This window comes from Hungatella effluvii, assembly GCF_003201875.1.
In the GTDB taxonomy this organism is placed as follows: Bacteria; Bacillota; Clostridia; order Lachnospirales; family Lachnospiraceae; genus Hungatella; species Hungatella effluvii.
Window position 1 is genome coordinate 115,343 of record NZ_QJKD01000005.1, and the last position, 57,671, is coordinate 173,013.

At 51.1% G+C, this 57,671-nt stretch carries 49 protein-coding genes (2 of these 49 running past the window's edge); 9 read left to right on the top strand and 40 right to left on the bottom strand.

Annotated elements, in window-relative coordinates:
• From DFR60_RS11015 to DFR60_RS11110, 20 genes are all read right to left on the bottom strand, one after another.
• Nucleotides 1-633: the 5' end (the start) of an ABC transporter substrate-binding protein gene (locus DFR60_RS11015; protein WP_110322951.1), read on the bottom strand. 756 nt of this gene lie to the left of the window's left edge; 633 of the gene's 1,389 nt are visible here — the first part of the coding sequence; it begins with the start codon at nucleotides 631-633; the stop codon falls past the left edge of the window.
• A gap of 55 nt (nucleotides 634-688) precedes the next feature.
• Nucleotides 689-2,617 carry a glycoside hydrolase family 127 protein gene (locus DFR60_RS11020; protein ID WP_110322952.1) on the bottom strand — a complete coding sequence of 643 codons (1,929 nt, stop codon included), beginning with the start codon at nucleotides 2,615-2,617 and terminating at the stop codon, nucleotides 689-691.
• Nucleotides 2,618-3,031: 414 nt separating this feature from the next.
• Nucleotides 3,032-4,102: a LacI family DNA-binding transcriptional regulator gene (locus tag DFR60_RS11025; protein WP_110322953.1), complete on the bottom strand. Its 1,071-nt coding sequence runs from the start codon at nucleotides 4,100-4,102 to the stop codon at nucleotides 3,032-3,034.
• A 66-nt stretch (nucleotides 4,103-4,168) separates the two neighbouring features.
• Nucleotides 4,169-4,777: an SGNH/GDSL hydrolase family protein gene (locus DFR60_RS11030; RefSeq protein ID WP_110322954.1), complete on the bottom strand. Its 609-nt coding sequence runs from the start codon at nucleotides 4,775-4,777 to the stop codon at nucleotides 4,169-4,171.
• 36 nt (nucleotides 4,778-4,813) lie between these two features.
• Nucleotides 4,814-6,463, bottom strand: a complete 1,650-nt coding sequence (locus tag DFR60_RS11035; RefSeq protein ID WP_110322955.1) for an MGH1-like glycoside hydrolase domain-containing protein — start codon at nucleotides 6,461-6,463, stop codon at nucleotides 4,814-4,816.
• A gap of 26 nt (nucleotides 6,464-6,489) precedes the next feature.
• Nucleotides 6,490-8,172 carry an alpha-amylase family glycosyl hydrolase gene (locus DFR60_RS11040; RefSeq protein WP_110322956.1) on the bottom strand — a complete coding sequence of 561 codons (1,683 nt, stop codon included), beginning with the start codon at nucleotides 8,170-8,172 and terminating at the stop codon, nucleotides 6,490-6,492.
• A 3-nt stretch (nucleotides 8,173-8,175) separates the two neighbouring features.
• Complete coding sequence (locus DFR60_RS11045) at nucleotides 8,176-10,845, bottom strand: glycoside hydrolase family 38 N-terminal domain-containing protein (RefSeq protein WP_110322957.1); 2,670 nt, start codon at nucleotides 10,843-10,845, stop codon at nucleotides 8,176-8,178.
• A gap of 64 nt (nucleotides 10,846-10,909) precedes the next feature.
• A complete protein-coding gene (locus tag DFR60_RS11050; RefSeq protein ID WP_110322958.1) occupies nucleotides 10,910-12,013 on the bottom strand; it encodes an ABC transporter ATP-binding protein in 1,104 nt (367 codons plus the stop codon).
• Nucleotides 12,014-12,023: 10 nt separating this feature from the next.
• On the bottom strand, nucleotides 12,024-13,067 hold the full coding sequence (locus DFR60_RS11055; protein WP_110322959.1) for a carbohydrate ABC transporter permease: 1,044 nt from the start codon (nucleotides 13,065-13,067) through the stop codon (nucleotides 12,024-12,026).
• A complete protein-coding gene (locus DFR60_RS11060) occupies nucleotides 13,064-14,014 on the bottom strand; it encodes a carbohydrate ABC transporter permease (protein ID WP_110322960.1) in 951 nt (316 codons plus the stop codon). The genes DFR60_RS11055 and DFR60_RS11060 overlap by 4 nt, the downstream gene beginning before the upstream one ends.
• Nucleotides 14,015-14,130: 116 nt before the next feature.
• Nucleotides 14,131-15,480, bottom strand: a complete 1,350-nt coding sequence (locus DFR60_RS11065; RefSeq protein WP_243005043.1) for an ABC transporter substrate-binding protein — start codon at nucleotides 15,478-15,480, stop codon at nucleotides 14,131-14,133.
• A gap of 118 nt (nucleotides 15,481-15,598) precedes the next feature.
• Entirely contained in the window at nucleotides 15,599-16,672 is a 1,074-nt protein-coding gene (locus tag DFR60_RS11070) for a CdaR family transcriptional regulator (protein WP_110322962.1), read from the bottom strand.
• Nucleotides 16,654-18,876, bottom strand: a complete 2,223-nt coding sequence (locus DFR60_RS11075) for a glycosyl hydrolase family 65 domain-containing protein (protein WP_110322963.1) — start codon at nucleotides 18,874-18,876, stop codon at nucleotides 16,654-16,656. The genes DFR60_RS11070 and DFR60_RS11075 overlap by 19 nt, the downstream gene beginning before the upstream one ends.
• Entirely contained in the window at nucleotides 18,873-19,925 is a 1,053-nt protein-coding gene (locus DFR60_RS11080) for a Gfo/Idh/MocA family protein (RefSeq protein ID WP_110322964.1), read from the bottom strand. Before DFR60_RS11080 ends, DFR60_RS11075 begins: the two co-directional genes overlap by 4 nt.
• A 16-nt stretch (nucleotides 19,926-19,941) precedes the next feature.
• Nucleotides 19,942-20,736 carry a sugar phosphate isomerase/epimerase family protein gene (locus DFR60_RS11085; protein ID WP_110322965.1) on the bottom strand — a complete coding sequence of 265 codons (795 nt, stop codon included), beginning with the start codon at nucleotides 20,734-20,736 and terminating at the stop codon, nucleotides 19,942-19,944.
• Entirely contained in the window at nucleotides 20,733-21,797 is a 1,065-nt protein-coding gene (locus DFR60_RS11090; RefSeq protein ID WP_110322966.1) for a zinc-dependent alcohol dehydrogenase, read from the bottom strand. Before DFR60_RS11090 ends, DFR60_RS11085 begins: the two co-directional genes overlap by 4 nt.
• 113 nt (nucleotides 21,798-21,910) lie before the next feature.
• On the bottom strand, nucleotides 21,911-22,945 hold the full coding sequence (locus tag DFR60_RS11095; protein ID WP_110322967.1) for a LacI family DNA-binding transcriptional regulator: 1,035 nt from the start codon (nucleotides 22,943-22,945) through the stop codon (nucleotides 21,911-21,913).
• Nucleotides 22,946-23,173: 228 nt separating this feature from the next.
• Nucleotides 23,174-24,799 (bottom strand): AbgT family transporter, encoded by a 1,626-nt coding sequence (locus DFR60_RS11100; protein ID WP_110322968.1) that lies wholly within the window; start codon nucleotides 24,797-24,799, stop codon nucleotides 23,174-23,176.
• Nucleotides 24,800-24,914: 115 nt separating this feature from the next.
• A complete protein-coding gene (locus DFR60_RS11105) occupies nucleotides 24,915-25,622 on the bottom strand; it encodes an RluA family pseudouridine synthase (RefSeq protein ID WP_110322969.1) in 708 nt (235 codons plus the stop codon).
• Between the two features lie 11 nt (nucleotides 25,623-25,633).
• The gene (locus tag DFR60_RS11110; RefSeq protein ID WP_110322970.1) at nucleotides 25,634-26,368 is read right to left on the bottom strand and encodes a nitroreductase family protein; all 735 of its coding nucleotides are present in this window, start codon (nucleotides 26,366-26,368) and stop codon (nucleotides 25,634-25,636) included.
• Between the two features lie 218 nt (nucleotides 26,369-26,586).
• Here DFR60_RS11110 and trhA point away from each other — a divergent pair, with 218 nt between their 5' ends.
• Nucleotides 26,587-27,234 carry a PAQR family membrane homeostasis protein TrhA gene (gene trhA, locus DFR60_RS11115; RefSeq protein WP_110322971.1) on the top strand — a complete coding sequence of 216 codons (648 nt, stop codon included), beginning with the start codon at nucleotides 26,587-26,589 and terminating at the stop codon, nucleotides 27,232-27,234.
• A gap of 386 nt (nucleotides 27,235-27,620) precedes the next feature.
• Here trhA and DFR60_RS11120 read toward each other — a convergent pair whose 3' ends face one another.
• Complete coding sequence (locus DFR60_RS11120; protein WP_110322972.1) at nucleotides 27,621-27,878, bottom strand: GIY-YIG nuclease family protein; 258 nt, start codon at nucleotides 27,876-27,878, stop codon at nucleotides 27,621-27,623.
• 688 nt (nucleotides 27,879-28,566) lie between these two features.
• On the opposite strand from DFR60_RS11120, the gene DFR60_RS11125 reads away from it, so the two are divergent.
• Nucleotides 28,567-28,746, top strand: a complete 180-nt coding sequence (locus DFR60_RS11125; protein ID WP_025529148.1) for a hypothetical protein — start codon at nucleotides 28,567-28,569, stop codon at nucleotides 28,744-28,746.
• 189 nt (nucleotides 28,747-28,935) lie between these two features.
• Here DFR60_RS11125 and DFR60_RS11130 read toward each other — a convergent pair whose 3' ends face one another.
• The 4 genes from DFR60_RS11130 to DFR60_RS11145 all read right to left on the bottom strand — a co-directional run bounded on the left by DFR60_RS11130 (nucleotide 28,936) and on the right by DFR60_RS11145 (nucleotide 33,010).
• Nucleotides 28,936-30,546 (bottom strand): DUF3794 and LysM peptidoglycan-binding domain-containing protein, encoded by a 1,611-nt coding sequence (locus DFR60_RS11130; protein WP_110322973.1) that lies wholly within the window; start codon nucleotides 30,544-30,546, stop codon nucleotides 28,936-28,938.
• A 70-nt stretch (nucleotides 30,547-30,616) separates the two neighbouring features.
• A complete protein-coding gene (locus DFR60_RS11135) occupies nucleotides 30,617-31,498 on the bottom strand; it encodes a tRNA 2-thiocytidine biosynthesis TtcA family protein (RefSeq protein WP_110322974.1) in 882 nt (293 codons plus the stop codon).
• Nucleotides 31,499-31,574: 76 nt separating this feature from the next.
• A complete protein-coding gene (gene cysE, locus DFR60_RS11140; RefSeq protein WP_029467499.1) occupies nucleotides 31,575-32,237 on the bottom strand; it encodes a serine O-acetyltransferase in 663 nt (220 codons plus the stop codon).
• Between the two features lie 368 nt (nucleotides 32,238-32,605).
• On the bottom strand, nucleotides 32,606-33,010 hold the full coding sequence (locus DFR60_RS11145) for a protease complex subunit PrcB family protein (RefSeq protein ID WP_086022245.1): 405 nt from the start codon (nucleotides 33,008-33,010) through the stop codon (nucleotides 32,606-32,608).
• Between the two features lie 274 nt (nucleotides 33,011-33,284).
• Here DFR60_RS11145 and DFR60_RS11150 point away from each other — a divergent pair, with 274 nt between their 5' ends.
• A complete protein-coding gene (locus DFR60_RS11150) occupies nucleotides 33,285-33,743 on the top strand; it encodes a type II toxin-antitoxin system PemK/MazF family toxin (protein ID WP_110322975.1) in 459 nt (152 codons plus the stop codon).
• Between the two features lies 1 nt (nucleotide 33,744).
• Here the strand turns inward: DFR60_RS11150 and spoIIID are convergent, their stop codons facing one another.
• Nucleotides 33,745-34,023, bottom strand: a complete 279-nt coding sequence (gene spoIIID, locus DFR60_RS11155; RefSeq protein ID WP_002601848.1) for a sporulation transcriptional regulator SpoIIID — start codon at nucleotides 34,021-34,023, stop codon at nucleotides 33,745-33,747.
• A 204-nt stretch (nucleotides 34,024-34,227) separates the two neighbouring features.
• Here spoIIID and DFR60_RS11160 point away from each other — a divergent pair, with 204 nt between their 5' ends.
• Nucleotides 34,228-35,070 (top strand): P-loop NTPase family protein, encoded by an 843-nt coding sequence (locus DFR60_RS11160; RefSeq protein WP_110322976.1) that lies wholly within the window; start codon nucleotides 34,228-34,230, stop codon nucleotides 35,068-35,070.
• Nucleotides 35,067-35,516, top strand: a complete 450-nt coding sequence (locus DFR60_RS11165; protein ID WP_110322977.1) for a cysteine hydrolase family protein — start codon at nucleotides 35,067-35,069, stop codon at nucleotides 35,514-35,516. The genes DFR60_RS11160 and DFR60_RS11165 overlap by 4 nt, the downstream gene beginning before the upstream one ends.
• Before the next feature lie 74 nt (nucleotides 35,517-35,590).
• Here the strand turns inward: DFR60_RS11165 and DFR60_RS11170 are convergent, their stop codons facing one another.
• The 9 genes from DFR60_RS11170 to DFR60_RS11215 form a co-directional block, all read right to left on the bottom strand.
• Nucleotides 35,591-36,625 carry a MupG family TIM beta-alpha barrel fold protein gene (locus tag DFR60_RS11170; RefSeq protein WP_110322978.1) on the bottom strand — a complete coding sequence of 345 codons (1,035 nt, stop codon included), beginning with the start codon at nucleotides 36,623-36,625 and terminating at the stop codon, nucleotides 35,591-35,593.
• Between the two features lie 25 nt (nucleotides 36,626-36,650).
• Complete coding sequence (locus DFR60_RS11175; RefSeq protein WP_110322979.1) at nucleotides 36,651-38,081, bottom strand: PTS transporter subunit EIIC; 1,431 nt, start codon at nucleotides 38,079-38,081, stop codon at nucleotides 36,651-36,653.
• Between the two features lie 27 nt (nucleotides 38,082-38,108).
• Nucleotides 38,109-39,023, bottom strand: coding sequence for an N-acetylmuramic acid 6-phosphate etherase (gene murQ / locus DFR60_RS11180; protein WP_110322980.1), 915 nt, complete (start codon nucleotides 39,021-39,023; stop codon nucleotides 38,109-38,111).
• A gap of 35 nt (nucleotides 39,024-39,058) precedes the next feature.
• Entirely contained in the window at nucleotides 39,059-39,904 is an 846-nt protein-coding gene (locus tag DFR60_RS11185) for a MurR/RpiR family transcriptional regulator (protein WP_110322981.1), read from the bottom strand.
• A gap of 545 nt (nucleotides 39,905-40,449) precedes the next feature.
• The gene (locus DFR60_RS11195; protein WP_110322983.1) at nucleotides 40,450-41,097 is read right to left on the bottom strand and encodes a metallophosphoesterase family protein; all 648 of its coding nucleotides are present in this window, start codon (nucleotides 41,095-41,097) and stop codon (nucleotides 40,450-40,452) included.
• 136 nt (nucleotides 41,098-41,233) lie between these two features.
• Nucleotides 41,234-41,905, bottom strand: coding sequence for a hypothetical protein (locus tag DFR60_RS11200; RefSeq protein WP_110322984.1), 672 nt, complete (start codon nucleotides 41,903-41,905; stop codon nucleotides 41,234-41,236).
• A gap of 36 nt (nucleotides 41,906-41,941) precedes the next feature.
• Nucleotides 41,942-44,077, bottom strand: coding sequence for a hydantoinase/oxoprolinase family protein (locus DFR60_RS11205; protein WP_207659523.1), 2,136 nt, complete (start codon nucleotides 44,075-44,077; stop codon nucleotides 41,942-41,944).
• Nucleotides 44,078-44,127: 50 nt separating this feature from the next.
• A complete protein-coding gene (locus DFR60_RS11210; protein ID WP_002601857.1) occupies nucleotides 44,128-45,399 on the bottom strand; it encodes a hypothetical protein in 1,272 nt (423 codons plus the stop codon).
• Between the two features lie 61 nt (nucleotides 45,400-45,460).
• Nucleotides 45,461-46,831, bottom strand: coding sequence for an FAD-dependent oxidoreductase (locus DFR60_RS11215; protein WP_110322985.1), 1,371 nt, complete (start codon nucleotides 46,829-46,831; stop codon nucleotides 45,461-45,463).
• Between the two features lie 509 nt (nucleotides 46,832-47,340).
• Between DFR60_RS11215 and DFR60_RS11225 the strand changes: the two genes are divergently transcribed.
• Complete coding sequence (locus tag DFR60_RS11225; RefSeq protein ID WP_002601860.1) at nucleotides 47,341-48,195, top strand: MurR/RpiR family transcriptional regulator; 855 nt, start codon at nucleotides 47,341-47,343, stop codon at nucleotides 48,193-48,195.
• Between the two features lie 122 nt (nucleotides 48,196-48,317).
• Here the strand turns inward: DFR60_RS11225 and DFR60_RS11230 are convergent, their stop codons facing one another.
• Genes DFR60_RS11230 through DFR60_RS11240 form a run of 3 tightly spaced genes read right to left on the bottom strand, consistent with a single transcriptional unit; the run spans nucleotide 48,318 to nucleotide 50,963 of the window.
• Nucleotides 48,318-48,728: a C-GCAxxG-C-C family protein gene (locus DFR60_RS11230; protein ID WP_110322986.1), complete on the bottom strand. Its 411-nt coding sequence runs from the start codon at nucleotides 48,726-48,728 to the stop codon at nucleotides 48,318-48,320.
• Nucleotides 48,729-48,774: 46 nt separating this feature from the next.
• Entirely contained in the window at nucleotides 48,775-50,124 is a 1,350-nt protein-coding gene (locus DFR60_RS11235) for an MATE family efflux transporter (RefSeq protein ID WP_110322987.1), read from the bottom strand.
• Nucleotides 50,125-50,177: 53 nt separating this feature from the next.
• Nucleotides 50,178-50,963 carry a class I SAM-dependent methyltransferase gene (locus DFR60_RS11240; RefSeq protein WP_110322988.1) on the bottom strand — a complete coding sequence of 262 codons (786 nt, stop codon included), beginning with the start codon at nucleotides 50,961-50,963 and terminating at the stop codon, nucleotides 50,178-50,180.
• Between the two features lie 343 nt (nucleotides 50,964-51,306).
• Between DFR60_RS11240 and DFR60_RS11245 the strand changes: the two genes are divergently transcribed.
• Nucleotides 51,307-52,617: an MFS transporter gene (locus tag DFR60_RS11245; RefSeq protein WP_110322989.1), complete on the top strand. Its 1,311-nt coding sequence runs from the start codon at nucleotides 51,307-51,309 to the stop codon at nucleotides 52,615-52,617.
• Between the two features lie 25 nt (nucleotides 52,618-52,642).
• Here DFR60_RS11245 and DFR60_RS31145 read toward each other — a convergent pair whose 3' ends face one another.
• Nucleotides 52,643-53,350, bottom strand: a complete 708-nt coding sequence (locus DFR60_RS31145) for a response regulator transcription factor (RefSeq protein ID WP_146218594.1) — start codon at nucleotides 53,348-53,350, stop codon at nucleotides 52,643-52,645.
• A 59-nt stretch (nucleotides 53,351-53,409) separates the two neighbouring features.
• Entirely contained in the window at nucleotides 53,410-55,248 is a 1,839-nt protein-coding gene (locus DFR60_RS11255; protein WP_110322991.1) for a sensor histidine kinase, read from the bottom strand.
• Between the two features lie 433 nt (nucleotides 55,249-55,681).
• Here DFR60_RS11255 and DFR60_RS11260 point away from each other — a divergent pair, with 433 nt between their 5' ends.
• On the top strand, nucleotides 55,682-57,022 hold the full coding sequence (locus DFR60_RS11260; protein ID WP_110322992.1) for an ABC transporter substrate-binding protein: 1,341 nt from the start codon (nucleotides 55,682-55,684) through the stop codon (nucleotides 57,020-57,022).
• Between the two features lie 12 nt (nucleotides 57,023-57,034).
• Nucleotides 57,035-57,671: the 5' portion of a carbohydrate ABC transporter permease gene (locus DFR60_RS11265; protein WP_110322993.1), read on the top strand. It continues 242 nt past the right edge of the window; the window shows 637 of its 879 coding nt (coding positions 1-637); its start codon is at nucleotides 57,035-57,037; its stop codon lies beyond the right edge, outside the window.

The window sequence follows — 57,671 nt, forward strand, 5'->3', positions numbered from 1 at the left end:
TTCGTAATATTTGACGCCTGCTTCCTTAAAATCATCCCATGTCTTGATACTCTTGTAATCAACGCCCGCCGCGTTCATAAGGTCTTCATTATAAAACGCAACCGTGGTACCTACGTGAGTCGGGAATCCGTAGATCTTGCCGTCTTTGGAATAAATGTCAAGTCTTGACTCAACTACGGTATCTCTGTATGGCTCGATTGCAGAGGTTAAATCCATCAGGCCGATTTTTCCTGTCATAAATGCCGGGAATTTGCCGAGCTCAATATCCACGATATCCGGTGCGCCTTCGCCTGACTCCAGAGCAAGGGACAGCTTATTGTGCATATCATCGTATGCCATGTTGCTCAATACCAGCTTTACTTTCTTGTCCGGGTTCTCTTCATTCCACTTCTCTGCCATGTCCACGTAGAACTGCTGGTGCAGTTCGATGAAGGTCCATACGTTTAAGGTGGTTACGTCGTCACCCTCTACCGCCATCTCGTTCTTGCCTGCGGATGCAGCTGTGGTAGTCTCTGCTGCCTTCGTATCCTCGGTTTTCGTTCCTGTACTCTCTGTGCTCTTGGAGCCGCATCCTGCGAGGGCTGAAACCGCCATTGCTGCCGTCAATAAAACTGCTAATACTCGTTTTCTCATAAAAGTTTCCTCCTTATTCTGAATCATTTATTCTGATCAGGCGTATTCGCCTGCATCACACATAGTATAATTCTTTCATCCATACGGTCATCTCGCCCGGCGTGCGGTTGCACCACCTGGCGTATGGAACCGCCTTCAGCGAAATATCTTCTAACTGCGGCCGTTCTGCGGCGTACAGCTTCTTCTGCAGCGCTCCTGCGGCCAGCCGTTTGCCGTGAACGGAAACGCTTACCACGCCGCCTAAAAGATCCGGTTCCCAGGTCTCAGCCGGCGGCTGGGAAGTATCCGCAAAGACTCCGGCCAGATTCGCGCCGTTGTCCGTTTCTTCCAGACAGTACACGACAGGCCCTTTCTTAATGGCCACTCTTCCCGCGTCAGCCCGTACCATGGGATTGGCCCACACATAGGCGGCCGGCATATTCCAGGTGAGAATGACCGGATCACTGCCGCTGTCCTCGTCCAGTATGGCGTATCCCGTCTCCTCATGCCACCGGACCGGTCTGCCGTCACGTCCCGTTACTGCAAAGCCTTCTGCGTATGCGGGAATCCGGAGCGCCAACTCCATCTCCTTCCCGCCTTCTCCGCCTCGTGTAATCTCACACCGGCCTTTCCAGGGCATCTGACTCTCGATTTTAAGAGAACCGGGGATTCCATCGATCACGGCGCTTACATATAGGTTTACATAAACCCGTTTATCTTCTCGAAATGCGATATAGTGGCCCAGACTTGCTAACGTTCTCGCAATGTTGGGCGGACAGCAGGCAACGCCGAACCATTTCTGGCGCACCGGCTTGACGTGTTCCATGGAAGTCCGGTTCATGCAGTTGTCCGGCCATACCTCCAAGGGATTTACATAGAAGAAGCTCTTTCCGTCCATGGCGATTCCCGCCAGGATGTTGTTGTAAAGCTCCAGCTCTACAGTGTCCATATAGGAAGCGTCCTTTGTGATTCTCGCCATGCGGCTTCCGAAGAGAGCCAGGCCGATGGACGCGCACGTCTCGGAATAATTCCGGTCGTTCGGCAGGTCGTAATCGGTTGTGAACCGTTCCAGAATGCCGGAGGAACCGATTCCTCCTGTCAGGTACATTCTCTTTCCGGTCATATTGTCCCAGAGAGTCTTACAGGCATCCATCAGGGCTTCGTCCCCGTATTCCAACGCCAGATCGGCCATGGCACAGTACATATAGACGGCTCTGACTGCGTGTCCCTCCGCCGTCTTCTGATCCCGCACCGGCATATGGGACTGGGAGTAGGCCGGGTCATATCCGGAGAACTCAGGAAAGATTCCCCTGCCGCCTCTCTTCTTCTGCTCCTCCAGAAAATAATTCGCTCCCACGCCCCGGATATCGATAAAATACTTCGCAAGCTCCAGATACTGCCGTCTGCCGGTCACGCGGTAAAGACGCACCAGTGCCAGTTCGATCTCCTGGTGGCCGGGATATCCGTGAATCTGATCCGCCTCCGGCCCGAAGGTATCGCAGAGCAGATCAGCCGTTTTACAGACAATCTTTAAAAATTCATCCTTCCCGGTGGCCTGATAGTAGGCAACAGCGGCTTCTATCATATGGCCCGCGGTGTAGAGTTCGTGCCCCTCCTGGAGATTTTTAAACCGTCCCTCCGGTTCCTTTATAATAAAGTATGTATCCAGATAACCGTCTTCCTGCTGGGCTCTCCCGATCAGTGCGATCGTCTCATCGGCCAGCCGCTCCAGCTCCTCATCGGGAAAAGCCTCCAGCGTATACGCCACGGCTTCCAGCCATTTCGCCACGTCCGTATCCTGGAACACGGCTCCCATGAAGTCTCCTTCTTCTTCCCTTGCAGCCACTTTAAAATTGTGCAGGCAGTGGCTCGGCTCCGCGTCCTTTACTAAATCGTTTAATATTTTCCACTGATACGGGATAATGCTTTCTCTCACGAGATCAATGGAAGGTTTCCAGAATTCATCGGTAATTTTCGTATTTCTCAGCGGTATTTCCTGAAACATCTTAGCGTTTCCTCCTTTCTCGTTATATTAAACGATTAACATAAATGTTATAAAAAAAATACCATTTTTAACGTATGGCATGTTTTTATTGGCTTTTTCTTATCATTTATGCATTAGATATGCTTTTTTTATACTTTCATTTCACCTTTTTGTTTTATATGTTAGATAATATCACAATAAAATTGCCTTGTAAAGTACTTTTGCGCAATTTTTCCATTTTATTAATCGTTTCATATAGGGCATTTTGACTACAAGTATAGGATTTTCCTATGGTTGCAAAAAAGGAAGTACAGTCTGCATGTCCGATATCTCTCGGTTAGCAGATCGTACTTCCTCTCGTTGTCACTCCGGAATCTTTTCTGATGAATTCTTTTCTGATGAATTCTTTCCTGGAGTATTCTTATTTGATGGATTCTATTCTGGTGCATTCTTCTCAGACATATTCTTTCCAGATATATCCTTCACCGACTTCCGAATCCGCCTGGTGCACTCCACTGCACAGACGGACTCCTCCTCGCTGATCTCCCTGCCTTCCAGCATCTCAATCATGATTTCGCTGGCCCGGTAGCCGATATCGTGAAGCGGCAGGTCAATGGTTGTCAGCGGCGGATTATAATAACTGGACAGCTCCCGGTTATCGTAGCCCACCACGGACAGATCCTCGCCCACCGTCATGCCCAACTCCGCCAGCCTGTCGTAGACGCCGCCAGCCATCAGGTCGTTCATGCAGAATACCGCTGTGATGCCCTTTGCAAGAAGCTTCGTAATGCCCTCATAACCTGACTCCCGATTCCAGTCTCCCTCGGTCACAAAGCCCGGGGAATAGAGGATTCCGCTGTCAAACAGCGCCTCCTGGTATCCCACCAGTCGGGACTGCGCGTGAATACTGTCCGCTTTTCCCATAATTACGCCGATTCTCGTATGGCCGTTCTCGATTAAGTATTTCGTGATCTCGTATGCTCCGTGGCAGTCATCCACCACGACGGAGGGCACCTTCGGCGTCCTGGAATAGCCGTAGGCCATCACCGCCGGTATGGGAAGATTCTCCGGAATACATAAGATCGGCCGCTCATGGGCCGCTACATAGATGATACCTTCCACCTGCTTCTGCATCAGTTTTTTAATCTCGCCGCGTACCACCTCGTAATAGTCGTCCTTGCTGTAGTAGGTATCATTATACTTCTTATAAAGCCTTAAATTGATCAGAAGAATCTGATAATCCACCTGTTCGCACTGTTCCGTAATTCCATCTATGATATCCGGAATGCTGAATATGGTCATATCCTCGGCGATCACGCCGATGCTTCTCGTTTTCTGCAGCTTCAGATTTTTGGCCACCACGTTTGGCGTGTAATTCATCTTCTCAATCATAGCCAACACGTTTTTCCTGGTCGCCGCGCTGGCCCCGGGCTTATCATTCAATATATTCGATACCGTTGCCACGGAAACATTGCATGCCTTTGCAATTTCCTTTATGGTTGCCATTCAATCACCCCCCAAGTCTCTAAAACTATTAATACAGATTTTGGGGGAAATGTCAAGCTGAAACGTTTAATATATACAAAATCTCTGAATCTCCCGGTCCAGGACCGCGCCGATCCTCTGGTAGCCGGCCCGATTGGGATGAACCCGGTCTTCCAGGTATAAATTGGCATTATCGCGATGAATTCCGCACAGCCGCCGCATGTCGATGAGCGGGAAGCCCAGCCGCTTGCTGGAGTGCTCCAGCTCCTCGTAGTAATCAAGCATGGTGTATCCGTTTTTGTTGGGCAGTTCGTAAGCCTCTCCCGCCTGCGCCATGCCATCCGGACACTCAAACCGGTAGATCGGAGTCACCCAGACCAGTTCCGCGGTGGGAGCCGCGGCGCGCAGCCTGTCCACAGCTTCCTTTACCCCATGGGAGAACTCTTCCATCCCGCTTCCCCAGTACCAGTCGTTGCTGCCGTGCCAGATAAGAAACAGCTCTGCGTCTTTCGGAACCGGATTCTTATCGAGCACCTCCAGCATGCCGACGGGCGTCTTCCGCGTCAGTCCGCTGGAGCCGACGGCAAAATTATAAACCCTTTCCAGGGAGAGGCTGCTTTTCAGCATGGCCTCATAGCCGCCCTCCCCGTGTGTTCCCGTTGAAATACTGTCGCCGTAAATCGCTATTGTCTTCATAAAATATCACGCCTCATTTGTCATACAAGTCAGAATTTAAAATGTCAGCTTCATGTCGCCCTGCACCATAATCGAGTGCTGTGCGCCCTGATAGATCAGATTTAACTTGAAGCAGTCCTCTGTATGGATGCTCACCTCAAGGGACCCGCCTGCGTCTGCGGCCTCGAAATCAGCCGTCTTCCCTGCAAACCAGTACCGCTTGCAGCCCAGAACACCTCCCCGCACCAGATGCTCGGATATCTCCCAACGGACCGTCGTTTCCGTCTCATTCCTGTCGAGGGACAGGCCTGCGGCGTACTGGATCAGATAGAGAATCGGAGCGAGGCCGGACCAGCCCACGAAATCCTTGTTGTCTGCATCCCCGCTGGATATCTCATCCGGCGGATAGTTCTCCCAGATAGTTCCCGTCTGCTCATAGACCTTTGCAATTACATCCAGATGATTGATAGCGATGTCCTTGGCCAGCTTATGGAACCCGTGCTTCTCCAGTCCGCAGGTGACGAGGGCGTTGGTCGGAGCCCACACGGAGCCTCTCCAGTATCCGCCTCTTGGATCGTATCCCTCTTCGTCCGCAGCCACAACCGGAATCCGGTGTACGCGGTTAAAGGTCTCCTTGTCCTCCAGCCATTCGATGAGACGTTTTCCCTGTTTCTCATCTGCCACGCCGGACACCAGTGGGAAGAAGCCCGCGATCGTCTTGATTCTGGTCTGGCGCTCGCCAAATGTCATATCGTAGTAAAATCCGTCCTGTTCGTTCCACATATAGTGATTGATTTTCTCGATCAGAACCGTGCGGTCCTTCACAAGGCCTTCACGCCGTTTATCGTAATCCGGCACCTCGTAGCCCCGTTTTACCAGGACATCCATGATGTCAATCAGATTGCCTGCAAACATGGCCATCTCACTGCTGGTATCCACTGCGAGCCCCAGATGCTTGTTTCTCGGCGAGTTATCCATACTCGCCCAGTCCGTAACGTACAAGCCGTTCTGATGGCGCAGATGGTACTTCATCGCCTCATGATAGTGGTAGAGCGGCTCAAATACCAAGTGAAGACGCGCCGCGTCTCTCGTATGGCAGTAGCTCTCCCATTCCGCGAAGGCGAGAAGGGGATGGTTTAGATTATCTAAGGTCAGATACGGCTTCCTCTCGATGATGCGGCCCATATTCGGCTTGTACATGTCCTCATACGGCAGCTTTCCCAATTCTCTTAAGGTACGGAAGCCATAGTGATTCTGGAAATAGGAGTACAGCGGACTGTCAAAGGCGTTGACCCACAGGAGAAAATCTTTTCCCGTCTCCCGCACCATCTCCCTGGGTATCTCCCCATCATCAAACTGCTTGCAGTAAAAGTTATCCAGGGAACAGATTCCCGGAACGTAAGGATGAAGAAGATTGCAGAACAGCGTCATAAATACCGTGTCCCAGAGGAAAATATCATCATTAAACGCGGCGTCCACAAAATTGCTCACAAACCCGCTGCCCTCTGTCGGACGGTGCACGTTGGTATATAAAACCTGAATCGCATACTTGTAGCAGTCCACCCATTCCGGATGGCTGGATACGATAGGAACCGGCAGCCTGTCCTTTACCTCTTCGTAGCTTAAAAGCGGCGCTCCGTCGTACTCTTTCTTATCAAAATACATTCCCCTGTCAAGGGAATCCAAAAAGCTGTAATCTCTGTCCATACCCTGCTTCTCCTCTTTTATAATGGTCAGCCGTTAATCTTCATCCACAGATATTCATATGGCTCCAGCGTGACCTCCTGATTCATCTGTTTACCGGAAAGCAGACCGCTTCCCGCCATTCCTGTCTTCAATTCTACCACATCATCCGATACATTGATAAGTACCAGAATCTGATTTTCTTTCGTCCCCCTCAAGAGTGCGAACACTTTTCTATCCAGCTTCAGAACCTGCTGCGGACTGTTGGGCGAGAATGCGTCCTCCTGCTTCCGGATCTTTAACATCTGCCTGTATCCGGCCAGCACCCGGCTTCTTAAGGAATCCGGATCCGAGAGTTCCGCCTTCAGCTGGTCTGCGTCAAGCTTCTCCCTATTAATTCGTCTCTTGATCCCTGATTCTTCGAAATCCTTATAACAGTTTCTGGATCCCAGAAGGCTGTGGTAATAAATCGCAGGCATTCCCATGACGGAAAGCAGAATACACTGGGAGCCGAGGAATTTGCGGACCATTTTCCCCCTATCCGTCTCGTTGCCGGCTATGGCGTCCAGGTAATTGATGTTCAGTTCATACGGGACCATACTGCCGTCGGCCAGGGAACGGTAACCTACTTCTCCGCCGCGCTCCATGACCTCGGCCACCATGAGGCGCCGTTCCCCCTCGCTTAAGATGTCTTCCACCGGGCGAAGGCCGATTCCGTCGTGGGATGCCAGGAAATTAAAGTAGGCAGTCGCTTCCGTGGTCGGTTCCAGCCCCGCCGCCCAGTCCGATAAATGCTCCGCGCTCCCGCTCAAGTAGGAATACAGGGTCAGCGGAGGAAGCGGAAACTGGTAAACCAGCCCGGCCTCATCATAGCCGCTGCCAAAGTAGCTGATGTTCTCTTTATGAGGCACATTGGTCTCTGTTATGATCGTACAGCCCCTTGCGCAGGACTCCAGGACACACCTCATCAGCTTGATCAGCTCATGGGTCTGCGGAAGATGCATGCAGGTCGTCCCCAGCTCCTTCCAGGCAAAGCCGATGGCGTCAAACCGGATAAACCGCGCGCCCTTCGCTGCATAGAGCAGAAGTACATCGAGAATCTCCATTAAGACTTCCGGGTCTCTGTAATTTAAATCCAGCTGGTCCTCGCTGAAGGTAGTCCACAGATACTTCATCCCCATGGAAGTTTCAAACTTCGTGAGCAGCGGCTGCGTTCTGGGCCGGATCACGGTGCTGTAGTCCCCATCGGGATCCGCCTCGATGAAGAATCCCCGGTAGTGCGGATTTCCTGCCGCATACTCTTTAAAGTACCGGCTTGACTTAGAGACGTGATTGATCACCGCGTCAAACATCAGATCGTACTGTTTCCCCAGATTCCCGATATCTTCCCAGTCTCCCAGCTCCTGATTGATCTCCTTAAAATCCGTCACTGAGAATCCGTCGTCCGACGTATAGGGGAACATGGGAAGTAAATGGACCGCGCTCACCGTATCGGAAAGCTCCTCGTTTAAGAATGAGCGGAGTGTGGCGAGAGGCGCTTCCCCCTCTCTTCTGATTCCGTCACCGTACGTGATCAGCATGACATCTTCCTTGCTCACCCATGGATAAAGCGCCTCTCCGGAGGTACTCCCCATCTTGAGCTTCCACGATTCCGTCAGTGCTCCTATCCGCTGTTCCAGTTCCTCCCAGCAGTCCGGATATAAATTTTGTAAGTGTTCTTTTATGCTGTCCATATTCTATCTCCATGCGATATATAGTGTTATGATTTTATTTCCCGGTACCGTACAGGTTATGGTGTCCGCCGTGTGCTTTACTTCCCCTTCCAGTTCCTCCAAAAGGCTGCACGCCCGGCATTCGCCGATCTCCCGGCCGGTGCGGATCACCAGTTCCTCCTCGCGGCTGCTTCTGTTATAGAAACGCACCACCGTTCCGTCCATTGTCCGGTGTTTCTTAAGGGCGCTGAGCAGGATGTTTTCGTTGTCAAAGTTTAAGAAGGATCCGCAGGCCTCTCTGTCTGCCGGAAGGTGCGGTACGTCCGTTCCATAGAGAGGATATAAGTATTTCTCTGCCTCCCTGGCCGGATTCTCTTCATCAAACAGAACCGCGTATTCCACAGTAGTCTCCCCAAGCTCCATAGCTCCCTTCGTCTCCACCACAGGGGTGGTGCTCTCCTGTCCATCCAGCCATGAGGTCGGAAGGCCGTGGAATAAGTAACTCGTACTCCGTAGCAGGGTGATATAGAAATCCACTGTCTCTCCGTTTTTCTTCGTGTGGTATTCATAAAGACCTTTTCCCATCACGTGGAAGCTTCCGTCACATTCCGCCGCTGTTCCCTGCGAGACGCTTTCCTTTTTCCCCCTGAGTCCTGCGTATCCCCGCATCGGGTTTAACAGGGACTGCGTCGATTTAAGCTCCGGTGCAAAGTCCTTTCTTTCCCCGGTCCGCTCCGTCTCCTCAAAGCCTGTGTTTGAGTATTCCACCGGATTTTTTAATGCCGCCGGGAATCTGGCAAACAGGATGTGATCCGGACAGGGATTGTCGATCTGTACCGTAAATTCCACCCGGTCCGATCCCTCAGTCAGACAGACAAGCGTTACGATCCGGCACACCCGATACTCGGCGGAGCGCTTTAAAAATCCGCGGTCCGCCCGGTCCGGTATGTTCAGTTCGGCCGTTATCTTAAGCTTCTGTGACAGGGGGCTGTTGTGAATTACGGATACGCCCGTCAGCCTTGCCAGCACATGTTCGTCCAGAAGCGGAGACACGTGCTGATACTCATCCCCCGCTTCGCCTCTGTCCACGAAACTGTTCAGTCCCCGGTATATTTGTCCGTTCTTTTTGTCCAGCACATTGATGCTGGCGTCTTCATTGACAGTGACAGAAAAACGCTGGTTTTCGATCTCAGCCCCGGATGGCTGGCGCCGCACGTAGAATTCCTGGCACCGCTTCTCCAGAAGACGGCTCTTCTGAATCCGGAAATACCGGATGGAAAGCGCCGGAATATCTTTTACCGGGAATAAAATCTTCACACACGTTCTCGGAATCTTCTCCTTGCTGTTATAGAGGTATTCCCGGGTGATCACCTCATCCGAAAGTTCCAGAATTTCATAGGGAATCTCCTCGCCGTTGTCCCCATAAAGTACGAAATCCTTCCAGCCTCCGGCCTTCTCCAAGTGCACCGTCTGTTCCGTCATCCCCGTATAGGCAAATGGATGGGGATTGAAGACCGCCAGATACGACTCATCGCCGGAAACCTGTCCGTACGCTTCCCGTCCCGTCAGCTCCTCCATCGCCATCTCGCTGATCCGTGAGGAGGACTGGAGCGCATGGGTTAAATAGGACCTGATATCGTCCATCACCTCGTCGGTAGAACAGCCGGAGATTCCGTCGTGTCCCAGAGATATGGAGATGTTTCTCCAGATTTTTCCGAAGAGCCCTCCCGGATAGTCAAATCCATCTCCACAGGCAGAGGCCAGGACGGCCAGCGGCTCCGCGTACCGTTCCACCTGCGACTGAACCGCAAACAGAAGGCGTTTGATCCGGCCCCGGCAGGAAGTGACCGCGGTCGGATCCGGCCCGTACCGGAAATCCCGCAGCTCCCCTCTGACCGTTTTAAGGCCGCCGCAATCACCCGCCGCTTCCTTTGCCATTTCCGCGTAATCGGCAATGGAACCATTTCTGATATCCAGCTCCGGAAACGTTTCCTTCACGTCTCTCACCATAGCCGTAAAATCCGGGTCCTGAAAGAGATGATCGGAACCATTGATCAGCAGAAAGGTATTTAAACGGCTGGATTCCTTTAACGTGCGGTAGGCGTCGTAAAAATGCTCTGCCGTGGTCTTTCCCATTTTCCCCCAGCTCTTCAGACTCCAGTATCCCAGAATCATATACTCGCACAGGACGCGGGACCCGTCTGGGGACTCCCAGCAGAATTCCTTTTCTTTGTATTCCGTCCGGTCCACTCCCCGGAAGAAGAACGCCGTATCGATTCCCACGCCGTTTAATATCTGCGGAAGCTGGGAGAGATGACCGAAATTATCCGGCACATATCCCGCGTTTAACTTACCTCCAACCGACCGGCATACCTCATCTCCCAGCAGGAAATTACGGATCAGCGCCTCTCCTCCGGATAAGAACTCATCCGGCAGATTGTAGAGCGGCCCGAATACGAGACGCCCCTCCGCCGCCAGCTTCTCGATTCTCCCCCTGTTTTCCGGGTAGATTTCCAGGTAATCCTCCAAAACCACCGACTGTCCGTCAAAGGTATAGCATAGAAACTCCTCATCCTGTTCCAGAAGGGTGATCAGCCGGTTCATCAGACCGCAGAGCCGGATCTGGAACTCCTGAAAGGTACGGTACCACTCACGGTCCCAATGGGTTGATGCCGCGATCAGAATCTTATCCATGTTGCATCCTCTTTCCACCGTTGTACGGTTTCCTACTTATCTGATTTTTGCTTTAATCCGATCTCTACTTAATCCTGAAAGACGTATCGCGGTCAAAGAACATCACCTTGTCGTCCTTAACGTTTAACGCCACATTCGTCTTCGGCGCCATTTCCATGTAGGTGGTGGTGTGAATCTTCACTTCATTTCCGCCGATCTTTGTGATCAGAATGGCGTGGGAACCCTGGGGCTCCACGAAATCGATGACGGTGTCGCATAAGTAACCTTTTGTCCGCTCCATGGAGAATGACAGATCGATGTATTCCGGCCTCACGCCTAAGTCCACCTCTTTGCCGGCGTACGGCAGAAGCGCCTCCTTTAAGGAATCCGGCACCAGATAGTGAATATCATCGTTTATGGCCATCAGGCCATCGGCCGTCTTTTCGATCTTTGTGACAAAGAAATTGGTCGGCGGCGTGCCGATGAATTCTGCGACAAATCTGGTCGCACTGTCCTGATATACCTCCATGGGCGTGCCGATCTGCTCGATCCTGCCCTTGTACATGACGACGATTCTGTCTGCAAGGCTCATGGCCTCAGACTGGTCATGGGTAACGAAAATGCTGGTGGAATTCTGCTGGATATGGATATTTTTAAGTTCGGTTCTCATCGACACACGGAGCTTTGCATCCAGATTGGACAGCGGTTCGTCCATCAGGAAAATCTTCGGCTTTACAACGATCGCCCTGGATACGGCAACCCTCTGTCTCTGGCCGCCCGACATCTGCGCCGGATAACGGTTTAAGAGACCTACGATATCGGTTGCTTCCGCGGCCGCCGTCACGCGTTTTTTGATCTCATCCTTCGGCACCTTCTGGAGCTTTAAGGGATAGGCGATATTGTCAAATACCGTCATGTGGGGCCAGATGGCGTAACTCTGGAATATCATGGATACGCCGCGGTCCTTCGGCTTCTTTCCGATTACGTCTTCCCCGTCGATTAATATCTCACCGCCGCTGATATCCTCGAGTCCCGAGATCATGCGGATGGTGGTCGTCTTGCCGCAGCCGGACGGTCCCAGAAATACGATGAACTCTCCCTTCTCAATGGATAAATTCATATTATTAACAACCAGCGGACCATCTTTCGTATATTTTTTCTGCAAATTCTTGATTTCCAAATAGCTCATAAGCTTCCTCCTATAGTTCTACTCCGCCCCACATCTGACCGATATATTTTCTGATAATGAATGTAAACACCAGTGCCGGAAGGATCAGCACGATACTTCCCGCCGCCGCGTACTGGATTCCGCTTGAGGTGGTTCCGATCGCCTTATAGACAACCAGGGACAGCGTCTGGTTTTTATTGGTCAGGATCAGGGCTGAAATGGTATCATTCCAGGCTGTTAAAAACGAATACATCGAGCTCGCCGCCAGGGCCGGAAAGGCCAGCGGCAGGGTGATCTTCGCAAAAGTCTGCACACTGCCCGCTCCGAATATCATGGACGCCTCTTCCAGCTCCTTGTTGATTCCGATGAAGATACTGTTGGTGATCCATGCCGTCAGCGCGATATTGGGGACGGAATAGAGAAGCGCCAGACCGATTCTCGTATCAAAGAGGCCGAACTTAATCAAAAGCATTGCCATGGGAATACTGATTCCCACCACCGGGAACATGCGGACGATTAAAAGCGATACATTAATCTGTTCCTTAAACTTAAACTGGAATCTGGCCATGGCGAACCCGGCCAGACTGCCGATTCCCAGGGAAATCAGAATCGTGTAGAGTGAAACAATAATACTGTTTTTCAGCGCCGCGGCCGCATTGGGCACGATACTGAAGAACGTCTTAAAGTTATAGAATAAGTCTTTTTTATAGGTAAACTCCATGGGGCCATTGGTCAGAGTCTGCTTAAAATCCTCGACCAGCTCCTCACCGGGCACGGTTACCGCATACTGTCTGGTAAAGTGTGCTTCCAGCTTGGAGGCTCTCTTCGTCGTGATAATGGATTCATATCCCTCTCCGCTGTCATAGAAAATCTCGAATTCTCCCTCCGAAGTCGGCGCCACCTTGACGGTGACTGTACTTTTGGGGATGAGCCGTTTGGGGAATTCCGTCATTTCGACAGAGTTGGAAAACGCAACCGTTGTAAATGCAAGAAGCGGAACCGCCACAAGGAGGACCATGGTCGCCAGTATCAGGGCCATAACGGTTTTCTGTACGATATTCAGTTTGTCCATCATTTTGCTGCCTCCTTCGCTTTAGCCAGGCGTTTCCCGCCTTTTTCGTGGGAACCGGCTCCCGCCCCCTTCGAAACCTTTAAGTATACCACTGTTGCACACAGTACGATCAGGGTTGTTAAGAAGGAGAGTGTAAACGCCAGCTTCTGGCTCGTGTTGACACCGGGTACGGCTTCGACATAGAACGCGATTCGCTCCACCAGGAACGGAACCTTGCTGTATCCCAATACCATAACCGCGATCGACCATACCTGAATGGCCGCAATCAGTCTCATAATGATCGACGTGGTGATGGATGGCTTTAAGATCGGAATCACGATATCCTTAAAGGTCTGCCATTTGTTGGCTCCAAAAAGGTATGCCGCCTCTTTTAATTCTCTCTGTACCCCCTGAAGTCCTGCGATCAAGATAATCATGACGGAAGGGGTTACGGTCCAGGTGTCGATGAGAATAATCAGGAAGACTGCGGACAGTCCCTCCGCCCCCATGAACACGATGGGCTTGTCGATTAAGTGTAATCCGATCAGAACGGTGTTGATCCAGCCATCTCTGACCAGTCCCGTCTTCCAGAGTATCGCTACTGCGGTGGGGGTGATGGCCATGGGAATCATCGAAATAAACATCAAAAGCTTGGAGCTTTTGAACTTTCTTGAAAGGAGTACGGCTAAGAGAAGAGCCAGAAAATATTGAAGCACAACTGAGACTGCTGCAAATGTTGCGGTGTTGAAAATTGCCGGGCCAATTAAGTCGGACTGGGCCATCAGCTTAAAGTTGCCAAGAAGTGTGAAATTGCCGTCAAAATCAGTAAAAACCTCTTTTACCCCCGACAGCACCGGCAGCAGCCAGAATACTGCATAAAAGAGGAATGCCGGGAGCAGAAGCAGATAGGGAATGCTTTTTTTACTGAATATTGCTTTCTTTGTCGTCTGTTTTGAATCGTTCTCGTTCAAATATATCCCCCATTCCTTTAGGCAGGATAAACCTGTCTGTATAATAGAAAAGCCTGGAAATGCCCGGTGAAGATCGTATTACCACACCGCAGCTTTCCAGGCCTTTGCATAATTAATTAGTTCTTCAATGCTTCCAGCTTACTCTGCTCTTCTGCAAGGTAATCATCTCCAGGAACCGCTTTATTCTTTAATACATCGTTAAAAATATCACCGTAAAGCAGTTTTACCGCGTTCCAGTCAGAATACTCTGCTGCCGGTACACCGGTTACGATCGTGGTCTTTAACATTTCAATACCGGCTCTCATCACTACGTCGCTGGATTCCAGAATGTCGCCAACCTCTTCGATCGGGCTTAAGGATCCGCCGTAGTTGGAACAAAATTCATAATTTACTTCCGGATCTGCGATGTAATTGATAAATTTCTCTGCCAGTTCCTGATTCGGAGCACCCTGCGCGATGCCGTAGCACCATGCGCCTGATGTGGAGCCTGCGCCCTTGCTTCCCTTGGGAGCTGCGCCGATTACATAGTTGTTGGGAGCCGCGTTGTAGCTTGTACCAACAGGTGCCATATGTGCAAATGTCAGCCATACGTCGCCGCTGTTTAACGGATCTGTCGGTGCTGTGTACTGATCCTGCTCTGCGTAGAATCCGTTGCCTGCCGCAATCTTAGCGATAATACCGAGCGCCTCCTTGAATCCGTCAGAGGTAAATTCCGGGAAACCTCCGCCATAAGCCAGGCTCATGCCGCCCATCGGGTATAACAGCTGGGAGCTTGTTAAGTTGGCAGGCATCATGGTCTTTCCTTCGCCTTCACCGGCTGCAATCGCAACCGCCCAGTCTGCGTACTGTTCCCATGTGATACCGGAAACAACATCTTCTTCTGTCAGTCCGTCCGGAAGGTAATCCAGAGCCTTCTTATTGGCACACGTTACGTATACATCGAAGGTAAACGGAGCGAAGTAGCGGACACCGTCTTTATTTGTTGTGTTGTCAAACATCTGAGTATAAGTCGATCCTGTGCTGTTTACCAGTTCTGTAATATCCTGCATCCAGCCGCCGTTCACGTATGGCGCCATGTTTGCTGTGTCAGCGTAGATAATATCGGTTATGTAATTCTTGCCTTCCTGCTCCGACTGGATCTTCTTCACCGCGTCCGCCTGAGCCACAAAATCCACTTCTACGGTACAGTTATTCTCCTCTTCGAAGTTCTTGAAGAAGGTATCCATCAAATACTGCTTCTCATGAATTTCCGGAGTGCCGCTGTAGGTAACCTTTAAGACGTTCGAGCCGCCGGCTTCCTTCTTGGCTGCTTCCGTCGCCGGCGCCTCCGTGCTCTCTGCTCCGGCTGCCGCCGTCGTCTCGGGAGCCTTTGTCTCAGCCGGCTTCGATGAGCATCCCGCCATGCTCGCCGTTGTTATCACTGCAAGACCAAGTGCCGCTAATTTCTTCGTTAAGTTTTTTTTCATTGTTCCCTCTCCTTTACCATTTGTTGATGATAACATTATAACATTCCAACATTCCTACTACAATGTGGCGGCGCCCAAACCCGGGCCGCGCTTTTGTGCATTTGCACAATTGCCGTTTCTACTTCTCCCCGCCCATTTTAATCACAGCGATATAGAGCATCATCAAATCCTTCGCCCGTCTTGGATTCCGGTTCAGCAGCTCTTCGATCTTTGCCAGACGATAGTTTAACGTATTGCGGTGAATATGAAGCTTATCACAGATCTGGGCATAGTTATCGTTGTCTTCCACGTAAGCGGCTATCGTCTCCTTCAAGACGCCGTCCACATCCCGTTCCTCCAGAAGCTTCAGGATCTCTTCCAGCTCCCTGGTCACTTCTATATTATTGAGAAGACATTCCAGCGAAACCTCGTGGTAGCACAGAATCCGTTTGCGGATATTCAGCGCCCTGGCTATGTGAAACGTCTGCATGACGGAGTTCGTCGTTCTGCTGGCAATGACATCGGATTCACCAATATAACAGTTCTCCAGGTCTTTGCTGATATCCAGTATTTTCTCCAGACGCGATTCCAGCCTTTTATCCGACCGGAACAGAATCAGGACCTCCTCCATACCCTGACGCACGATATACTCTCCCGCCGCCAGATGGCTTTTTATGGTTTCAATGATGCTGTATCGGATTCTGCTGCTGGTTATGACGACAGCGGTTCTCCGAATCTTCATATCGATGCCTAAATACGCCGCCTGATCGTAAAATGCGTCGTCGTACTGTTCCTTGCTTAAGCCGATCCATTCGTACAGGAAATCCTTCAGACGGCTTTCCTTAATGGAGGACATATCGCTCAGCAGACGGTTTTCAATGGTCAAAACCGCGATGGATAAACAGATCTGCCCGATGGGCATCACTTCTTCCACGTCCCCGCCGATCGCAATCACGCCCAGTATGCTGTTGTTATAGATAATCGGAAGGCTGATTCCCCTCTGTTCTGTGGGAGTATTCTCGTATATCACGTAGGCTTCCTTCCGCTTCAGCGCGGTCAGCGCTCCCTTGTGAAGAGTTCCCAGCGTGCTTTTGTCACCGCTCGCAAGAATCTCTCCGGCCGTGTCTGTAATGTTGATATTGCAGGGGATGATTTTCATAATCCCGTCTGCAATCTTTTGTGCATTCTCCGTATTCAGATAATTTTCGTACATGTGATCTCCGTCCCCTCTCTGGTCACCACGGCCGTTTTCTTCTTTCCATGATCCATAAAGGAAAAACGCATGGACTGCCAGTGGTCCGGCAGATGCGGAGTAAACCGATACGTTCCGCCATCCGTTTTCATCCCTGCAAATCCCCTCAGGATGCAGTTAAGGATCCCGCCCAGCGATGCGGCGTGAATTCCTTCCGCAGAATCCTTATATCCCTCGCAGAGATCGATCTCCATCGCCTGACGGAAAAATTTCATCGCCATGTCCATTTCCCCAATCACGGCCTCCGCCTCGGCGTGTGCACAGAGGCTTAAGGAGGAATCGTGAGTGTTCAGTGCCTCGTAAAACTCCACGTTTTTCTTAACGGTTTCTGCGTCAAACCGGCCTGGCAGAAGCTCCAGCAGCATGACTACATCCGCCTGTTTCAGTACCTGCATGTCCACCACCTGGCTTCGGCTATAGTCCTTTAAGATCAGCTGGCGCACGTCCGCAGTCCTGTATTTCCCAATGTCCGGCAGCTTCTTTTTACTGAGGAAGGTGTCGTCCTGCGGAATGATCTTCTCACCATTCGGCTCCGGCAGATAGATGCAGCGCAGGAATTGGTCAAACCGCCCGCCCCATCCTTCTTCCCGGTAGGCATCCGCCAGTGGGTGTTTCCAGGAGGCCAGAACATCTGCCGCCGCTTTTACATTTTCGTAAGCCATGTAGTTGGTATATGCGTTATTGTCCACATGCTCCGTGTACTCATCCGGACCGATCACATCACGAATCTCGAGACGGCCCTTCTCCTCGTTCCAGACGGCTCTGCTGTGCCAGAACACAGCGGTCTCCAGAATCATCCGGCATCCATACCGCTCCATAAATTCCCGGTCACCGGTCGCCTGATAGTAAGAGATCAGCCCATGAATGATATCCGCGGTCACATGGTGCTCCTTGATTCCCGACCATACCTTCGCGGCCTTTCCCGTATGGATGTCGATTGCCGCGTAAAGAGGTGTCTCCTCCTCGCCGGAGGACGCCGCCTCCCAGGGATACATGGCTCCGGAGTATCCGTACTCTTCTGCCTTCTTCCGCGCCCCTGCAAGGCCGTGGTACCGGTAAAGCAGCAGATTCCTCGCTGTCTCCGGGAACATATAAATAAAAAATGGCATAATGAAGATCTCCGTATCCCAGAAGACATGTCCCTTATAGCCTTCGCCGGTCAGCCCCTTTGCAGCCGCGCTGCAGGAGCATCCGTCCCAGGGAACCATGCCCGCCAGATGATACTCTGCGAATTCCACGGCAGCCCGCTCTTCTTTCGAAGCCCCGGTGATCTCAATGGCCGCCATATCCCAGAATCGGTCAAACGCCTCTCTGTGGCGGCGGTTCAGCCCGCCGAAGCCTGCCTCCTGCGCTTCCGTCAGGGCATCCGTCATCTCCATCACGGTCTGACCGGCCGTCTTTTCAGAAGATTCTTCGCCGTTTTCCACATAAAACAGCGTATATTTATAGATTGTCCACACCTCTCCCGGCCGAAGTTCTTTTTTAAAGTCCTGATAGATTCCTCTCCGTTCCAGATGAAATGCCGCCGTCTCACGGCTTTCGCCTGTGCTGCATACCGTCATCACAGATAGTATCTGCCCGTCGTCGCATCCGCATTCCAGGAACATCCGGCTTTTTTCAAATACTCTGGCCTCCATACGGTCGAAATGGGACACACCGCTGTTGGTAATCTGGCCGTTGATTCCGGTGGAAAGCTCCAGAATACCGCCATTCTCACAGGAGACAGACAGCTGATGGCAGAACAGACGCCGGTTGTCCACAGATGCGAATCTCCTGGAGGTAAGTGTGACACCACCGGCCGCCTTCATTTCGCATCCGATCCGGCTCTCCAGCTCTCCGTATCTTGTATACAGAGAGCGGTCGTAATCCGTCAGACGGCAGGAATCCAGCCGCAGGTTCTCCCCATTGATACGGATTCTAAATTCGGTGACATCAGGGCAGTTCACCAGCTCCGTCACCTCATGGACACCAGCCTTATGGTACAGGCCTCCGATAAAGGTTCCCCTCGACTCATCGAGCTGCTTCGTCTCAAAGGACGCCCGGATGCCCAGAAAGCCGTTGCACTGTGCGAAAACGGCTTCTGTCTTTCTGTTATAATCGGGATTCCGTTCCGGTTCATAAAAACGGAATCCCTTTTCCTTCTCCTCTGTTTTATAATAGATCATAGATTTCCATTCCCATATATGACCGGTCTTCCCGTTCCGGCGGATCGGTATAAACCGGTAATCAGCTTCTGCACATAGACGGCCTGATCCGGCGTGACAAGAATATCCGCCCGGCCCATGCAGCTCTCCACAAAGTTTCTGATGCAGTCGTAATGCCAGTCCTTCGTCTCATCAAAGGGATAGACCGTGTTCACAGACTGTCCGTCCTCATCACCGTAGATTCCTAAGGGAAATACGCTGATTCCCCGTTTGCTGCCGTACAGGCGGACATTTCTCTCTTCCTTATCGGCGATATTGACCGCAAACGAGGTTCTTACATGTAAGGAACCGCCGTTGGAAAACTGAATGAATCCGAACAGGCCGTCCTCCACGCCGAATCTGGCGCCGTCCCAGCTTCCCATAAAGCCCGTTCCGCCCTGTTTTCCGATCAGATCTGAGGAGGAGGCGCAGATATAGGATACTTCCGGGTAGTCCAGCAGCCAGGCAGCCAGATCCAGCATGTGAGCGCCGATATCGATCAGCGGACCGCCTCCCTGCATCTCCAGGTTTGTAAAATTGCCCCATCCCGGAATTCCTCTTCTACGAAGCCATGTTACATCGCCGGCGTACAAAGTTCCCATCTCACCGGCTTCGATCTTTCTCTTCAGAAAGGCGATCTTTTCCGCATGGCGGAAATGAAACCCGAACGTTAAAATCTTACCGCACCGCCTTGCGGTATCCCGCATTTTCTCCGCTTCTTCCTCCGTGATTGCCGGCGGCTTCTCACACAGGACGTGGCAGCCGTGTTCCAGGCAGAGACACGTCATGTCACAGTGAAACTTGTTCGGCACACAGATGCTGACCGCGTCCGGCCGGATCTCCTCAAGCATGGTCCCGGCGTCCGCATACCAGGAGGGAATCTGAAACTCATCGGCCGCCATTTTCGCCGCGTTCTGATTCACATCGCAGACCGCGCTTACCTCCACGTCCGGGAGGCTCTTATAATGATTGATATGGGAGGTCCGGGCTACTTGCCCGGACCCGATAACTGCTACCCTAAGTTTGCTCATGGCCTGCTCCCTGCTTTTACATAAACTGCTTCATATAAGCAATCGAATCCACATAGACCTTCAGTGGATCTTCCCCGCGGATTCTTCCCTCATTCACAACCGCGCCGTCATATCCAATTCTCTTTAATGTCTCCATATGGCGTCTGAAATCAATGCTTCCGGTGCCCGGCTGGTATCTGTGATTCTCCGCGATGTGGATATGGCCGATATAATCCTTATATTTTTCCAGCGTCTCGGAGATATCATCCTCCTCGATGGACATATGATAGAAATCGCCCGTAATCTTCACCATCTCAAATTTTCCTTCGTCGATGATGGAAACTGCGTCTTCCGTCGTATTTAACATATGGTCCTGATACCGGTTTAACGGCTCTAAGTAGATGTAGATTCCGCACTCCTTCGCCGTCTCCTCAAGCTGGCTCAAGGAATCCAGAATTGCCTTTCTGTCTCCTTCCCGGCTTCTCGGAGATACCATCGGAGGAAGGCGGTATGTAAACATGCCCCAGGCCGCAGGAACCACCACGCCGGTTCCTCCCACTTCCTTTAAATTCCTGATAATCACCTTCAAATCAGCGATGCCGTTCAGTCTCTTCTCCTCGATAAAATCGCCGATCCAGCCGCGGTATCCGCCGCAGGCGCTGGAGACCGGAAGACCGGAAGCCTGGATCGCACGTTTGATTTCGTCCGGCTTTTCCATCAGTACCTTTCCATCGATCTCGAAGCACTCAAAGCCGATTGATTTTACAAATTTAAATTTTTCTGTTAAGTCCTGCGGGAAAAAATCCCTGTCCTGTGTACCAAGCAGCATCATTCTTCACCTCCAAATGTAACGCCCATCTTTATGCTCTTTTCCTGTTCTTTATCCATATAAATGCAGATGCCCTCTGCTGAATCCTCAAATTTTACGACCGGATCAATGATCTCGGAGCAGTCTAAATATCCGCTCATCAGCATATCCCAGACCACATCCTCGATTCTCTTTCTGTTCCACCTCGGATAATCTGGATTCGGTTCGCTGCACGCTCTCGAGAAAACGATCTTGCCGTAATTGTAATGAGCTTCCTGTCCCAGCCAGAGTCCCGCCGGAAATGGCTTTGCAAATGCCAGATAGGCGATGGTTCCGCCGTAAGCCAGCCCCTTTAACGCGGACTGAAGGGCCTGCACGCTGCCGCTGGTCTCCAGAATCGCATCCGCACCCATCTTTCCGGTAATGCGTTTTATCTCGTATCCCACGTCACAGGCGGCCGGGTCGAAGCAGTAATCGGCGCCGTACTTTCCTGCGATCTCTCTTCTCTTTTCAATGGGGTCTACCGCAATCACAATGGAGGCGCCTGACTTCTTTGCCATCTGTACCGCCAGCTGTCCGATGGCGCCCAGTCCGATCACGACCACATTGTCGCCGGAGCGGACATTGGCGTCACGGATTCCGCCCAATGCGAACTGCGCCGGATCGTAGCAGACGGCGTTTTTCGCGGAAGCTTCCCTGCTCATCTTTCTCAGCTTATAGTTGTCCACGGCATTGACAATCTCTGTCTCCTTGATCGGTCCGTAGGAACACACTCTGTCGCCCACCGCATATTCCGTAACATCAGCGCCTGCCTCAATGATGGTTCCGACAAACATATTACCGATAGGAAGATCGCCGAACTCAATTCCGCGCGGCTCATCCGCGTCTCTCTCCACAAATACCTTCCAGTCATTATCAAATTTTCCATCGATAAATGGTGTTGTGCCTCTGAAATCGGCTAACTCCGTTCCATGCTTCGGTGCGGCAAACTCTACCTTCACTCTCACTTCGTTGCACTGAATCGGTCTGTCCTCATAATCCTTTAATTCGGCTACTCTCGGCGCCGTAGCTACAAGTTTCTTCATGATGCTTCCTCCAAACTCTTCTATTAAATATACTTTTTTGATTTTCTTGTTACTATTCATGGCCCAGACCGGACAGCGCAGGGCAGGCGGGGCCGTGAATGGTAACATTTTCTTTATTCTGTCCCGGCTGTGCCGGTTATTCTGGTCGATTCCCGTTCCTTAATGGTGGATGGCAGAAAAATCTGCTCGCGGATCAGTGCCTCATGACACTGCCTCTTTTGAAGAAGGGACTGGAGCAGGGTGATGCAGTTCTCCGCCAAACCTTCAAAGTCCTGACCCAGAGACGACAGGGACGGATATGCTTCCTCGTTGACGGCCAGATCGTCTGCCGACAACACGCCCAAATCCTGGGGAATTCTGTATCCGAACTCGGCCGCAGCCCTGTAGATTCCCAGGAACCGGTTGTCTCCATTTGTGAAGATACTGTCCGCTGCCCCTTCCTGCAGCAGTTCCCTGGTTCTTTCGTACGCGGTCTTTGCGTCTTTCACGCCGTAGACGACGCGGCCTTCCGGGACTGCCTTTAAAAAGCCGCCGACACGCAGCTTCGTAGAATAGAAATTCGCGTCATTGGTCAGGTAACAAATCTTTTTGAAGCCTTTCTCTTTTAAGTATCCGCCTCCCTTTAACCCCACATCGAAGTTATCAAGGCTGACCGCCGGAATATCCTGTTCCTCCGGCTGTCCGAGGACTACGTACGGAGTTCCGGTCCGTTTCAAATACTCGATTCTCTGATCTTCAGCCATATGTTCCAGCAGTATGGCGCCGTCGGCGATACCACTGGAAAGCAGGTAAAATCCATCCGTCTCATCTTCCAGAAAACCGTGGCTGTCGGATGGAGACACAATGATCTTCAAACCGATGCCGCTGGAATAGCGGAACAGATACTTAAGCATCTCGCTTCTCCATAAGTTCATATAATCGCCGTTGTGCTTGTCCAGAAAAACAATGATGATATTGGTTCTGTTCTGTTTTAAACCTTTGGCCAGAAGGTTTACCTGGAAGCCGCACTGCTCCATCGATTTCCGCACCGCGTCCCTCGTCTTCGGACTCACCTGCTCGGGATGATTTAATACCCTGGACACCGTCTTCAAAGACACGCCGCAGTGCTCGGCAATCTGCATCATATTTGCTTTTTGAATCTCAACCACCCTCTCTCCGTATCATTTTGTCCTGTGTCCCGTTTCATTTTGTCCTACGTTGTCATTTTAAAACAAACCATTTTCTTTGTCAATTTGCCAGGGCATTCTTTATGCATTTATTTGAATTCTCATTCGGCGATTGTGCAGATGCACAAAGGGGCGGCGGCCTCTGAAAAAGAGAGCCGGACCCCGGCGCTTTTCTTCCAGCGCGCCCAGCTCCGGCTCTCTCTCATTTTCCTATGAAATCATCAGGCCCGCTCCCGGTCCCAGAGGCAGTCCTGCCCCCATCCACAGGATGAGCAGCAGCGACCAGCCGATCAGGAAACAGATGCAGTATGGAAGCATGGTGGATACCAGAGTCCCGATCCCGGAATTGTCATCATACTTCTTAGCAAACACCACCACCATGGCAAAGTAGGCCATCAGCGGCGTGATCAGGTTGGTAGCAGAATCCCCGATGCGGTACGCCACCTGGACCAGCTCCGGCGAGTAGCCCAGCAGCATAAACATGGGTACGAAAACCGGCGCCAGAATCGTCCATTTGGCGGAGGCGGAGCCCATGAACAGGTTGATGACCGCTGCCAGCAGAATAAAAAGCACCATCAGAACCGGCCCTCCTGCCCCGATATGGCCCAGAACGTCTGCCCCCTTCAGCGCCAGGATCGTCCCCAGCTTCGTATAATTAAAGTAACTGATAAACTGAGCCGCCGCAAATGACAGCGCAATATAACCGCCCATGGCCTCCATATTGCTTCCCAGCTGGGCGCAGACATCCTTCTCGCCTTTGTATACGCCGGAAACACGGCCGTAAACCACGGAAGGCACGAAGAACAGCAGGGCGATCAGCACGATCAGGCCCGTCATAAACGGAGAAGAGGAAATCAGACTTTTCGTCTCCGGGTTCCTGAAAAAGGAATTCTGCGGCCATGCCAGCAGGGCGATCGCCGCGGCCAGCACAAGAAAGCTTATATTGGCGAGTCGGAGTGCCTTTCTCTCCCGACTGGTCAGAGACACGGCCGACCGATCGGATGGGGAATCGGCCGGTCGGCCGGACAATCCATCGGCCGCGCCGCCTTCGCTTCCTTCCCCGTAAGTCTGTTTTACGCCTCCAGCCAGACGCGGTTCCACGATCCGGTCCGTCACCCAGCTGCCCAGCGCCACGATCAAAAAGGTGGACACGATCATAAAATACCAGTTTGCGGACGGCTCCACGACGTAGCCGGGGGAGACCAGCTGGGCTGCCTCCGTGCTGATTCCGGCCAGCATGGGATCCAGCGTGCCGATCAGCAAATTGGCGGAGAAGCCGCCGGACACACCGGCAAACGCCGCGGCAATTCCGGCGATCGGATGGCGGCCGCATGCCAGAAACACCATTGCTCCCAATGGAATCAGCACCACATACCCTACGTCCGAAGCCACATTAGACATGACACCGAGAAATACTAACATGGGCGTCACCAGCTTCGCGGGCGTCACCGACACCGTCTTCTTCAGCAGCGCGGACAAGTATCCGCTGCCCTCCGCGCAGCCAACGCCCAGCATAGTCACCAGAACAACGCCCAGCGGAGCAAACTCCGTAAAATTGGTTACCATATGAGTCAGCATATATACGAGACCGTCGCGGTCCATCAGGCTGACCACCGACACGGTCTGCGTCGTCACTTCCATTGTCGTACTGTCTATCACTTCGCCTTCCGCCGAAATCCCGGCCGCTGCCAGGATTCCCGATAAAAAGACGATAAAAAGGGCAAGCGCTGCGAACATAGTAATCGGATGAGGCAGCCGGTTGCCCACTTGCTCTACGGTATTGAGGAAACGGAAAACCAATGATTTTCTTTCCTTTTTCCCTTCATTCTGTTTCATATAGAATAAACACCTCCTCGGTCTTTTCTATTTTTACCAGAATGAGGTATAGTTATGTATGCATTTTACTTTACTTTTCCGCGCGTATTTCTTCTGTCTGGCACAACACCTTACTTCAACGCATTGACTGATACTCAGACACTGTGCCAAACTTATTAAATACCGTCCCCTGCGGCTTTACCGTAAACTCCATCTTCTTTTTATTCCCCGGATGAGTAAAGGCAAGCTTCCAGGCGCAGAGAGCCACGTTTCTCTGGCCTGCCACCTTCGGTCCAGCCGGATTGTATTTCAAATCGCCTAAAAGCGGAGTCCCATGTCCGGAAAACTGAACGCGGATCTGATGGTGGCGTCCTGTCTTCAAATCGATTTCCACGAGGCAGAGCGGGCCCTCCTCTCCCTCCAGCTCCTCCAGGACCCGATAGCTTAATTCCGCCCTCTTCGCATCGGTTATCCCCTTATCCACAATTTTAGAAATATTGTTTTTCCCGTCTTTCCACAAATAATCCACGTACGTCCCAAAGTTATCCACAGGTTTTCCACAAATAACAGCCAGATACGTTTTCTCCATCTGATGCCCGGAAACCTGCTTACTTAAAGCCCCCGCAGCTTCCTTTGTTTTTCCAAAAACAAGTATTCCACCAACCGGCTTATCCAGCCTGTGGATAACTCCCACATATGGCTCTCCCTTTTTTGGGGACAAACTGTTGATATGTTTCTTCACTTCACTGACCATGTCCGGCTCAAAGGTCCGGTTGGACTGCGACTCAATACCCACCGGCTTTTCCACAACAATGATCTGGTCATCCTCATACAGTATATTCATGTTTTCCTTCCCTACTCAGCCCATTCCTTCATCATCACTCCCACGGACCGGCTCATCTCCGCGCTGAAATCCGAATTCCATTTCCGCTTACAGAATGCACGCAGCCAGCGGTCAAATTCTTCTTCTGTCTTTCCCTGGCGGTCAGACAAAACCGATGCATACTCCTCTGCTTCCATCTGACGGTATGTATTCTCAGATACCACCGCCGCTTCCGGAAGACGAACCGGCTTCTCGCGCTCCTGCTGCTGCTTTGTAGGGTAGCCGAACACTACCATGGCGGTCGGCACCACATACTTCGGCAGATGAAACAGCTCCCTGTGCGTCTCGTACCGCTCCATAATATCTCCAATATAACAGGATCCAATTCCCAGGGCAGAAGCCGCCACCACCGCGTTCTGGGCGGCGATCAGTGCGTCGCAGGAGGCCAGCATAAAATCTCCCATGCCCGGCTTTCTGACTTCCTCCTCATGCTGTAAAAACAGGTCGTACCATTTCTGGTAATCGGCACAGAATACCAGCACCATCGGTGCTTTGGCAATAAATGGCTGATTGTCACAGGTAACCGCCAGCGTATCCTTGAGCTTCTGATCCGTCACATCTATAATAGAGTAAAGTGTCATATTGCCTGCGCTTGGAGCCTGGATCGCCGCCCGAATTATCATCTCCTTCTTCTCCGGTTCGATGGGCCGTTCCTCGTAGGCGCGAACGGATTTTCGCTCATATAATTCCTGTATAGTCTGATTCATATTGTAATTTCCTCCCTGCATAAAGTATATAAGTATATTACACTGTTTTTTAAATTATTTCAGTATAATCTTATTTTTTCTTGTACTTTATTTTCTTAAAAATTTTTGCAAATCCATTGCATTTTTCTCTCACAAGTTGTATAGTATATAAAAAGAGAACATGTAGTTTTGAAAACTACATTATATAATTTTCATTAATCGACAAGGAGGAGACCATTATGAAATTTAAAATCAAGGACCCCGGAAGCGCAATCACACATTTTATAGGCATGCTCATGGCACTGTTTGCCGCCACACCGCTTCTCTTAAAAGCGTCGGCCGACGACAGCCTCCACCTCGCTGCCCTGTCTATATTTATCATCAGTATGATCCTTCTTTATGCGGCGAGCACCATCTATCACACACTGGATATTTCTCCAAATGTAAACAGAATTCTAAAGAAAATTGACCACATGATGATTTTTATACTGATTGCCGGAACGTATACTCCGGTCTGCTTAATCGTTCTGGGTGACCGGACCGGCTGGGGACTTCTGGCACTGGTATGGGGAATCGCCATAGCCGGTATTGTCATCAAGGCCTGCTGGATCTATTGTCCCAAATGGTTCTCCTCTGTACTCTACATCGCCATGGGCTGGGTATGCGTCCTGGCATTTACAAAGATCATCAATGCACTTCCGCGAGCTGCATTTGGCTGGCTTCTGGCCGGCGGTATCATCTACACGGTGGGTGGTATCATCTATGCGCTGAAGCTGCCGATCTTCAACTCGAAGCATAAGTATTTCGGCTCTCATGAGATTTTCCACCTATTCGTCATGGGCGGCAGTCTCTGCCACTACATTATGATGTATCAGTTTGTAGCATAAGAAAAAAAGAGTCCGGCCCGCTGGACTCACGCGCCGGAGCGCGGCTGCTTCAGCAACCATATTTCCTTGGCGCGAAGTGCACATCCTGGTCGGAAGGCATTTTATGTAATAAGGGCACTTTCCTATTACAAAAAACCGCAGTTCTTTTCCAATAATCCGAAGAGAACTGCGGTTTTTATTTGTCCTGATACCTCTGCCGGTTTACCATTCATCACACAGTGCAGTACCCGTACTACAGCGGTCTGCCAGCCACTAGTACAGCATTGCGTAAGTAACTGTGATTAAATTGCCTGATATTCGTGTCAGGTGTGCGTCTGCGGAGCGACGGCGTAGCGCACCCTACGGCTAGCTTCGCAGATGTGCACATGGCGCGGATAGCGGGTAATTTAATCATAGGAATTTACGCAATGCTGTACTAGCTCCAGCTTGTCCTTCCTGGATAGCTTCTTGATTGCGGCCTCACGCCTCATTGCCTCCTCTTTCGTCTCAAAGATCTCATAATACGCCAGAGACACCGGCCTGCGCGCCTTGGTGTACTTGGCGCCCTTCCCGTCGTTGTGCGCCTTTAAGCGCTTGTCCAGCTGGTTTGTCCAGCCGCAGTACAGCGTATCGTCTGCACATTTCAACAAATATGTATAATTCATCTTCCGTTGCTCCTGTTTCTGAAATTTCACATTCCCGATCACTCACACCTTTGCCGCATCTAACCGCTGGGACGACGTCCTGCATCTGCCGCCCTGTTCCATGTTATGTAAACGGTAATCACGTCTTGCAATCACGTCACTACCGCCCAGGAATGTTCCCCTGTCATCTATTTCAAGCACCAGCTGGATGCGTTATGGCGCCGTCTGGGGTACTGCATAGCTATAATATATTATATAACAGAAGGGGCGGATGTGTGAACACAAAATTTCCAAATCCACTGGAATTATCGTTGCAGTTCACAGCCCTGTCGTCCACTGCTTCCCGGTCTGCCCCGGCTGGCCTATGCGCCGTTTCCAGTGACTTTGCAGGGGATTAGCAATTCTTAACGCGCAGGATTTTTCGTTCAGGGGAAATTCTCACCTGTCTGAGCGCAGCGAGTTTGAGAATTTTCCCTGGTTTTTAGAAAAATTCTGCACGTTTAGAAATGCTTATCCCCGAAACTTGAACTGGAAACGGCGCATGGGCCAGCCGGGGCAGACCGGGAAGCAGTGGACGACAGGGCTGTGAACCGCAGCAAATTATCTGTTTACACCGTGAATGTCTCCGCCCAGCCTGCGCATATTAATCCTGTAACCAGTCACGAAGCTTCGTTTTGGCATGCTTTCGACAAAGCGGCCGTTTTCTGCCATGGACAATAAAAATGACGAAACAGGCGCCTCCTGTCCCTGTAAATGGGTAAAATGCCCCCGCCACGGCGACTGCGGCGCCTGCAGAGAGCATCACGAGAAAGAGAAGAAGTTCCCGCCTTTCTGCGAGAAAAATCCGCGCAGGAAAAAAGGCGCTGCAAAGTCCTCCAAAAAGGATTAGTACTGCATTTTATTCACAATTAATTGCGCAATGCGGTACTAGCAGCGCCTCGTACCAGCAAAAAGGAGATTCTGCCGCATACGCCGCACCATCTCCTTTTTGATCTTCCTCACAACAGCCCAGGGCTTTAGCGTGTTTGAAAATCCAAGCCCGTCAGCTGTGCCCCGCACTTATAAACGTTCCATCGTTCTATGACATTTCCTTCACCAGCAGCAGACGGTCTCCCGGCTTGATCAGACTGTCGGTCAGCCCATTGGTCGTCATGATCGTTTCCACCGTTGTATGGAATTTTTTTGCAATTTTCCACAGAGAATCTCCAGGCTGGACGATATAACCCACAATTCCCGGCATCTGCTGCAGTTTTTTTAAGTCCATCGGGGCTTCCGATACATTTTTGATCACCTGCTCGCATACCGGCTGAAGGGCCAGCAAATCCAGTGCGATCGTAGCCTTCACCTCCACCATGCCGCCGCCCATCATCACGGCACTCATCTGCTCCAGTCCCGGAACCAGCTGGCAGATGGTCTTCTCGTTGATCCCCGGCGCCTCGATTAAGTAATGGAACGGAATCACCTCCACAGAGGACTGAATCGGCTGGCTGTCGTCCGCGGTCAGGTAGAGCAGACTTACCTCCAGCACGCCCTCCACGTGAAGCCCATCCTCCTTGACCTCTGTCTCGTCAATCTTCACCACGCCCTCGCTGTGGCAGATCTGAAGGATACGGTCCGCGTGATCCATGTTCAACTTCTCAGCAATCTTACATTTGCTCATATTCTTGGTGAGCACCTTGTCGAAGCATGCGTCTCCCGTCTCAAGAGACAGCTCCCGGTTCGTGGAGTAAAGATCGCTTAACAGTTCCATGCTCTCTTCCCGATAGAGCTTCATATCCAGCTCCAGGACTGCATCCACGTCGAGCTCCCGCATTTCCCCGTCATAATCGGGCTTCGCTTCAATTTCCCGGTGAATCAGATGAACCGACACAGAGGGCACCATCTCCTCGGAAGCCTCGGATAGATCCAGCTCTCCGGTAAATGGAATACTCTCTTCCAGCCACTGAACCGGCGCGTCTTCCCCTTCTCCCTGGTAAATGACGAAGACCATCAGCTCCCCGTCCAGCACCATTTTGCCGTCTAACGGCCTGGTGGTAATGCCGCGGAGCTTCATCTCGCTCCACAGAATGTGATCGATGTTCGGCTTATTTCCGGACAGCTGTAAATTCTCCTTGATCCGGTATGTATCCTTGCGGCGCACCGCGATCGCGGCCACATCCACATTGCGGCGCAGAACCTCCACCTGAGGCGTTCCATTTAAATCGCTGGCGCCTCCCATCATGGCCGGCGCTCCTGCGCCAGACATACCGGTGTCCAATTCTACGGCAGCCTCCACGTCGTAGAGAGTCTCCACCTTTACTTCCAGCGTAACGATAGCCTTGATGCTTAGCTTTCTGGAATTGATCATGCCGGCATTTAAATCTTCCAGATCCCAGCCCAGCTGGACATAGTCCTTCTCTTCCAGCCCCGGCACATTGATGGGTTCCTCAAAGGAAATGGAACCGCCCAGAGCCTGCAGTCCTCCCTCTGACTTCCTGTATAAGACATTAAAATCCATTTTCCCGCGCACCAGGACCCGTTCTCCCTGGTTTTTCACGGATTCTATGACGATTTCACCGGAATCGAGTATGACCTGATCCACATCGTCCATAGTATCCGGAACGATAAAATCATCGTCGAGGGTTATCTGTGACGTGGCGTTTCCTTTCCAACGGTTCATATGTATGTTTTTCTTCACCAGCTCCAACATAAAAAAGCACCTGCCTTACCTTCTATATTCCTTTAAGAAAGTTTATGCAGGTGCATGTTCCAATATTACGTTAATATTCATCCAGAAAATGATGACGCTCCCCATTCTTCACATATCCGATGCAGGCGTCTAAGTTGACGTTGGTTACGCTCTTGAAAATGTTGTTTTCAATGTTGGGATTGATCTTTCGGAATTCCTCGATCAGCTCCTTCATCTCCTGACGCTTCGAGGAGTGAACGATATCGCCGCCTGCCATCCCATCTGACGCGGCACTTTCGGCTCTCATGGCCCGTTCCTTTGCGATGGCCTCCGTGAACCGGCAGGCACACTGCAGAAAATGCAGGCCGTTCTCTTCCTTCCAGTCGATAATTGCCCGCTCCTTCACAAAATACAGCGGTCTCAGAAGCTCCATCCCTTCAAAATTCGTGCTGTGAAGCTTCGGCATCATGGTGTTGACCTGGCCGCCGTACAGCATACTCATGAGCACCGTTTCGATCACATCGTCAAAATGATGCCCCAGCGCGATCTTATTGCATCCCAGCTCCTTCGCATGGGCGTAGAGGAATCCGCGGCGCATACGCGCACAGAGATAGCAAGGGGATTCATCCACATCTACCACCACGTCGAAGATATCGGAATCGAATATCTCGATGGGAATCTCCATCAGGGCTGCATTTTCCTCGATCAGCTTCCGGTTCGCCGGATGGTATCCCGGATCCATCACCAGAAAATGAAGCCCGAATTTCATCTTTCCATGGCGGAGAATCTCCTGCATGCACTTTGCCAGCAGCATGGAGTCCTTGCCGCCGGAAATGCAGACAGCAATGTTGTCTCCCTCCTCGATCATCTTATATTCATTCAGCGCCTCCACAAAGGGGCGCCATATTTCCTTGCGGTAATTCTTGATAATGCTGCGTTCGATCTGCTGGCAGCGTGTCTTTGGTTCCTTCATCTGATCGGCCTGCTCCTGTCTGCGTTTCTGCGTTTCTGTTTTTCTTCTTTCCTGCTTTTCTCTATTCTGCTTTTCTCTATTCTGCGTTCTCTTTTTCCCTGACGCTTGCCAGTTCTTCCTGAAGGGACGCGATCGTCTCCTCCATCTGCCGGATCCGTTCTTCCATCTTGCAGTAGTGATCCATGGTCACAAGATTCTTTTCCTTTTTGGGAATCGGCACGCCGTCGATCTTGACAGCCCGGGCCGGGACGCCCACTGCCGTCACGTTATCCTGAAGCGGCTTTAACAATACGGCGTTTGCAGCGATGGTACAGTTATCTCCCACCTCGAAGGACCCTAATATCTTGGCTCCTGCCCCTACGGTCACGTTGCTTCCCAGGGTCGGGTGGCGTTTCCCCTTGTTTAAGCCGACGCCGCCTAACGTAACGCCCTGGTATATCGTACAATTATCTCCGACTACCGTCGTCTCGCCGATCACCACGCCGCAGCCATGGTCAATTAAGATCCCGTGGCCCAGCTGCGCCCCGGGATGAATCTCTATCAGTGTGAAAAACCGGGCGATCTGTGAAATCAGCCTGGCGGCAAAAAACATCTTATGCTTATAAAACCAGTGTGCAAACCGGTGCCAGATCAGTGCGTGAACTCCCTGATAAAGAAGAAGCACCTCTAAGGCGTTCCTAGCCGCCGGGTCACGTTCCTGAACAGCTTTTACATCAAGCCATATATCCTTTAATATCATACGATCCGTCCCCTTTTCTTTCCATTTTCCTTCCATTTAATTCCTAGTGAAACAGTATACCATAGTATATCATATGATGTGAAAAGAAAAAAGGACAATTTCCAGAAATTTAAAGATCCTCTGCTCCCGCCGTCTTCAACTCCATACAACAAAAATGTATGCAGCCGTTCGTTCAAAATAACTGCCCCAAGCTGAATACTCCGGTATTGCAAACATTCTCTTCTTCACTAAGGCTGATGTACCTAGCCAGCCTGTCTAACGTTTTTTTACAATTCTACACCTTTTAAATATAGTAAAAAGGCGTCAAACAGTCATTTGACTGTCTGGCGCCTCCTCTTCTTAGACATGCCGCATTTCCTCCTGCCTGGCTACTGGAACACCACCGGCAGCTCGGAAAGCTCCGTCTTGATGACGATGAAGGGGAATGAGGGTTCCGTCCCCCCGCTTTCACCTTTTTCCGGTCCCAGCAGATCCGTATCCAGTACGATGGAGTTCTCCGTCAGATACAGCTCATTCACAGTGATGCTGTAGCCGCCGGTATCCTGTTTTCCGTATCCAACCACTATGTATAAGTTCTGGTCGTCGCTGTAGGTCAGCTTGAACGGCGTCTTCTGCTTTTCGGCAATGATCTGCTTTAGCTCCTGTGGAATATCTGCTTCCGCTGTCACGGAAAATTCCAGGTCCCGTACTTTGTTTCCGTCATCCTTGCTCATGCTGCACCCGCTCAGTGTCCGTACAACCAGAACCCACATGCATAGGCACATGAACAGCATCCATTTTCTGTTCAATAAACTCTTCATAGCACTCTCCCCGTTTATGTTGATTATTACTATCTTATTCGTCCATGCGGGGGAATATGCGGATTTTCCAAAATCCGTCTGCAAAAGGTAACCCCTTCCGTTTTTTCTAAAATTTTCATTGGAAAACCTGTTTATCTTCCGGACCATTGGAAATACTCATAAACAGAACGACAGGAGACGGACAACCGCCAAGGGCCAGGACCGTTTCCGCAAATTATTGACATAGATGTATTAACAGGAGGAGACCATGATGAATCATTTATCAGATAAATATAAAGAAAAACTTGTGCTGCGCGGTGACTTATACTATGCCGACTTATCACCGGTAATCGGTTCCGAGCAGGGCGGACTGCGCCCCGTACTGATCGTACAGAACAACACAGGAAACCGTCACAGCCCCACCGTGATCGTCGCGGCCATTACCAGCAGGACAACCAAGGCCAAGCTTCCCACCCACGTACCGGTCACCAGAGAGGAAAGCGGTTTAAAATGCGATTCCACCATCCTTCTCGAACAGGTAAGAACCATCGACCGCTGCCGCTTAAAAGAGTACATAGGACAGCTCTCACCCGGACAGATGGAACTGGCGGACACCGCACTTCTCACCAGCTTCGGGCTAAAAAAAGAGACCGCTGTCCGGGACCGTACTCCTGTGACGGTCCGGACAGCGGTCGCCTCCCGCATGTATTCCATGCAGTCATCGTAACTTACCGGTCTGAATCTTTGCTGCACATGGCCAGCCTGTGCTGGTATTTCTCTTTCGTAGCCAGGCCTCCCCGGATGTGACGCTCGGATTTGTTGATGTCGAGAATCACTCTAGCCCGGGCTGCCAGGGAAGGATTGATGTGCTCTAAACGGTCTGTTACATCCTTATGTACCGTAGATTTGGAGATACCAAATTTCTTCGCCGTCTGCCTTACCGTAGCATGATAGTCTATGATGTAGTTGGCTATGGCAACTGCACGCTCTTCAATATATTCCTTCAAGAAAATCCCCCTGCTTAGGACGTTTTTACAATCTTATGCGGGGGGAATATTGAATATGCCATGCCGTCTTTCTTAATTCAGAATTAAGCATCCAAACCGCGTTTTCCCCACGCTGTATTTGACATTCCCCCCACTTGCAGTTAGACTGTAACAGAGGCATTAACTTACTGCACACGTTCACGCGTTTTGAGAGGAGGCAGCATAATGGCTGAACCATATAACATTTTTATCGAGGGAATACCAGGCAGCGGCAAATCGACCCTGTTAGACACCCTGTCCCGGCACTTTACAGACTACCATGTATATCGGGAGGGCGACATCTCCCCTGTCGAGCTGGCCTGGTGCGCTTATATGAGCGAAGATGCATACCGGCAGTCCCTCCTCGATCTGGCGGATATGCGCGGCGAGGTGGAACGGAATACCATAAAAGAAGGGGTTCAATACATCGTTCCCTATACGAAAATAAAAACCGACAATTACCACTTTTACGAATACATGGAAAAATTTGAGGTCTATGGTGGGAGAAAGGATCCTTCCGAATTCCGGGAAATCATCCTGCGGAGATTCCGGGATTTCCACTCAAACGGCAATGTATTTGAATGTTCGTTTTTCCAGAATATCATCGAGGAACTCATGCTGTATGCAATGTTCAGCGATCAGCAGATTATAGATTTTTACCGGGAGCTGACAGCACTGCTGGATTTATCCGCGTTTAAGCTCATCCGTCTCGTTTCTCCGGACATCAGGCAGTGCATCCAGACCATCAAAGAAGAGCGGGTCAATCCGGAAGGCGAAGAAGTCTGGTATCTCATGATGATCGATTATTTAAGCCGTTCTCCCTATGGAGCAGCGCATCAGATTCAGGACTTTGAAGGCATGGTCAGCCATTTTAAACGCAGAATCGCGCTGGAGAGCGAAGTAATGAAGCTTCTGCCTGCCGGATGCTGCTTTGATATCGAAAGCAAGCACTATGATATGGCGGATTTGCTGCGCATTTTCAACGCTTCGCCGGATGACCAGGAAAAAGAAAAGGGCGGAAAACGATGACGGCACTGTTTATTATTGATGTCCAGAAAGGATACATAGAAAAATATGAAGACGGCCTGGTTTCAAACATCAACCGCCGGATACAGCTTGCCGCGGAAAACGGGGAGCTGGTTGTCTACATCAAAAATATCAGGAAATTGAGAAGCGGAAGCACGGCCTACGATTTTGCCGACGGTCTTACCGTAAGCTCTCCGCACCTTATCTTAAAAGAAAAGGCAAGCGTATTTTCTGATCCGGGACTGCTGGAGCTGCTTCATCAGCACTCTGTTACAGAAATTGAAATCATTGGAATAGATGGCAGCTGCTGTGTGGCCTCCAGTGCTGTGGATGCCTGTAAATTAGGCTTTCACGTAACTCTCCCCTGCGAATTCATCGGCGTACAAAATATGACAAAATTTGAAGAAAGAAAAAAGAAACTGGCGAAAGCTGGAATTACCATTCTCTAATGAAACAGGTGGATAGGAGCCGTGCTCCTTTCCACCTGTTTTCTTTTCATGAACAATCCACTCTGTAAAATACTCTATTCTTCTGTCAGAACAAACGGGTACTCATAGTCTTTGATATATTCCAGAAGGCCCAGTTCCCGTTCTGCCACTCTGGAAACCACATTAACCCGTTCATCGGCGTCAAGTTCCGTAAGCACGATCTGCATCTCTCCCATATATCTGCCGTAGCCAGTGTTGTCGATGGTGATGGTGCCTCTCGGCCGTGCTCCCGTCCGCCCCGGCTCAAACTGCCTGCGGTTCACTCTCCTGTATTCATTGGAACGAAGGACATCGGCCGCCACGTCCACGCGGTTATGGTGGATCATGTTCAGAATGCTCTTCTCTTCCGTGTTCTCTGTGCACAGTCTGATGATCCCGCTGCCAAACAGTTCTTCCAGCTTACCAAAGGTATCCGGTTGCAGGCCAAAATCTCCCAGAATCACCTTTTCTATTCCATAGAGATGCTTCATTTCCAGGTATGCCTGCAGCGGCGGCATGGTGCGGTGAGCCTCCAGTGTCGGCAGGCCCTCGAAGATCGTCCCTCTCATCTCCTTGTCCCCGGCGATAAATACGGCGGTCTCGATTCCCCTTGAGAACAGCCACTCATTTTTCCGGACAAAATAGCGGATATCCAGTCCGGTGTTCTTTCTCGGATAATAGTTGTACCACGCCTCAAAATCCCCGCGGTATCCGGCGTCTTTCAGTTCCCCGATCTGCTCGTCGTCAATCGTACTGGCATTGAGCACGATCTTAAAGGCCTCCGAAAGCCGGACGATCTCCTGTGCCTTCATCCCATTGTCGATCCGCAGGCCTGTGACTCCTGCCTGCTTTAACTCGTCCGCCGAAAAGTTCCGGAAGGTCCTGGGGGAAACGTCCACCACAAACTCCTGCATGTGCTCCCGTATGTATGCCCCGGTCTGAAACAGGTTTTCCTTCACGGTCTCTGCATTTTCTTCCGGAATCTGCACGGAGGCAAAGACCACATCCGCATTTAAGCGTTTCATCTTCTCTAAATATCCGGTTAATTCCGACGGAGTCTTTTCCGTCAGTGAAATCGTAACTCCAAACATGTCTTTTCTCTCCGTTTCCCGCTTCCTATGCCATCTCGAGATCTTCTAAGTCCGTCACTTCCCGCTGGGCCTGTGCCGGCACACCGAAGAGGTACGTCGCCGCAAATCCCACCGCGTAGGAAATCAGCAGTCCACCCACATAAATCATCCATTTATGGTCTGCAATCAGCGGGATCATCAGGATTCCGGTTGCTCCGATGGAGGTAGCGCCCACATTGCCAAACGATCCGATAAACGCGCCGCCGAATCCCGCGCCGATGCACGCCGTGATAAACGGCTTTCCAAGAGGAAGCGTAACACCGTAGATTAACGGTTCTCCGATTCCCAGAATACCTGCCGGAAGTCCGCCCTTGATGATGTCCGTCAGCGGCTTATTCTTTCTGCATTTAAACCACAGGGCAAACGCTGCGCCGACCTGTCCGGCGCCGGCCATGGTCAGAATCGGAAGCAGTATGGTCATTCCGGTCTGATTGATCAGTTCCACATGAATCGGTGTCATAAAATGGTGCAGCCCCAGCATAACCAGCGGCAGCCAGACCGCAGCCAGTATAAATCCGGCGAATGCTCCGCCGATTGCCAGCAGCTTCGTTACTACGAACAGGATTCCGTCTGATACCCAGCCTGCAAACGGCATGATGAAGAAAATCATAATGAGGGCCGAGATAAATAACGCTAAAAATGAAGTTGCAATCAAATCAATGGATTTCGGCATGATGTCGCTCAGCTTCCGGTGAATGACCGACAGAATCCATACTGCAAGGATCACGCCGATCACACCGCCCTGTCCGGACCGCAGTGCCTCACCGGTAAAAATATTGAGGATCGGCGCGTCCGCGCTCATTCCGGTCAGCAGAGCCACTGCACCCAAGGCGCCGCCAAGTCCCATGTCCGTCTTGAATTCCCGGGCCGCGTTGATTCCCACATAGATCACCAGATAGGACAGAACACCGGCTTTGATCACCCTTAATACGGTCACCCACTGGTTGAAATCCGCACTGAGCATTCCCTCGCTGATCATGGTTCCTACGATGGACTGAAGTCCCGCCATCAGTCCGGTGGCAATGAATGCAGGCGCCAGTGGAATAAAGATATTGGAGATGGTCTTAAGAAGCAGCTTTCCCTTGGAAACCTTCTGTTTTTCCTTTATCACGGCCTTATTGTGGGCCGCAATCTCCTTCGCCCGGTCCTTGTTGGACACTGCCCCTGACGGAGAAAGGATTTTGTTGATCTCCTCCGTAATCTTTGCGGCAGCTCCAGGTCCCACGATGATCTGGAACTGTGCGTCGATATTGACTCCCAACACGCCCTTTAACCCCTTGATCCGGTCAACCTCCGCTTTATCTGCATCCGCCAGCTCCAGCCTTACCCTGGTCATACAATTGTTCGCCGCGATAATGTTCTCAGCGCCTCCTGAATACTGGATAATCGACTGCGCTACCCCCCCGTACTCTTTCATAGTAATTCTCCTTTCGTCCTCTGTCCTCTATTGACTGATTTCCTGATTTACAAGCTGCAGCGCCTTGCCTGCCCGGCCTCCGGCCGCTTCCAGCAGAGCCTTCGCCTCCTCGCGGGAGACTGAAGCCTTAATCATCACGATGGCTGTCTTGGCATCGTGGTGTGCGGCCTCAAGCATTTGAACCGCCGTCTCCTCACTGCATTCCGCCGCTTTCATGACGATGTTGACCGTCCTCTTCTCCAGCTTGAAGTTGGTTGATTTCATGTCCACCATGAAGTTTTTATACGTCTTTCCGTTCTGGATCATGCTGACCGATGAAATCATGTTTAATACCATCTTTTCCGCGGTTCCCGCCTTCAGCCTCGTCGATCCCGCGATGATCTCCGGTCCCGTCTTCAGCTCCACTGCGATGTCCACGCATTTGGAGATTTCGGCATTTCCATTGCAGGAGACGGCGCCTGTACAGCATCCGATACTCTTCGCATACCGGACCGCCCCGATCGCATAGGGGGTTCTGCCACTGGCCGTAAGCCCGATCACCAGGTCCCCGGAGCTTAATCGGATATTTTTCAAATCCGCCTCTCCGCCCTCCAGATCGTCCTCCGCGCCCTCTTTTGCCCGGATAAAGGCATTTTCACCGCCCGCTATGACACCTACTACCGTGTCATAGGAGACTCCGAATGTGGGCGGGCATTCGACCGCGTCCAATATTCCCAGCCTTCCGCTGGTTCCGGCTCCGGCGTAGATAATTCTCCCCGATGACGCCAGCGTCTTCGCCGCCTGTGCTACCAGTCTTTCTATCGAATCCAGAGACGCCTTCACCGCGTTGACCACGCCGGCGTCTTCCATATTCATAACCTCCAGGATCTCTCTCACCGACATGTCGTCCAAATCCATGGTTCTTTTATTTCTCTGTTCCGTCATTAATTCTTCTAAATTCATTCCATTTTAATCTCCATTTTCCGGCTCCGGCACCATCAGGAACGCACTTTTTTCATCTGCGTTTTCTCGATTCTCTCAATATTATTTTCATAATCCAGTTTGATGTATGCAGAATACAGGATATCGATCACATGCAGCTGCGCCAATCTGGAAGTCATCGCTGCGCTGCGGACCAGATATTCTGAGGAGGCCACCCACAGTTTATAGTCCGCCATTACAGACAGATCCGACTCCGCAAATCTTGTGATCGCGATGACCGGCACCTTATGTTTCTTTAAAATAGCAGCAATATCAAGCATCTCTCTCGTCAGCCCAGAATAGCTGATGATAATTCCGACTTCCTCACTGTTCATGTTTTTGGCGATTACAAGCTGCGATTCGAAATCTTCCTCGCAGCAGCTCATCTTATTCACCCGCATGAATTTACTGTGGGCGTCCTTTGCCACCAGCAGAGAGCTGCCGACTCCGAATAATGAAATCCGGCGCGACCGGTCGATCAGCTTTGCACACTTCTGCACGGTCTCCAAATCCACCAGCTCCCTGGTTTTCTCCAGCGCGGCCATGCTCCGGTATACAATCTTATCAATCACATCCTCCAGCCCGTCATCCTCCTCGATATCCCGGTCGTAGTTGATCTCCGGTGCTTTCCGATTGGCAAGTTCATACGTAAGGGACCGCGTGAAATCCTTGTAACCATCGAACCCAAGCTTTTTACAGAGGCGTATAATGGTGGACGCCGACGAGTAGGTGTCTCTCGCAAGCTGATGGATGGTGGACACCGAAGCCCGGTCCGCGTGATTCCTGATGTACTCAATGACGTTGGTCTCGGCCTCTGTCGCGTCCCTCGCATACTCATTTAATCTGACTAATACGTTCTTCATATTGCTCCTTTTCCTGCATTATACATCATGCAATTTTCTTGTCAATTATTTTACTTTTTGTTGAAACTTTATTTCATTCGTTGGAATATTTTACCACATTTTAACGAAATGCGTGACATAATTTTTGCATTTTCAGCAGAATTGCTCTGTGTTTTTCTTTCCGCATAAAAGAACAGAGACCGCGAAGCCATAATCCATGGCTTCGCGGTCTCTGCTATATCAAAAAGCGATCTTAAATTTCCCTTGCTCTTGCAAACGAAGAAAACGCAGGGTTCCCTGTGGACTGCCCTGCGCATCTGCTCTCCCGCAGATCATTATTTCAGAACAAACAACCGGGAAAGCAAAATAGACAGATACCTGGAACGGCCCCGACTGTCCCCTTCCGAAATGTTTCACAGTTACATTTTATATTTACCAGCTTCGAAGCAGTTCCGTTTGTAACCATATTCTCAATTTACAGGAATCCTTCCTGCAATACAATGGGGTGTGTAGAATTTTGTCGAATCTTTGCGGATTTTGTCGAATGCGTTTTCACTCTTTTTCCCTCACTCTGCGCGAAAAGAAATGTGATCCGTTCCCCTGCTGCGGCGCTTTTCATCCGCATCAATCCACTCATCCAGAGTGAGCGGTATATAATCAGAAAACATGCAGAAGCAGTTGATCATCTGACATGGAACGGAAAGCGGCGGGCCGCCGTGGCAGTCCGGCCGTTCGGCGCGCCTGGTCTCATCCTGATACCGGTTCACCAGCACTTCGTCAAAGGTATCATGCACGTGGCCGTACAGCATATAGGTCCTGGGCCGGCCCTCCTCGTCCTTCCGGTACTGGCCATTGTAACAGATCATGGGATAATGGCTTAAGATCACCTTTCTCTTATTATCCCGGAGTTCTGCATAAGGCTTCACCCACTCCAGACGGCTTCTGTCAAACTGTCTGTCCGTCAGATACGAATCGTGATTCCCTTCAATCAGGCAGATCCGGCCTCTCAGCTGACGCAGAATCCCGTTGGTTTCCTCGCCGGTACCGAGGGACAAATCTCCCAGCACGACCACCTCATCCTTGTCCCGTATCCTGCTGTTCCACTGATGAATCATATGGGCGTTCATCTCAGCAGCATTTAAAAATCCCCGGTGATCCATCTGGTAATTTAAGTTTTCATGGTGAAAATGCAGATCGGATATATAATACCGCATAACTACGCCCTCCTTCCTGTTCCTGCTTATTTAAGTAAATTATACCCGATCCGCTGCCATTTCACAACCCGCACCAGAGTGTGAAAGCAATTTTCAAACACACTTTAGAAGAAAAGAGATGGCCCGGCTGCGTTTCTCAACGCATCCGGACCATCTCCTCAAACTGCCGTGCTTTCTCCAGGAAGTCTTCCCGGCGCAGTTTTCCCCCGGCCATCAGCCAGGTATAGTCATAGTAATTAGGCAGAATCTCCAGTCCCATCATCTCCTTGGCAAACGCGTGGGCCGCGATCTCGCTGCACCGCAGGATTCCCGCCTGTCGCCTGCGCCCGAAGAGCTTTACAAGCTGCACCGGTTCCAGATAGTCGGATACAAATCCATGGCTGTAGTACGGCTGCGTTCTGTCATCCTTTATCTCACTGCTGTGATACTCCAGATAATGGAAATATTCATGGGCCAGATGGAGGGCCAGCGCCTCCTCTTCCCCGATCACATAATCGCAGCTGTGCTTTGCCAGCTCCGCGATGGACTGCTTATACATCAGGACCTTTGCGCTTCCGTCCTTCCCGTATTCACTCTGAGCCCGGAAGGAGACGCCGTAGTTTTCCCCGCTGGCCTCCTGATAAATGATCTCGATTCCCGCTTCCTCATACAGTGCGAAGATGCCGCCCGCGCCTTTTACTTTTTCCGCGGCTTCCCGCCCAAGGCGCAGAGGTTCTTCCACGTAATAGCGGTACTTATCTTCCGGTATTCTTCCGAACAGCAGGTCGTTGCTGAGTTCAAACATGCCCAGGACTTCATCCGATATCATTTTCAGGCTCCTTTCTTTGCTGTGTCATCCGGTCTCTTACTTGTATGCGACTGCGATCAGCTCCTCACTGTCCTCCAGTCCGCAGGTCTCCACATCCAGGATGGAATTTAACTGTTCCGCGCTCTGCATTCCCGTCAAATCCAGCATCTTCTCCCTATAGAAGATAAATACCTTTGGGATGGTGGCGTTGGCGTCGGAGAAGGTGGTGTTGGCATCCAAAAATTCCGCGAACACGTCGCCCTTTCTGGCCTTGGCAAATTTTAAGTAAGCCGCTTTTTCCTTTTTAAGCCTTACCACGCCTTCCCGGTCGATGACACAGAGACGGCGGCTCTTCTGGCTGAACACACCGAGGAATTTCTTCTTTAACACAGACTCATAGACGTTCCAGCGGCCCGATGAGGCCACACAGTTGGTGTCTTCCAGCGGCGTTCCCAGCGCTTCCGCCGAGATCTCCCTAAGCTGCTCCGGCTTTAGATCCGCGGCCGCCAGGTCCTTCTGCCGCAGCTCCGTAGCGCCTGTCGCTATGGCCCGCAAAATATTCTTCTGCGCATCCACCTCGATGGTCACATCCACGGTTGCCTCGTTGGCGCCGGATTTCACGATCTTCTCAATGATATCGCGGCGCATTTTTTTGATATCGTCTTCTGTGGGATTGGCGATGGTTCTCTCCATCTGTTCCCGGACCATGGCCAGAGCCACGCCGATGGTGGAGATATATGGTGCATTCTTCGCTATTTTCCACTTTACATTCATGCGTTCTGCCAGAGAATGGACGATTACTGCGCCGGAGCCGCCGCCGCCCACCAGGGTTACAAACCGGGTATCCAGTTCATACTCATCGATCAGCTCTTCCACGACCGCCGCCAGCTTATCCATGGCAAGATCCATGGTCTGTCTGGCCGCATCTTCTCCGGTGCATCCCAGATACGTTCCCAGCGCATCCCAGGCGGCTTTCGTCGTCTGTGCACTGCCGCTCGCGTAGTCGCCCTCCGGAATGTAGCCCAGCAGGTTGGCAGCTCCGGCCAGCGTCAGGGAATACTCTCTTCCGGCCGGGTTCTTCACCAGCACATACTCCTTCGGGTCGTCCTTTCTGGGGCTGACAAACAGCACCTCCGATCCGTCCAGTTCGCCGTCCTCCTGGAAACACTCGTACTCTTTCCCGGCGATATGAGCCGAACGCGGGCCGATATCCGCTATTTTTCCGCCGTTTACGCGCACCATAGAGCCGCCCGCCACGCCCAGTGTCCGGACGTCAAGAGACTGCAGATACGTCTTATGGCCGCCCACCTGGGCGTATTTGATCATGACTTTTCCGTTCTTAATTACGGAGATATCCACGCTGGTTCCGCCTGCTTCGAAAAAGATTCCGTCTGAAATTTTTTCATACATCAGCGCTCCCGCCACGCCGGCCGCCAGACCGGAAAGCATGGTGAGAATCGGACGTTTCCGCACCTCGTTGATGCTCATGACACCGCCGTCGCAGCGCATGATCATCAGGCCGGACTGAATCTTCGTATCCACAACGGCCCGCTCCGTCATGTTGGCGGTCTCCATCATCTTCGGAATCAGGGAGGCGTTGACCACAGCCGTCCTGGTCCTCATCTTCAGACCGTAGAGCTGGGATATCTCATGGCCGCCGGTGCAGTAAAGGCCCTGATTTTCGGCATTTTCCTGTACCCTCAGTTCATTTTCAGGATTATCCACGCTGTAGGCCTCGGAAGCCACTATGACCTCCGCGCCCGCGCCGCGCACCTCGTCGATGGCGGCCTGAATGCTTGAATCGTTCACTGATTTAGAGTCGATAAATGTATGGCTCGTCTTTAAGAATTTACCCGGAGCCAGTTCGATATCACCTACATTTGTCTCATTCCTGGCGCCTCTGGCGTCCATGCCGGTTCCCATGCCGATGATGCCAACATTTGCTACGTCTCCCTCCAGCAGCGCATTGGTGGCCTGGGTCGTGCCATGAGCGATGAAAACCACATCCTCCGGTGCGATTCCAAGCTCCTCCATCAGCTGGCTGATGAGCGCCACTACGCCTGCCGCCACGCCTTCCTCATGGGTGGTCGGAATCTTCTTCTTCGCGATCACTTCATACGTACTGCTGTCAATGACGACCGCGTCCGTGAAGGTTCCTCCCACATCAATTCCTATCCTTACTTTCTTACTCATAATTGTCAAACTCTCCTCTTCCTCAAAAGCACGCCTGCACGGTACGGGCATTATAATACGATAAAGCTTGCGACGATCAGGCCCGCAAGTGTGGAAACTGCGATCCAAAGAATCGTCTTCTTTAAATAATCATTGACATCCGTCTTCGTAAAATCAGAGATCCATACGTTGTGTGAGTTGGTCGGATCACAGACAGCCTGAACGTTGGAGTCAAGTCTCAGTGCAACCATAGCCGCGACCGGGTTCATGCCGCAGGAAGCCAGCAGCGCCACGATACCAGAGCCGAGTCCCCATACGTTTAACGGTCCGCGGTAGATGGCTAACGGGGACAGAAGGCCGAATACCAGTACAAACATAATCGCACTTGACGGAATAATTGCTTTGATTACCGGCTCTAAGACAGCAGCGACCTCAGGAGCCATAACTGCTTTTAAAACCATACCGATACCAATCATCAGGCCGCAGGCGCCTGCCGTCTCCTGGATTCCTTCTACGAAGGAGCTGGATACGACGTGAACGGCATTTTTCGGCGTTGCAAGAATCAGAGTTGCCACGATGCCGATTAAAATAGCAGCTACTAAGGGAAGCTTAAATGCGAATACGAGAACAACAGGGATCAGCGGGGAAATCAGTGCGATCGAGCGGACATTTTTATCACCGCCCATATCGGAAGCCGGCATTGCCCATGCCTTTCTCTTCTTGCCGCCGGATTTCACCATCACGTATACCATGATGACGGCTACTACAATCAGCGGAGCCGCACAGAGGAAGGAATACTGTGTAACAGTCTCCAGCGGAAGTCCCAAAGTATCGATGTAAACGCCCAGCGTTCCGACGGAAAATGTAACGCCGACGCCGTTGCCCAGCAGCAGGATCGTTCCTGCAACCAGCGGGCTTAAGCCAGCGCTGATCATGATCGGAACAATGATGGTTCCAACCAGAATGAACATACCCAGACCGTTGGAAGCCGCGAAAATAACAGAAGTTACGATTAAAAATGCATATGCGATCGGAAGCGGTTTGTCTCCCGCCATCTCGGCTGCCTTCCGGATAATAGTATTGGTAATGCCCACACGGCTCAGTACCTTTCCGAAGAAACCGCCGAAGAACAGTCCGGCAATCGCCGTACTCATACGCATGGCGCCTGCTTCCAGTACGTCCTTTGCAATGCTGAACTCCCCGCCCATAAACGGAATTCCCGCAATCAGTGCTATGCCCACGGCCATGATCGGCAGAGCCAGAATGGTCGGCAGCTTTCTTGTCATCATTAAGACTACCATTAAAACGAATAACCCCAGTATTCCAATAACCTGAATTGTCATCTGAAAAATCCTCCTTATTCATTACTTTTTTAACATGTTTTTTTATTTTTCATTACTTTTCTTACAGATCCAAATATGCGCCCTGTTCCTTCAATTGTTTTTGCAGCTCTTTTCTGCTGACTTTGGAGACGTCTCCCTCCCCTTTAGCAGCCAGAGCCGCCGCCACTCCTGCCGCGTGTCCCAGGGCTCCGGCTGTCGGCGTCGTCCGGATAGCCGCCTGCGCCTCAAAGGAAGCGGAAATGCACCGCCCTGCTGCCAGTAAATTCTTAATCTCCTCGCAGTACAGCGCCTCATACGGAATGCTGTAGTACGTTCCCTTTTCCGAGAGGAAGCGGCTGTCCGTCCCCACGCCCTTGGGATTGTGAATGTCGATGGGATACGCGGAATGGGCGATGACGCTGTCAAAGGTTCTCCGCTCCAGAATATCTTCCGCTGTCAGAGTATACTTACCGGAAAGCTGTCTGGATCCCCTCACGCCCACCCGGGGGCCAGTAAATTCCAGAACCGCATTCTGAAAGCCCGGAACGTGTCTGCGAAGGAACCGGTCCAGCTGTCTGCACTGGCGTCTTCCCGTCACCTCCGCGTCGCTTAAGCTGGCCGCATTCACAGCGTCGTGGTCGATGATTCTAGTGGTATTGACGATGTACTCTCCCGGGCGGTCCGTCTCGAAACAGAGTACATCCTCCCGCCGGATCTCCAGTTCCCCTCTCTCCCGTGCCTCCCGGAATTCATCCTGGAACCCGCAGAATGAAAAACGGCTTACGGTGTCCATCAGCTCCTCATTACCCTGATGACGGGAGAAATCGGCGATATGCGTTCTGATATGTTCCTTAATCGCTTCCGTGTCCACATTCAAATACTTCATATTCATGGTCATGGGCTGGGCAGCGCCGTCGGATTCTCTTCCCTTTGTCATGGGCGCCCCCGCAAACGCGGCCACATCGCCGTCGCCGGTTCCGTCTATGTATACCCTGGCCGATACGTTGTGCATTCCGTCCTTATTACACACGGTGAGCGACTCGATCTTCCCCTCCCCGCATACCGCGCCTCCGATAAACGTATGGAACAGAACCGTACATCCCGCCTCCGCCGTCATCTCATCGAGCAACACCTTAAGGCCTTCCGAGTTGAATGGTGTCAGGTAGCTGATGTACTGCATCGTGTCGTAAATATGGCCTGTGGAATATCCGTCGGTTTTCAGCCGCTCTACGATCTCCTCCATGATGCCGCGGATCACCTGCTTCTCGCCTGCGTGAAACGTCATCATGGGTCCGACGCCGCATCCGGTCAGCGCCCCACCCAGATACGCGCCCTCTTCAAGAATCAGGACATCCGCTCCCAGACGGCCGGCCGCGATGGCAGCCACGGTACCGGAGACCCCTCCTCCAGCTACAATCACATCGTACTGTTTCTCATAGCCAAACTCCTTCATACTTTCTCCTTTCCTGTAATCATAACAGCAGTTCTGAAAGCATTTTCCATTACAAATCACTTTTTTCATTTACCTTTGGTTAATTTTGTGCATATTTGTCATTTTATTGTTAGTACTGCCGTTATTTTTATGGTTTTATACTATCATCATTTTCATTAGCTGTCAATATATTTGATTTATATTTTCATTTCCAATCATTATTTGCAAATATTTTGCAAATATGGTATACTATGAGCACTTAGCGAGGTCCTTTCGAGCTTAGTGCGAGTCATACCTGACCACTTAACGAGGTCCCTCACTAGTACTGCATTGCGTAATTAATTGTGAATAAAATGCCTGATATCTGCGTCAGAGGCGTGTCTGCAAAGCGACGGCGTAGTGGACCCTACGACTAGCTTTGCAGGCGCGGCTCTGGCGTAGATAGCGGGTGTTTTATCACAGTTAATTGCGCAACGCAGTACTAGTTTAGTGGGAACGGTATACTGTAATAACGAAAAAAGGAGGATTTTATGGTATCGACCGTTATTTCTAAAATCATCTCCATGCAGCCCAACTTCACTGTGAGCGAGAACGCGATCAGCCAGTACGTTATAGGTCACGCCGAACAGATTCTTACCACGACAATCACCGCTTTGGCGGATGAAACCGGCACTTCGGAGGCCAGCATCAACCGCTTCTGCAAAAAGCTGGGATATAAAGGATTCAATGGATTAAAGATCGCATTGGCCCAGGAAAGTTTCTACAATAACATGGTTCAGGAGACGCCCTCCTCCGGCGGGAACTTTATCGCCTCCGTTACCTCCGACTACCGGAGCATGTTAAATAACACGGCGGCCCTCCTGGACGAAAGCACGGTATTTAAGGCCGCGGAAATGATCAAAAATGCAAAAAATATAAACTTATACGCCCTGGCCAACACCACATTCGCCGCCAGGGAGTTCCGTTATAAGCTGGAGCTTGCAGGGATCCGTGCCAAAGAGTACACTGACCCCTTAAGCATCAGTCTACAGGTCGCAGGCACGTCGCCAGGCGACTTATCCATCTTCATTGCGCGCAGCATTATGATGAAGGATATCTATCAGGCGGCCAACGCATCCATCGACCGCGGCGGGAAAAACCTGACCATCACAAGCGTAGATTCCCCGAAGCTGAACGATATCGCGGATTACAAATTTATCGTATCGGACAAGCTGATCGCTAATAACACCACGGCGCTTTCCGATAATCTGATGTATCTCTATGTAACGGATATCATCTACAGCGCCCTCCTGAAGAGTGACAAGGCGCTGAGACAGAAGAAGCTGAGCAGCGACGCGCTGATCAACAACAGCCAGACGATGGATTCTTATGTGTTTGAATACTAGTACAGCGTTGCATAAGTTCCGGTGACTTACGCAATGCTGTACTAGTATATAACAAAATGGTTTCCGGAGCCTGTCACTCCGGAAACCATTTTTATAGTTCACTTACTATTCTATTTTTCTCTCTAAAGCGCCTTCATAAACTCATATGTAAATTCCACCGCCCGGCAGGTCAGCGCTTCGCATCTGTGAGGCGGATCATCTAGTGAAAATCCGCCCGGACGCAGATCGAAGCATGTCAGGGATCCGAACTCGCCGGTAAATGCTTCCGCAAACCGGTAACAGGCGGAAATAATCCGCTCCTCCTCCCAGCCAAGCCCATTTAAATAAACTCCGGCAAACATGAGACTGCCTTCCACCAGGCCGCACTGCGCCCGATAACCGCCTGCGCCGTGAAGGCCGACAGCGGCGTTCAGCGTCTGGGGCTCATATGTCACTCCGAACAGCTCGCCCAGGCAGATCAGCATGGTCCTGGCACAGTTGACATCGCAGTCCCAGTACAATTCATGGACCTTTTTCTCAATAAACGCATTCATAACGCAATCTCCTCCGTCTGCTTAATTCCATCTCTCATTTCTCGCCTTACGCCGCCCGATAAAACGTCTTCCATTTCCCGCTCCGGTACCGTCCCACAAAACAGATCACACGAACCACCCAGTCCAGTATCATGGCGCACCACACGCCGACGGCTCCCAGCCCGAGGCCGACGGCCAGCAGATAACCGGCTCCCAGCCTCACAATCACCATGGACAGGATGGAGATGCACATGGGGAATTTGACATCGTTTGCCGCCCGCAGAACATTCGTCAGGGTAAATGACGCTGGCCACAGAATGATGGCACATCCATCATGGATCAGCACCAGCACCGCCGCCAGCTTAAGGGTTTCCTCCGAAAGGCCGTACAGCTTCATGGTGAGCGGCATGGTGAGAATCACGCCCAGGCAGCAGAGTCCGCTGATGAGATACGTGAGCTTCATCATTTTCTTAGTGTAATATTCCGCCTGCTCGAAATCGCCAGCACCCACACAGCGGCCGATCACTGTGATCATAGCCAGATTCATGGCCTGTCCCGGAAGGACTCCCATTCCATCCAGGTTGTTGGCGACCGCGTTGGCCGCGATCTGTGTCGTGCCAAAGAGGGCGATGATGCTGACGACCAGTACGCGTCCCAGCTGGAAGATGCTGTTCTCGATTCCGCCCGGAATCCCGATATGAAGAATCTTTCCGATCATTCCGCTGTTCCAGCGAAGCCGTCCAAAGCTGACATGAATCTCCAGCCCCGTATTATGCAGGCGGATAATCAGAATGACGCATGCCGTCATACGGCTGATCAGCGAAGCCAGCGCCGCACCTGCCACGCCCCAATGGAATCCGAATATAAACAGAATATCTCCCGCCACATTGATGATATTCATGACGATGGACGCCTGCATGGAAATCCGGGAATTTCCCATAGAGCGAAACAGCGCCGCGCAGGAATTATAAATCGCCAGAAACGGATAGGAAAGCGCCGACAGTATCAGATAAATCAGCGCGTTGTTCATCACGTCATCCGCAATCCCGCCGTACAAAAGCCTCAGAAGTCCGTGCCGGAACAAAATCGCCCCCACCATAATCACAATGGAGATAAGCCCCGTGATCATCATCAGCTGATCCGCCGCCTCACACGCCCTCTTCCGGTTTTTCTGTCCCAGAAACTGTGATGACACCACCGCGCCGCCGGTGGAAACCGCCGCGAACACATTGATCAGCAGGTTGTTGATCATATCCACCAGAGATACGCCCGATGTGGCCGCCTCGCCTGCGCTGGAGACCATCATCGTGTCCACCATGCCCACGGTCACCGCCAGAATCTGCTCCACAATGAGCGGCGCAATCAGGCGTTTCAAATCGCTGTTTGTAAATAAGTACTGTTTCTCCCGGCCTGTCATACTCTCTTCCCCTGTCTTCCTGATGTAATCTTCTTTCTCTTATCTCTTATTTTTTATTTCTTATGCATAACCGCCATGGCCGCGTAATGCAGCACCTCAAACTCCGGCGGCACAATCCGGTTCAGCAGTTCTCTGTGTTCCTGATCGAAGTGTTCTGTCTCCTCAGTGGTAAGGGAGGCGCCGATCCCCCGGCATGCCCTGATTCTCCCATTCCAGCTCTCTCTCGTAAAGGGAACGGACACATCGAACATCGTCTGCTCACCGATTGTGAAGTACTCCTCATAAATTTCGGGAATTTCAATCGGATGCCGTCTTTCCCTGCATCCGGTCCATTTCGGATTGTATTTTAGGACCAGTTCTTCGCTCTTTCCAGCCACTTCATCCTCAAACGGAAGCCACGCCATATAAAGAATCACAAATGTTCCGTTCTCCGTTAAGATGCGGTTAATCAACGGCGCCAGTTCTTCGTGCTTAAAGTAGAAGAAGCACTGACAGGCGGTCACCACATCGAAGGCGCCATCCGTAAATCCGGCTTTTTCAGCGGGGACACACTGGAACTGTATATTCATGCGTCCCTCTTCCGCCAGCTTCTTCGCCTGCCCGATCTGATTCTCCGAGATGTCGATACCGGTAAAATCCGCTCCGTACTGATACAGGTTCCGCGGAAGGACTCCCGTGCCCGTCCCCAGGTCCAGGACCTTCTGCCCGGCCTGGCACAGCCCCAGATCCAGAATCTTCTGATAAAACTCTTGGGGATAAATGTCTCTGTATTTCGCATAATCAGCCGATGCCCGGCCCCAGTCAAACACTTTTCCATGATCGATTTCCGTATTCCTCATCCCATTTCCTCCATTTCTGATAGGCCTGCCTCCGCTCCTGGTCCTGCCGCTTCCACTACGTCTACCTATCAGGCTACTCCATACTTGATTTTCCGTCAAGAAGCATTTTAACGAATCTTCCTTGCTTCCTGCTTTGTAATATGGTAAATTAACAGCACATGGCCTCCATGGCCATGGATAATCCTGTTACGAAAGGAGGCGCGGGCTATGAAACTCTGTATTGATACTGCTCCATGCAAAGTCTGAATTACGGACGTACTTTCATGGAGATAAACAATCGGTTCGTCCGGACAGACTTTGCATTTTAACGTAAAACAAAAAATACGCTAAAAGGAGCAAAGTCATGAATAAAAAATTACATACTCTCTTCGAAGGGCTTCATACCTTCCTGATCCTGTGGGTGACCCAGTCATTTTCTGCACTGGGCAGTTCCATGACCAGTTACGCGCTCGTCGTCTGGTCCTACCAGCAGAAAGGCTCTGCGCTGACCACTGCGCTGCTCTCCATCTGTTCCTACGCGCCCTATGTGCTTCTCTCCATCTTCGCCGGGGCCTTAAGCGACCGGTGGAACAAGAAACGCACCATGCTGGTCTGCGACAGCTTCGCGGCGGCAACCACACTGCTGATCCTGATCCTGCTGAAAACGGAGAATCTGGCGCTGTGGCATCTGTACATACTGAACGCGTTAAACGGCCTGATGAATACGCTTCAGCAGCCCGCATCTGATGTGGCGGTCAGCCTTCTGACTCCAAGGGAACAGTACCAGCGCGTATCCGGACTGCGGGCCTTTTCTAATTCATTGGTTACGGTTCTCACACCGGTACTGGCCACCATGGTATTTTCCTTTGCAGGAATCGACGCGGTGCTGGCCTTCGACCTGATCACGTTCTCCACTGCATTCATTACGCTGGCATGGTTTATTACGATCCCACAGGCGGAGGCGGACGGAAACAGGGAAGAATCTGTGCTGACTTCCGCAAAAGAAGGCCTCAAATACCTGAAAAGGAACCGGGGTATTCTGAATCTTATCCTGTTTCTGGCGGCCATCAACTTAACCGCGTCCATGTACAACGCCGCGCTGCCCGCCATGATTCTTTCCAGAAACGGGGGGAGCAGAATCGCACTCGGTATGGTAAACGCCTGCACGGGCGTGGCCAATCTGGCCGGAAGTCTGCTGGTATCCTTCTGCCATCCGCCCAAAAGCAGGGTCCGGGTTATCTGCAATTCCCTGCTGATCGCCATGTGCACGGAAAACTTCTTTCTGGCCTTCGGCAGACAGCCCTGGGTCTGGTGCGCAGGCGCCATTCTGGCCTGGATCTGCATTCCCTTTATGAATGCAAACATGGATGTGCTGTTCCGTTCACGGATCCCGCTGACCATGCAGGGACGCGTCTACTCCGCCCGCAATACGCTGCAGTTCTTCACCATACCGGTGGGATACTTACTCGGCGGACTGCTGGTGGACCGGGTGTTTGAACCGCTCATGGCATCGCAGCAGCCAGGAGATCTTCCGGCGGTGATGTTTGGAACCGGAAAGGGCTCCGGAGCGGCGGCGCTGTTTTGCCTGTTGGGTATTCTGGGCGCAGCTACCTGTCTCGTCTTTCGAAGAGATCGACATATATGGGAACTGGAAAATGATATTCCACATCCCTGAAAACTCGGGGGGGTGCCAGAGCGTACTATCTCTGGCACCCCCCTTCTGCCCGGTACTGGCTCGGCCACACCCCCGTATTCTTCTTAAATACCTTGCTGAAATAGACCGGGTCCGGGTAACCGGACATCTCCCCGATCACTGCCACGTCAAAATCCGGCTGGCGTATCAGCAGCTGTTTCGCATAATTGATGCGAAGGGAGGTCAGATACCGGACCGGAGACTCATCGTGGTATTTCTTAAACAGATGGCTTAAATAATCCGGGGCAAATCCCAGCTTATCCGAGATATCTCCCATAGAGATCTGTTTCTGGAAATTCTCTTTCAGATACTTCTCCACACAGCCCGCAATCTCCTCCTTCCCCATGGTTTTTAAGTGCTCCGGCACACTGGCCTGAAACGTATCATTTTCACTGTCCAGCTCAATGAGCAGCTTTGTGAGCGCCTGCTCTAACTGTCCCTGTCTGATGGGCTTCAAAAGGAATCCCTTCACCTGGTATTCGATGGCCTCCTGGGCCAGGGTAAACTCGTTATATCCGCTGATAATCAGAATTTTGATGGACGGATACGAGGCGTGCAGGACACGCGACAGTTCCAGACCGTTCATAAAGGGCATCTTGATATCGGTGATGACCAGATCCACATGGTTGGTTTTTATAAATTCCAGAGCGCTGTCCCCATCCTCGAAAGCGCCTTTGACACAAAACGGCAGGGACATAGAATTAATTTTCTTCACCAGATTTTTCCAGAATAAGAAGTTCGTCCTCCGCGACCACTACGTCATACTGTTTTCTATTAGCTGTTTCTGACATTTGCAATGCTTCCTCCCATCGTGATGCAGGCTCCTCCCTCCGGGTCGTTCTCTACCGTAAGACTGGCAGACGGACCGTACTGGAGCAGAAGCCGCAGATATACATTTTGAAGTCCCATACCCCCTATTTTCAGGCGGGTGATGTCTTTGGAATCCCGAATGGATTCCAGAATGTGAGTCAATTCCTTAAGCTCTTCCCCGGTAAAGCCCACACCGTTGTCCGTGATCCTGATCAGCCACTTTCCGGCTTCCTCGTCCAAATATCCCCGCACAGTGATGTGCCAGGGCGGCTTTTTCATGAACGCATATTTCAGAGAATTCTCTATGATGGGCTGAAGACTTAACTTGGGAATCTGGATCTCCCCCATCCGCTCATCTAAAGTAAAATCACAGGTCAGCCGCCCCCTGTAGCGGACGTTCATACAGGCTAAATACTTCTGTGTATACAAAAACTCATCGCTGACTGGCACGCGGATCTCGCTTCCCGTCGATGTATACCGCAGATAGTCACAGAGATTTTCCGTCAGCGTGATGATCTCCTGGTTCATGTTTTCCTCCGCCATAACACTGATATTGGCCAGATTATTATAGAGAAAATGAGGCTTCATCATAGACTGGGTGGCGATCTCCTTGGCACGGATCTCATTTTCCTGCGATTTCAGCATCTCCATGGTGGAGGCGTTCATCTTGTTATACATGTTCCTAAAGGAAGTGATCAGCGTCTGTATCTCCTCGTAATGGCTCTGGGGCAGGGAGACGGTGTCGATGGTATGGGAAAATACATCATCCAGCACCAGTGTCTCAAAGGTTTCCGTCAGCTCACCCACGGGCTGCAGAATTCTGCGGGAAATGGAGAAACAGACGGCCATGGTAAGGAGAAGCCCGGCAATCAGCACAGCCAGGAACAGAAACGTCGGTGCGGCCAGGGACCTGGTTATGACGCTGTCCGGTTCGAAGACGTATATCTGCCATCCTACGGATTTCACAGTCTGACGATGCAACGCATTCTTCCTCCCGTTCTCATCCCTGACATGAACCGTCCGGCCTGCTGGAATATCCTGTTTTTCCTCCAGTACTGCGGTTAAATGGGCCGTCTCTTCGCCACGCTCGTCCACAGGATAGATGAGTTCCCCGTTCCTGTCCATAATCAGAAGGCTGAGAGACGGGTTTGCCGTGGTAAGGCGGTCGATAAAACTGAAAAAGGTGTCACATTTCTGCAAGACTTCCACCGCTCCCTCCATTTGATGGACATCGTCAAAATAAAGTCTGGTCAGAGAAATGTAATACGGTTCATAGGGAATTGCCGCTGTCGGTATGAAATGGGAGATTGGCTGTGGAGTGCTCATGATCTTGTATCCGTTTTCCGCCAATACGTCGCTATACCAGCTTTTTTCCTCCAGATTGATCTTCTTGTTGTACGTATAAAAACCGGTGCCTACGGAAAAGCCATTTTTATGATAGAGATTGATCTGGGCGACCGTCTGCTGCGGACCGATCATGGCAGATATGGAATTATAGATAGCCTGAACCTGGGTATAGGTTTGCTGAGTCCCCAGCTGTTCCACATGAATCCTGCGGATCCCAGGCAGAATGTCTTTGGAATAGATCGTGTTTAGGGACACCGTGGACATCTTCTCGATCTCCTGTTCCATATTGGAACAGGCAGAATCGCAGACATTCTGGAGATTCAGATATTCGCTGGCTCTTAAATTTTTTGTATAATAAATATAAAATGCGGTCAGCATTGCGGTAAAGATCACAAAGATTACCAGGAAATAGTACCGCGGCAGCGATTTTTGCAGGGATGGTACTTTACGTTTCATAACTCCTCCTGTGGCGTCAAAAAAGTACAAGGGGCAAAACTATTTTGTGCATGTTGTTTTATTTCTAGTTATTGTACTATAGAACATAGTAAAAAGCTACTAAAAAACTTTCAAGAATCGTTACAGTCCATGGCCCCTTTGTCCGTCTCCGTCGTCCGGTCTGCTCTGGCGGTTTGCACTCCGGTTCCAGTTCCGGTTTCGGGCATAAACGGTTCTAAACGTGTAGTATTTTTCTAAAATCCAGAGAAAATGCCCAAACTCGTTGCGCTCAAACAAGTGGGCATTTCCCCTGAACGAAAAATTCTGCGCGTTAAGAACCGCTAATGCCCTGCAAAGTCACAGGAACCGGAGTGCAAACCGCCAGAGCAGACCGGACGACGGAGACGGATAAAGGAGCCATGAACTGTAACCAAAAATCAGATGGAGGATTGCTATGAAGAAAAAAATTGCACTACTGTTAACGATGGCCCTTGGGATATCCTGCCTGGCCGGCTGCGGCAGTCATACGGCGGAAAAGAGTACGGACCAGACATCATCGGCAGCCGGCACAGCAGCCGCTTCCAACAAAACGAAAAACGTGACGCTTTCATTTGGAACCCATCAGTCCGGTATCCCCTCCTGCGGAGTCCTTCAGGATCTGGCGGGCCAGTTCGAGGAGGAAACCGGTATCAAAATCGACTTCCAGGTCTCTCCGGACGCCCAGTGGCGCGACCTTTTAAAAGTAAAACTGGACTCCGGAGAGGCACCGGATATCTTCTGCGTGGACGCCGATCCTTTAAGCCTTTACTCCCGTGTCCGCCCGGACGAGACCTGCGTGGATTTAAGCGGCGAGGAATGGGTGGACCGCATGGCAGATTACGCGAAAGAGTGCGTGTCCTATGACGATAAAATCTATGCCATCCGTTTTGCAGAACCAAAGCTGAATTTCTATAATTATAACAAAAAGATATTCGCCAATCTGGGGCTGGAGATTCCTGCCACCTATGAAGCGTTTAAAACAGTCTGCCAGAAAATTCAGGATTCCGGGACTATCCCGATTTACGAAGCGACACAGAGCGCATGGCATCAGTGCGTACCGCTCTACGGCAGCGGACCTTACTTTGAAAAGCTGGAACCCGGCTTATACGACGCGTTAAACAATAACGAAAAAGACATCAAGGACGTGGCTATGATGAAAACCATCTTAGACCAGATGAAAGAATTTGCAGACCTGGGATATTACGGTGAAGATTACTTGAGCAATACCGTAGACGCGGCAAAGGACGAGATTGGAACAGAAAAAGCGGCCATGTATCTGGCGGCTCCCGGCTTTGCTTTACAGGTGGAAGAGGCGTATCCGGAGATGAAGGATCAGATCGGTATCTTTCTGATGCCGTTTGGCGACAATGACGTGCTGGCAAACAATGCCTCCAGCGCCGCCTACTTTATCAATAAGAAGAGTGAAAACGTCGAGTATGCCCTGGAATTTTTCCGTTTCCTCGCCAGACCGGAGAATTTACAGTACAGACAGGACAACAATCCGGAGGAAATGGGACTCTGCTGGCCGGAGATCACACCTTCTTACCCTGATGAATTCAACAAATATATCGATTCCCTGGAAAGAGGAACCATCATGCAGGTAGGCGTAAAATATATTGATCCCCAGTTTATGGATACGGGAAAAGATATCGAAGCCATGTATACAGGAGCCATGACATCGGATCAGGTGATGGAAAGCATCTCCAGAAGACGGGCGGAGCAGGCAGAACTGCAGAAAGACCCGGCCTGGGAATAAATCGGAGGGCCTATGAAGACAAATAAACTATATCCAACCTGGTTTACCCTTGGCGCACTCATCTTCTATCTCGGTCTGTTTTTTCTGCCGGGCATTATGGGAATCGGGTATTCCTTTACGGACTGGAATGCTTACAGCAGCGAAGTAAACTTCGTAGGCTGGAAAAACTACTTAAAGGTTTTTGAGGGCGGTACAAATTACGGGATGTTTATCAAAAATACCTTTGTATTTACTGCGATAAGCTCCATCACCAAGACCACGCTCGGAATCGCTCTGGCCATCCTGCTCACCAGCAGGATGGTAAAGATGAAAAGCATGCACCGGATGCTGGTGTTTCTTCCTCAGGTCATGTCCTTTCTGATCATCGGCCTGGTGTTTAAGAACATACTCCATCCCAGCCGCGGCTTTATCAATATCACGTTAAAAGCCATCGGGCTCGATTTTTTGGCCCAGAACTGGCTGGGAGACTTGAATTTTGCATTTAAATCAATTTTTGCCGTTGATGCCTGGAAAGGTACGGGATACGTGATGATGGTGGTCATCGCCGGACTGAATTCCATATCCTCTACCTATTACGAGGCGGCGGAGCTGGATGGCGCCGGTTTCTGGAGCAAATTCCGGTATGTGACGCTTCCGCTCCTTAAAAACG

Bases quoted from the DNA above. Each gene is read 5' to 3' on its own strand.
- DFR60_RS11020 (WP_110322952.1), bottom strand. From the start codon at position 2,617: ATGTTTCAGGAAATACCGCTGAGAAATACGAAAATTACCGATGAATTC.
- DFR60_RS11055 (WP_110322959.1), bottom strand. From the start codon at position 13,067: ATGATGGACAAACTGAATATCGTACAGAAAACCGTTATGGCCCTGATA.
- DFR60_RS11100 (WP_110322968.1), bottom strand. From the start codon at position 24,799: ATGAAACAGAATGAAGGGAAAAAGGAAAGAAAATCATTGGTTTTCCGT.
- DFR60_RS11210 (WP_002601857.1), bottom strand. From the start codon at position 45,399: ATGACAATTCAGGTTATTGGAATACTGGGGTTATTCGTTTTAATGGTA.
- DFR60_RS11045 (WP_110322957.1), bottom strand. From the start codon at position 10,845: ATGGATAAGATTCTGATCGCGGCATCAACCCATTGGGACCGTGAGTGG.
- DFR60_RS11200 (WP_110322984.1), bottom strand. From the start codon at position 41,905: ATGATATCGGATGAAGTCCTGGGCATGTTTGAACTCAGCAACGACCTG.
- DFR60_RS11130 (WP_110322973.1), bottom strand. From the start codon at position 30,546: ATGTTGGAGCTGGTGAAGAAAAACATACATATGAACCGTTGGAAAGGA.
- trhA (WP_110322971.1), top strand. From the start codon at position 26,587: ATGAAATTTAAAATCAAGGACCCCGGAAGCGCAATCACACATTTTATA.
- DFR60_RS11135 (WP_110322974.1), bottom strand. From the start codon at position 31,498: ATGAAGGAACCAAAGACACGCTGCCAGCAGATCGAACGCAGCATTATC.
- DFR60_RS11195 (WP_110322983.1), bottom strand. From the start codon at position 41,097: ATGCGGTATTATATATCCGATCTGCATTTTCACCATGAAAACTTAAAT.
- DFR60_RS11185 (WP_110322981.1), bottom strand. From the start codon at position 39,904: ATGAAGAACGTATTAGTCAGATTAAATGAGTATGCGAGGGACGCGACA.
- DFR60_RS11230 (WP_110322986.1), bottom strand. From the start codon at position 48,728: ATGAATGCGTTTATTGAGAAAAAGGTCCATGAATTGTACTGGGACTGC.
- DFR60_RS11040 (WP_110322956.1), bottom strand. From the start codon at position 8,172: ATGGACAGCATAAAAGAACACTTACAAAATTTATATCCGGACTGCTGG.
- DFR60_RS11150 (WP_110322975.1), top strand. From the start codon at position 33,285: ATGATGAATCATTTATCAGATAAATATAAAGAAAAACTTGTGCTGCGC.
- DFR60_RS11035 (WP_110322955.1), bottom strand. From the start codon at position 6,463: ATGGACAGAGATTACAGCTTTTTGGATTCCCTTGACAGGGGAATGTAT.
- DFR60_RS11170 (WP_110322978.1), bottom strand. From the start codon at position 36,625: ATGTTTGGAGTTACGATTTCACTGACGGAAAAGACTCCGTCGGAATTA.
- DFR60_RS11165 (WP_110322977.1), top strand. From the start codon at position 35,067: ATGACGGCACTGTTTATTATTGATGTCCAGAAAGGATACATAGAAAAA.
- DFR60_RS11145 (WP_086022245.1), bottom strand. From the start codon at position 33,010: ATGCTGTTCATGTGCCTATGCATGTGGGTTCTGGTTGTACGGACACTG.
- DFR60_RS11160 (WP_110322976.1), top strand. From the start codon at position 34,228: ATGGCTGAACCATATAACATTTTTATCGAGGGAATACCAGGCAGCGGC.
- DFR60_RS11070 (WP_110322962.1), bottom strand. From the start codon at position 16,672: ATGTACGAAAATTATCTGAATACGGAGAATGCACAAAAGATTGCAGAC.
- DFR60_RS11080 (WP_110322964.1), bottom strand. From the start codon at position 19,925: ATGAGCAAACTTAGGGTAGCAGTTATCGGGTCCGGGCAAGTAGCCCGG.
- DFR60_RS11065 (WP_243005043.1), bottom strand. From the start codon at position 15,480: ATGAAAAAAAACTTAACGAAGAAATTAGCGGCACTTGGTCTTGCAGTG.
- DFR60_RS11110 (WP_110322970.1), bottom strand. From the start codon at position 26,368: ATGAATCAGACTATACAGGAATTATATGAGCGAAAATCCGTTCGCGCC.
- DFR60_RS11030 (WP_110322954.1), bottom strand. From the start codon at position 4,777: ATGAAGACAATAGCGATTTACGGCGACAGTATTTCAACGGGAACACAC.
- DFR60_RS11050 (WP_110322958.1), bottom strand. From the start codon at position 12,013: ATGAGCTATTTGGAAATCAAGAATTTGCAGAAAAAATATACGAAAGAT.
- DFR60_RS11260 (WP_110322992.1), top strand. From the start codon at position 55,682: ATGAAGAAAAAAATTGCACTACTGTTAACGATGGCCCTTGGGATATCC.
- DFR60_RS11105 (WP_110322969.1), bottom strand. From the start codon at position 25,622: ATGAATATACTGTATGAGGATGACCAGATCATTGTTGTGGAAAAGCCG.
- cysE (WP_029467499.1), bottom strand. From the start codon at position 32,237: ATGATATTAAAGGATATATGGCTTGATGTAAAAGCTGTTCAGGAACGT.
- DFR60_RS11075 (WP_110322963.1), bottom strand. From the start codon at position 18,876: ATGATCTATTATAAAACAGAGGAGAAGGAAAAGGGATTCCGTTTTTAT.
- DFR60_RS11125 (WP_025529148.1), top strand. From the start codon at position 28,567: ATGGACAATAAAAATGACGAAACAGGCGCCTCCTGTCCCTGTAAATGG.
- murQ (WP_110322980.1), bottom strand. From the start codon at position 39,023: ATGAATTTAGAAGAATTAATGACGGAACAGAGAAATAAAAGAACCATG.
- DFR60_RS11235 (WP_110322987.1), bottom strand. From the start codon at position 50,124: ATGACAGGCCGGGAGAAACAGTACTTATTTACAAACAGCGATTTGAAA.
- DFR60_RS11025 (WP_110322953.1), bottom strand. From the start codon at position 4,102: ATGGCAACCATAAAGGAAATTGCAAAGGCATGCAATGTTTCCGTGGCA.
- DFR60_RS11175 (WP_110322979.1), bottom strand. From the start codon at position 38,081: ATGAAAGAGTACGGGGGGGTAGCGCAGTCGATTATCCAGTATTCAGGA.
- DFR60_RS11215 (WP_110322985.1), bottom strand. From the start codon at position 46,831: ATGAAGGAGTTTGGCTATGAGAAACAGTACGATGTGATTGTAGCTGGA.
- DFR60_RS11090 (WP_110322966.1), bottom strand. From the start codon at position 21,797: ATGAAGAAACTTGTAGCTACGGCGCCGAGAGTAGCCGAATTAAAGGAT.
- DFR60_RS11225 (WP_002601860.1), top strand. From the start codon at position 47,341: ATGGTATCGACCGTTATTTCTAAAATCATCTCCATGCAGCCCAACTTC.
- DFR60_RS11205 (WP_207659523.1), bottom strand. From the start codon at position 44,077: ATGAGTAAGAAAGTAAGGATAGGAATTGATGTGGGAGGAACCTTCACG.
- DFR60_RS11240 (WP_110322988.1), bottom strand. From the start codon at position 50,963: ATGAGGAATACGGAAATCGATCATGGAAAAGTGTTTGACTGGGGCCGG.
- DFR60_RS11085 (WP_110322965.1), bottom strand. From the start codon at position 20,736: ATGATGCTGCTTGGTACACAGGACAGGGATTTTTTCCCGCAGGACTTA.
- DFR60_RS11255 (WP_110322991.1), bottom strand. From the start codon at position 55,248: ATGAAACGTAAAGTACCATCCCTGCAAAAATCGCTGCCGCGGTACTAT.
- DFR60_RS11245 (WP_110322989.1), top strand. From the start codon at position 51,307: ATGAATAAAAAATTACATACTCTCTTCGAAGGGCTTCATACCTTCCTG.
- DFR60_RS11120 (WP_110322972.1), bottom strand. From the start codon at position 27,878: ATGAATTATACATATTTGTTGAAATGTGCAGACGATACGCTGTACTGC.